This is a genomic window from Ruegeria sp. YTSA072, from assembly GCF_059610285.1.
In genome coordinates, this window is the sequence record NZ_JBXWNI010000010.1 from 111995 (window position 1) to 152373 (window position 40379).

Below are 40379 nucleotides of genomic sequence, written 5' to 3' on the forward strand. Positions count from 1 at the left end.
TGTCCTTTCTCTTCGACGCTGGCACCTTTGGTCAGAATGCCGCCAGCATCCACGTCCATGTCTTCTGGCATGCGCGCTGCCAACTCAGAGTTTGTAGCGATTTTCAGCGTAGGCGCCGGTTTGGACCCAAAGGCAGAACCGCGCCCCGTGGTGAAGCACACTAGGTTGCAGCCGGCCGCGATCTGCCCGGTCACCGAGGCCGGGTCATAACCGGGGCTATCCATGAAAGTGAAGCCTTTGGCGGTGATGGGTTCGGCGTATTTGAATACACCGGTCAAAGGCGTGGTTCCGCCCTTCGCCGCTGCCCCCAGCGATTTCTCAAGGATGGTCGTCAGCCCCCCGTGCTTGTTGCCGGGGCTTGGGTTGTTGTCCATCGAGCCGTGATTGCGAGCGGTATAGTCCTGCCACCAATCGATCAGTCCGATAAGTTTTTGCCCAGTTACGCGACCAAGGGCGCGGCGCGTCAAAAGATGTTCGGCTCCGTAGATTTCGGGCGTTTCCGCAAGGACACCGGTGCCGCCTTGGGCAACCAACAGGTCGCAGGCGTGTCCGAGCGCAGGGTTTGCGGTCACGCCTGACCAAGCGTCCGATCCACCGCATTGCAGCGCAACTATCAATTCAGACGCCGGGGCTTCGCTGCGCCTCACCTCATTCGCAATGGGCAGCATCTTGTTAATCTTGCCGATGCCCGCTTCCACGGTTCGGCGCAATCCGGCGACGTTCTGGATGTTCATCGTCTGGAAGGTGGGACTTTGCTTCAGACCATATGCGTCCAGCAGCCAGTCGATCTGGTTCATCTCGCAGCCCAGACCGACCATTAGAACGGCAGCGTGGTTGGGATGTTTCGCAAACCCCCACATGACCCGTTGAAGTGCTTCGAAACCGTCGCCGGAATCGGCCATTCCGCAGCCCGTTCCGTGGACAAAGGCCACCACGCCGTCGACGTTCGGAAACTCGGCCAACTTGTCCGGCGTGAAGTGGTTGGCGATCATACGGGCCGCAGTCGCCGAACAATTAACTGTGGTCAGAACCGCGATGTAATTGCGCGTGCCGACCCGACCACTGTCCCGGTGGTAGCCCATGAACGTATCGACCGAGGTGGCGGGTTTCATGGGCCTGTGATCCGTCGCAAACTCGTAGTCCACACTAGTGTTGCGGAACTCGATATTGTGGGTGTGCACATGGTCGCCAGGTTCGATCGGTTGGGTGGCGTAACCGATAATCTGGGCGTATTTTCTGACAGGATCTCCGGGTGCAAGATTCCGCGTGGCGACCTTGTGTCCCGAGGGGATGCGCGTATTGGTCATGACATCCTCCACCATACTGCCGGCCTCCAGGGACCGAGTTGCAACAACCACGCTATCCGTTCGATCTAAACGTACAAAAGTCATAATCAGCTTTCCTGGCGGCAGCAGCTAGGCGCAGAACGGTGAGTCCGATGTCCATCGGTGAATATCTATGTGCGGTTGTCCGGACAGCCTTGCTCGCGCCGCTTCCCAATTGGAATTGCAGACACGCCAATCTCGCAGTTCGGTTTCGGGGTGCGATCTGGACCTCGCGATGAAGCTGGGGAAATGGTCTCGACCGGTGGGCTGGCCTGCCGCACTGAAGCGAATGTCGAACGACCAGCGGAACCGGTCCGTTTCATTGACCAGCGAAGCATGTGGCGTCAGAGGGTGAAACAGGATGATCCCGCCCGCCTTGACAGGAAGGGGCACAGCCCGGCCTTCGTCAATGAATCCGTCGGCAATACCAGTCTGCGTCCGCGCGCAATGCGGTAGGATGGATTGGTCCTGTGCCTTTGGCAGCACTTGCAGGCAGCCGTTTTCGAGCGTTGCATCGTTGACGGCAATCCACACCGTGACCATGTCGGTCTGATCCGCATCCTCCAACGCAACCGCCCGGTCCTGATGCCAGTCCGTCGCTGTGATGTGCGCGCGCACCTCATCCTTGGACAGCTTGAGAGCGGGGGGCTTCAGCCGAACGTGCTGGATTGGATTGCTCACCAACTCTGGCCCGATCAACTGCTCGACAATGTCAAGCATGGGCCGGGCCGTTAGCAAGTCGAACACTGCAGGCCCGATATGGAACGGTGTGTCCGCCATGATCCGATCGCCGGGCAACGAGATGTCCAGCGGCTGGAAATAGTCGCAACCGGCCTGATAAGCGGACAGAAGTTTGTCCCAGAAGGTCATTCCAGACGGTTCGTCCTTGACCAGCCCTTTTTCGTACCAACCGTCATAGAGCCGGCTCAGGACATCCGAGTATTCGGTCTGTACCCGATCAAGGACATCGGCAGGGATAACATCCTCGACCACGAGGTATCCGTCCGTCTGGAACTTGCCAATCTGATCTTGTGTCAGCATGGGTGCGACCTCACAACAGCAGCGCGATTATGCCCGGCCAAATCAGAAGAACGGAAAGCGCCAGCAACTGGATCCCGATGAATGGCAGGAAGCCGCGGAAGATATCCGTCAGACTGATATGTGGCGGGGCCACCGACTTCAGGTAGAACGCGGCCGGGCCAAATGGGGGCGAGAGGAAGCTGACCTGCATGTTCATACAGAACACGACGCCGAACCAGATGGCGACATGACTCGGCTCCAACTGGCCAAAGACTCCGATTTCTTCGATAGGAAGGCGCAGGACGATCGGCAGAAAGACCGGAATAATCAACAGCACGATGCCGACCCAATCCATGAATGCGCCCATGAACAGCAAGATCAGCATCATCACCAGAATGACCAGCATGGTTGGCAGCTCCTGGCCGACGATTAGGTCAGCCACGTATTGGGGCCCGCCAGCAATGGTGTAGGCACCCGCCAGCGCGGCGGCCCCGATCGTAACCCAGATGATGGTGCCTGTGGATTTTAGGGTTCGCATCAAGCTGTCCCAAACCAGCTCGAACGATCCTTCGCCCCGCAGGATGGCGATAATCAGAACGGCGAAGGCGCCCATGCCCGCAGCCTCGGTGATGCCTGTGATCCCGCCATAGATCGAGCCGAGCACGACGCCGATGACGACCAGCGGAGCGACGAGGCCTTTGCCCATTTCCCACCCGATTTTAGCGCGCTCTCTGCCAAAGACGAAGAAGATCAGCAGAAGGGCAACGATCGTGATGCCGGCAAACCAGGGCATGTAGTCAGCCGTTCCCAGCCTCGCGGGCTCGCCCTGGCTGGCAGCGTTCGAGCCTGAGAGCTCGAAAAACGCGGCCCGGATAAACAGAACGGTGGAAAATCCGGCGACGACGATGCTCATGAAAGCCCCAAACAGTTTGCGTTTTTCAGCCGGTTCGGGGTCGTTCGGGTCCGGCTCTGGCAGCGGGGCGTGATGAGGATTCAACTGCGTGCGGATGATGATGTACAAGATGATCATCGAGGCCAACATGAAGCCGGGAATGAAAGACGCGGTGAACAGCGACTTGATCGAGGTTTCGGTGATCAGCCCATAGATGATCAGAACGATCGAGGGAGGGATCATAGTGCCCAGCGACCCCGAGGCGCAGATGACGCCGATGGCGAGATTCTGATCGTAGCCGAGGCGCAGCATCTGGGGCAGGGCGATAAGGCCCAGCAGGACAACCTCACCGCCGATGATGCCGGACATTGCCGCCATGATCACCGCCATGATCGAGGTCACGATTGCGATGCCGCCGCGTGTTCTGGACAGCCAGACATTCAACGACGAATACATGTCTCGCGCGATCCCGGACCGCTCTAGCAGCGACGCCATGAAGATAAACAATGGAACTGATATGAGCACGTAGTCCGTTAAAAGCCCGTATATCTTCTGCGCCAGGATATAGAGCGGCCCAGTGCCTGGCCGGCCGGTGAGAACCCCGTCGCCGAATGAAAACGGGTTCAAAAGCAGTGCCGGTTCAAACTTCAGGACAAGAACCAGAACAGCAAGGGAAGCTGAGGCCAGACCCAAGGGCATTCCGATCGCCAGAAGCACGATCAGGGCGACCATCAGGATGAGTGAGATTGTTCCAATATCCATCAGTCTTGTCCCACCGCTCGTTTGATCATTTCAATTTCGTCTTCGTCCGGTTCATCTGTGTGGATTTCCGGTTCTTTGTTCCAATCCGCGATCAAGTTCAAAATTGCTTGCATTGCGACGAGCGTAATCACGATCAGCACCATCGGCTGCAATGTCGCCGGGATCGGAGGATTGAAGGCGGAGCCATAAAGCTCCCATTTATAGAGCTTGTTGACGAACACCTGTTTGTAGCTGCCGTAGACCAGAAAGAAGGCAAACAGTACGATCAGGATTGTCGAAACCGTATCAAAAACATGCTGAAGCCAACGTGGAACTGCGTCGTACAGCAGGAATATTCGAATGTGACTGCGTTGTTGCATGGCGTAGTAGCCAGACATCAAAAACACAAAGCTGGCGAACCAGAGTGTCATTTCGTTGGCCCACTCGGTCGGCTTTTCCACGATATAGCGCATGAAGACTTCGTAGAGCATGACGATAGTCATGATTGCGATCATCATCATGGTAACTCGGCCTATGAACAGGGCGAAACGATCCATAATCGTCGAGCCTTGGAACTCCATCGTCGCTGGGCGCACGGTCTTGGTGCCAATCACTGCAAGAAACGGTAGAAGGACGAGCGCGGCCACGTCGATGATGTCGACATACCCCCCGAACACGCCAGGCAATTCGGGCGTGACGTCGCTGCGCAGATATATTTCCGTTACCTGGCTTTTGAGGGATTCAGAGGTGTAAGGCAGCCAATCCAATAGGAATGCCGGGAGATGCCAAACAAGCCAACTGGCAGTCGCGACGAAGGCCAACGGTATGAGCCATTCAATTGGTCCGCCTGAATTCTTGTGCATCGCGTAACCCTCGTCCCTATCCTTCGATCCTGTAGTGATCGATAAAGTCTCGATCCGGCTCGACCCCCAGTCCGGGGCCAGTCGGGATCATAACACGGCCGTTGTTGGCCTTGACCTGATTTTGAATTTCCAGCGGTACGGTCAGCAGATCGTCCCGAAATTTGTTGTCCGTAGTGTCGAATTCCAGCATCGGCTCCCATGGATGCAAGCCGCCTGGAATTGGGGGCATGGCCGCCAGTAAATGCAGATTAGTTGCGACAGCGATGGCGCTACCCCAGACGTGATTTACGACCGGAGTGAAATGTGCGTGGCATAGGGCCAGTACCCTGAGATACTCTGAAACACCGCCCAAAGCGCATACTTCTGGCTGCGCTATATCAATGCCGCGATTTTCAAGAAGATTGCGCCAAGCCCAGCGATTGAAAACTGCCTCCCCGCCCGAGATGTTGACTTTCAGCGAAGTGCGCAATTCGCGGTACCCGTCAATGTCTTCTGGCGCGACAGGTTCTTCGAACCAATATGCGTCCAGTTCTTCCAGCGACCGACCGACGTAGAATGCGTCCGAAGTCGTATAGGCATGGTTTGCATCGACCATAAAGGGAAAGTCGTCACCAACCCCGCGTCGAACGGCTTCGCACAGCTTCACATCAGGCTTCGGGCCAAAGCCCGTTTTCATTTTGGTGGCGGTGAATCCCATCTCCTTGATCTTTGAGGCTTCATCCTCAAAACGGCTGGCCAGATTGGAAATCGGTTCATCCCTGAGCATCATGCCGTAGCCGTAGCAAGGAACGCTTGCGCGATGTGCGCCGCCGACAAGCTTATGGAGGGGGAGGCCAGAGATTTTGCCGGTGATGTCCCAAAGTGCGATGTCCACACCGGACAAAGCCTGTATTGGCATTCCGCTTTGGCCATGGTCTCGCAAAAGGTTGTACACCTTGTGCCAGATCACGTCTTTGTCCAAAGGGTCCATGCCAAGAACCATTGGTTGGATGACCTTTTCCACGATGGATTTGTTGGCAATGGCTACGTTTCCGGGACCAAAGCACTCCCCCCAACCAGTTACCCGTTCATCTGTCTGAACCTCGACCAGATGAGTTGTACGCTTGTCATAATACTGTTGCGAGTAGCCCAGAACTTCCGGCATGTCGTACTGCAGTACGTGACTTATTATTCTGGTGATTTTCATGAAGCTCTGGATCCCGGCGCCGAACCGGAGAGGCCGCTAGTGCGGCCTTTCCGTGTGTCGTAAGTCGGTCGCAGCCTGACTACTGCATCGCGCCCAGGTCACGCAGGAAGTTGATATGGCTTTCCAGCAGCGCCTGTGCTTCAGGGGTCGTTGCGAACTCAGTCCACCCGACTTGAACGGCCGCGCGATAGGCTGCCAGATCTTCAGGCGACCATTCGTACAACTGAACGCCTTTTGCTTTCAGGTCTTTTGCAGTTTGAGCGTTCTGCACTTCGTTGATGGTCGCATTGTGCAATGCCAGGCTATCCATTGCGACTTCCATAATCTTCTTATGGTGCGCGGGCATTGCTTCCCAAACGTCTTTGCGACAGGCAAGGTGGTCCGCGGGCATCGAGTGGAAACCGGGATAGTTTGTGTGACCTGCGATCTCGTACAGGCCCAGGCCCACATTGTTCGTCAGGTTCGCAGCATCCGCACCATCAATGATGCCGGTTTCCAAAGCTGTGAAGATTTCGTTGAAGTCCATAACGATCGGAGAAGCACCAAGTTCCGCGAACACTTTGGTCGCAAGGCCTGGAGGGGAGCGGAATTTCCAATCTTTGAAGTCGTCCACTTTTGCAATCGGCTTGGTCGAAGAAAGCGACTCCGGCCCGGGAATCCACCATCCGATGAATTCCATGTCGTAGCCGTTGTATAAATCATTTACAGCTTCTCTTCCGCCGCCATGAAGAAGCCAAGCCATTTGCTGATATGGGTTCTGATATCCGCCGAGCAGGTCGCCCGCAAACTGGAAGGCCGGGTTTTTACCGGTCTGATAGCCGCCGCCCGTCATGTCGCAATCCAGAATTCCGGTAGCTGCGGCATCGAAGGTTTCAACTGATTTGACCACCGAAGAGGAATAGAACATTTCAACTTCGATTTCGCCGTTCGACATTTCCTGAATGTCTTCAACGAATTTTGCAGCCATCTGGCCTGACAGAGTTTCGGGCGAAAAATGGGTTTGAATTCTAAGCTTCGTTGTTTCAGCCATCGCGAAACCGGCTGCCATTGTCGTGGCTACGGCCGCCAGGGCCGCTGTCTTGACTATTTTCATATTGTCCTCCCAGACGTTGAGCGTGCGCGGTGTGGAAGATCTTGCCGCCTCCTTTGCTGTCGCGCAGGTAAACGTTAAGCCGACGAATCGAATGCAACAAGAAAAAATTGAAATTTTTAAAAAATTCGAGATTCTTGCGATAATTCGAAAATAAGGTTAGGACGCTACTTGGACAAACTTGAAGGTGCATACTAGAATGAACGACGAAATAGATATTTATCAAGATCTTAAGATGCGCCTGATCTCTAATGGATTCGAGCATGGAGCCAAGGTGCGGGCTGAAGAACTTCGTAAAGTGTATGGCTGTTCTGCGAGCGCCGTTCGTGAAGTCCTTTTTCGTTTGGCCGCTGTTGGTTTGGTGGACTTTCAGGAACAAAAAGGTTTCCGCGTGCCAATGCGTTCGCCGCAGAAGCTTATCGAATTGACGCACGTGCGTGTTCTGTTGGAGGCCGAAGGCACCGCAATGTCGATCCGTAATGGCGGGGTGGATTGGGAAGCAAGATTGACGGCCGCACATCACAAACTTAGCCATATCGAAAAACGCATTCACGCCACAGACGACCCGAGCGACCTTATCGAGATATGGTTTTCCTCGGAAAAGGAATTTCACGAAACACTTATTTCTGCCTGTGGCTCGGAAACTTTAAAACAAATGCATAGCCGAGTTTACGCGCAATTCAGACAGCAGTTGATGGTGGCAGACCGGAACTTTGAATTCATTTCTCAGAACATAAGACACCATGCCGATATACTTGAAGCAGCATTGTCAGGGGATGAGCAGTTAACACGAGAGAAAATTCACGACCATCTGGAACGCCATCTAACTGGAAAGACGATGGGCGACTAAAGCCGAAAATCGTCTTCCAAATACACGCGAATGATTTCGTCGAAGCTTGATTCCGCCTTGAACCCCAACTCCAGAGCGCGATCTGTTTGAAAGTCTCGCGGCCAATTCTTGACTATTTGTTCGATTGTCTCGTCGGGTTCTTGCCTGATTAGGCCAACCGCTTCTTGGCCGGCCACTTTGCGCAGAGCTTCGATTTGTTCGGCGACGGTGCAACTTACGCCAGGCATGTTCAATGCGCGTCTGTCATTCAAAAGCTGCGTGTCCATTGTTGCTGCGTGGGTCAAAAAAGTCGCAGCGGCGCGGGGGCTGGCGTGCCAGTGGCGAACGGTTTCGGCAACTGGCAAGACAGCCTCATCCCCATTCAATGGCTCTCGGATTATACCTGAAAAGAAGGACGAAGCGGCAGCGTTGGCTTTGCCCGGGCGCACACACAAAGTGGGCAAGCGCAAGGAAATACCGTCGATATATCCTTTCCTGCTGAAATCCGTGATCATCAATTCAGCCGCCGCTTTCTGCGCTCCGTAACTTGTCAAAGGTGCCGAGAGGAATTCATCGCTTATCTTTTCGGGGAATGGTGACCCGAAAACTGCTATGGACGAGGCAAAAACCAGGCGAGGTGTGTACTCGCTTTCTGAAGCTTCGTGTTCATCCTTAAGTGCGTTCAGCAGTGCCCACGTTGCCATAAGGTTTACATCCCAACCCAACGCAAAGTCTGTTTCAGCTTGGCCTGAAACGATAGCTGCAAGATGAAAAATGACGTCTGGCCGCTGCGTAGCAAAAGACTTAGCTATGCCTGTCGCAGTCAAGTTCCCCACAATTTGATTACCTGCCGCACTGTCGGGCGGGAACGAGAGATCGAACAGTGAGACTTGGGCATCGGCTCCAAAGGTTTCTTGGATCGACACGCGATGGGCCAGTTTCTGGCCCAGCATTCCTCCGCCGCCTATAATCAGGATCCGCGTCACAGCATTCCGTTCCGTTTTTTGAGTTCTAGATACAAAGCCGAATGATCCAGTTCGGCCCCATCCATTTCGTCTATCAGATATTCGAAACGGTCGCGCACAGATCGGGTGCTAGGTAGCTCAACGCCAAGGCTTCCCGCTTCCTCTAGCGTATTGTCCAAATCCTTTAGTTGAAACTTAGACAAACCCCCGGGTGTAAAATTTCCATCAGACATGCGTTCGCCATGTTGTTGCAAGATAATACTATCCGCAAAGCCCCCCTTTAGTGCGGCCCTCAACGCGGTGGGGTCCGCACCGCCTTGCTGAGCCAGTAGAGTCGCCTCGGCGACTGCCGATATTGTTACAGCGACAATTGTTTGATTGGCCAATTTGCACAATTGACCAGAACCACTTGGGCCAACATGCACAGGCCGGCCCATTGCTGTCAGAACCGGTCGCACGCGCTCCATAACGTCCTGACCGCCACCGACCATGATCGCAAGGGTGCCAGCTTCGGCACCTTTGGTGCCACCGGATACCGGGGCGTCCAGATGCAGCACCCCCATCGAGGAAAGCTGCGCGGATTGCTCTCTTGCGTGTTCGGGTTTGGCGCTCGACATATCAATCCAGATCATCCCCGGTTTGAGTTGCTCGCGGAAAGCCTCGTCAGCAAGTAGCGCGCCGGTCGCGTATCCATCCGAGAGCATGGTTATTATTACGTCTGCACCCGAAACCGCCAGCGGGGCAGTTTCCACCAATGTCGCGCCTTCTGCTGCCAACGGGTTTGCCTTTTTCAAGCTGCGGTTCCATACAGTGAGCGGAAACTCGGCGCGCAAAATATTCCGCGCCATAGGAGCTCCCATCAGGCCGGTTCCCAACAGAGCCACTTTGAACTGCTTGCTCATCATCTACTGTCCTTCCGAAGGTGCGCCACGCATGGTTATGGCCAAACCAAAATCTCTGTCATACGCTAACGGCTCTGTGCCCACATGCCAGAAGTCGTTGCAAATCCGCCAAGGTTTCTTTGCTTCTCGGTTGATCTGTGGGACGACGTAACACTTGTCCAGTCGCCACTTTTGAGGTCGGAATATTTATATGTCAGAAAGACTTAAGGGAAAAAGCGTCCTGGTCACAGCCGCCGCACAGGGGATCGGACTTGCAAGCGCAATTGCAATGGCAAGAGAGGGTGCAAAAGTCTATGCGACGGATATTAGCCCCAAAAAACTAAATTTGATTCGCGGTCAGAATCTCGAAAATCTCGAAATTTTCGAGATGGATGTGACGAATAATGACAGCATTCATCATGGGGTCGCGCGAGCGAAGCCGGACGTTTTGTTCAACTGCGCAGGGTTCGTGCATCACGGAACTATTCTGGATGCAACCGATGAAGAGTGGGATTTCGCCATGGACCTTAATGTGCGCTCAATGGTGCGCACGACAAAGGCTGTATTGCCGGGAATGCTAGAGCGCGGAGGAGGCTCGATAATCAATATGTCTTCCGCACTGGGTTCCATAATCGGTGCGCCAAATCGTTTTGTATATGGAACGACAAAAGCCGCTGTTGTTGGGCTGACGAAATCGGTAGCCGTGGACTTCATAACAAAAGGAATCCGGTGCAATTGCATTTGTCCGGGAACAGTCGACAGTCCCAGTTGGCGTGACCGCGTAGATGCGTTGGGCGAGCAACTGGGCAGCAGAGAAGAGGCCCTTGCACAATTTGTGGCGCGACAGCCTATGGGGCGTGTAGCGAAAGCAGAAGAGATTGCTGCATTGGTCGTCTATCTGGCGAGCGATGAAAGTGCATTCACCACTGGACACACGCACATAATTGACGGGGGTTGGTCAGGCCAATGACAAAAGTATCAAAAAAAGATTTGCGATCTCGCAAGTGGTTCATGAATTCTGAGAACCTTGAGATGACGGCATTGTATCTGGAAAGATACCTGAATTACGGATTGACCCGTGAGGAACTGCAATCAGGCAAACCGATCATTGGCATTGCTCAGACCGGCAGTGATTTGAGCCCCTGTAATCGGCATCATATCGAATTGTCAAAACGTGTTCGCGATGGAATCATCGCCGCCGGGGGAACGTGCATCGAAATACCGGTCCACCCGATACAAGAGACAGGTAAACGGCCAACGGCGTCACTCGACCGCAACCTGGCTTATCTGTCCTTGGTTGAGAGTCTATTCGGGTATCCGATTGATGGCGTTGTTCTGAACATTGGTTGCGACAAGACCACGCCCGCGCTTCTTATGGCCGCTGCGACCGTCAACATCTCGGCGATTGCCCTGTCGGTCGGTCCCATGCTCAACGGCTGGTGGAAAGGTGAGCGCGCCGGATCGGGAACGGTTATTTGGAAAGCGCGCGAAGACCTTGCGGCTGACGAAATAGACACCGATGAGTTCATGGAGATCGCAGCCGCCGCAGCACCTTCGGTGGGTTATTGCAATACGATGGGAACAGCAACGACCATGAATTCGCTTGCTGAGGCCTTGGGTATGCAATTGCCCGGATCAGCAGCCATTCCAGCCCCGTATAGAGAGCGCGGTCAAATCAGTTATGAAACGGGTAAACGCATTGTGGACATGGTCTGGGAGGATCTACGCCCGAGCGATGTGATGACACGTCAGGCTTTTGAGAATGCGATTGTTATCAACTCTGCGATTGGCGGATCGACGAACGCGCCGATCCACCTGAATGCAATCGCCCGGCATCTTGGTGTTCCGTTGACCAACGATGACTGGCAGAAACTTGGCCACGACGTTCCACTGTTGGTTAACATGCAGCCTGCGGGTGAGTATCTGGGCGAAGATTACCAACAGGCCGGAGGTGTACCCGCCGTTGTCGGAGAGCTTCTTGACGCTGGATTGCTGCCGCATCCCGATGCGATAACGGTGAACGGCAAGACGATGGGCAATAATTGCTCGGCGCGCCGGTCTCAGAATAGCAAAGTAATCAAGACTGTTGATAGCCCGGTTAAGCAACAGGCGGGGTTCATCAATCTCTCGGGTAACCTGTTCGAGAGTGCGATTATGAAGACATCTGTGATCTCACAGTCATTTCGACAGACCTACCTGTCGAACCCGGATGATCCTAATGCATTTGAGGGCAGGGCGGTTGTGTTTGATGGGCCTGAGGATTTTCACCATCGGATCGATGATCCCGAAGAATACATCGACGCAAACTGTATTCTGATTATGCGCGGAGCAGGACCAAAAGGTTACCCAGGTGCCGCAGAGGTCGTGAACATGCGTCCGCCCGCATATTTGTTGAAACAAGGCATCGAAGCCCTTCCTTGCATCGGTGATGGACGGCAATCCGGAACATCAGGAAGCCCGTCTATCCTGAATGCTTCACCCGAAGCTGCAGAGGGTGGTGGGTTGGCCTTAGTGCGAAATGGTGACCGCCTGCGCATCGATCTTGGCAAAGGCACAGCAGATATGCTGGTTTCGCTCGAAGAACTGCATGAACGCGCCCGCGATCTGGAGGCAAAGGGTGGGTATTCAATGCCGCCCAACCAATCCCCGTGGCAGGAAATTTTCCGCGAAAAAGTAGATCGGTTGGATCGCGGTATGACGCTCAAGGGGGCAGAAAACTACCACGATATCGCGCGAGGATTCATGCCACGCGACAATCACTAAAAGGAACAGAAATGAAACTTGTTCGTTACGGAGTAGAGGGCTCGGAAAAGCCTGCGTTGGTCGACGCTGAGGGCCAATTGCGGGATCTGTCCGCTCATATCATTGATATTACGGGTGATATGTTGGATGACGGAACGCTTGATAACCTGCGCTCATTGGATCCGAACAACCTGCCAATTGTAGAGGGTGACCCTCGTATCGCACCGTGTGTCGGTGACATCGGTAAATTTCTTTGCATCGGTTTGAACTACTCGGACCATGCAGCAGAAACCGGCGCAGATATTCCCGAGCATCCGATACTTTTTTTCAAGGCTAACTCAGCGGTCATTGGGGCATATGACGAAGTTGTCATGCCGCGGGGATCTACACACACCGACTGGGAATGCGAACTGGGCGTCGTCATAGGCAAAACAGTCAAATACGTTTCCAAGGCCGACGCGCTCGAATACGTTGCCGGCTATTGCATCGTAAACGACGTGTCGGAAAGGCATTTTCAAACTCAACTGACCGGTCAATGGACCAAAGGCAAGTCTTGCGACACATTTGGCCCTACTGGCCCTTGGCTAGTGACCCGGGATGAGGTGCCGGATCCTCAAAGTCTTGGTATGTCACTGGATGTAAACGGTCAGCGCATGCAAACCGGGAATACTGCTACGATGATCTTTTCCGTTGCCGAGATCATTGAACATCTAAGCCAACTTTTCACACTGCATCCCGGCGACGTCATTTCAACTGGAACACCGCCCGGTGTTGGAATGGGGATCAAACCGGACCCAGTTTACCTGAAAAAAGGCGACGTCATGGAGCTTCGTATCGATGGGCTTGGCGTTCAGCGGCAAGAGGTCGGCCAAGATGACTGACTTATTGCAAATCGGAGGGATCACTGAACGGATGCGAGAACGCCTGGCCACAGTGTTCAATATTCATCAATTGGACGATTTCAGCGCGGATAGTATAACACATATCGTTACAAATGGGCATGATGGCGTTCCGCATGACCTGATGACATCACTCAGCAGTTTGAAGATGATCAGCGTCTATGGAGTCGGTTACGACGCCGTCGACGCAAATGCCGCGGCAGAGCGCGGGATTGTCGTGACGCACACACCGAGTGTTTTGAACAAAGAAGTCGCAACCACCGCCGTTTTGCTGTTGCTGTCATGTTATCGAGAGCTCGTACGTGACGACGATTACGTTCGGTCCGGACGGTGGGAAGTTGAAGGTAATGCCCCTTTGACACGATCAGCGGACAATCAAAGAATAGGCATTCTTGGTCTTGGTCGCATTGGTCAGGCGATCGTTGATAAGTTGGAGCCGTGGGCCCCCGAAATCTCTTATAATACCCGCAATCAAAAGGATGTCCCGTACCGATATTTCGACAGTTTGGTTGAAATGGCAGAACATGTGGATGTCCTCATATGCATCACGCCCGGCGGCCCGTCGACCAATAGGCTGGTCAACGCTGAGGTGTTGCGCGCGTTGGGGGCAGGGGGCACTCTTATAAACGTTAGTCGAGGTTCGGTTGTCGACGAAACTGCCCTAATCAATGCATTGCAAAACGGTGAGCTCGGGTGGGCAGGGCTTGATGTTTTTGAAGACGAACCGCGCGTTCCAAAAGCATTGCGCGAGTTGTCCAATGTCGTTCTTCTCCCTCACGCTGGTAGCGCGACTATTGAGACACGTGCAGCTATGGGTGACCTAACTGTCGACAATCTCCTGCAACACCTTAAGGACGGATCGGTGATCACAGCTGTGCCGGAATGCAGAGATCTGTAGAAGGCCAATCTGAATAGTGTTTGAGTTTGCCGTTGCGGTTTTCTTTCTGCTGATTACGCCTGGCCCAGGTGTTTTGACAACTGCGGGTATTGGATCAGCATTTGGTTTTCGAGCTGGGCTCGCTTTTGTGGCCGGTTTGATGCTGGGCGGGTTCATCAACATGATGTTTGTTGTCTCTGGAGTCGCTGCAGTAGCTTTGGCTATACCGGTACTTAGAACTTTGCTGCTATTTGCCTCTGTTGGGTATTTGGGATTTCTTGCCTGGCGTATTGCAAGAGCTGGCTCAAAGGTCGGGTTTTCCCCCGCGGTCTCGCCACTTGGTTTTGCGAACGGGCTGACACTTCAGTTCATTAATCCCAAGGCTTACGTGGTTGGCACTGCATTGTTTTCAGGGTTTGCCTTTTTGCCCGATGCGCCCGTTTGGGAGGTCGTCATAAAAATCGTAATATTCAATATGGTTTGGGTGCCAGTGCACATGATCTGGCTGGGTGCTGGCGCAAAGCTAGGCAGCCTTGATTTAAGTGAGAGATCACATCAAAGGATCAACTTTGCGATGGCGGCTTCATTGATGGTTGTTGTGGTGACTGCTTTGGCGTCGGCGCTTTAAACAAAGCCTGCGTCAGTCGTACCTAGCAGACGGTTGAAAGACACAAATCAAAGTGACGCCGTTATTCCGCCATCAACGTAGAGAGTATGTCCATTGACGAAACTGGATGCAGGGGAGGCAAGGAATATGGCGGCGCCGACAAGTTCTTCCACATTGCCCCAGCGACCGGCCGGGGTGCGTTTCTCGAGCCATGCACTAAACTCAGGGTCAGCAACCAATGCGGCGTTCAAAGGTGTATCGAAATATCCAGGCGCAATGGCATTGCAGTTTAGGCCATACTTAGCCCAATCAGTCGCCATTCCCTTTGTAAGGTTGGTCACGGCACCTTTTGTCGCCGTGTAAGGCGCAATACCCGGTCTTGCCAATGCGGATTGAACCGACGCAATGTTAATGATCTTGCCTGACTTTCTTTCAATCATGTGCCGTGCCACAGCCTGACCGACATGAAAGACGGACGCTACATTTGTCTGTAGTAGGTGCTCGAAGGCATCAGCGGGGAAATCCTGTAGCTCCGTCCTGTATTGCATTCCGGCGTTGTTTATCAGGATGTCTATGGGGCCGACATTGTCTTCAAAGTTGTCCACGGCAGATCGGACACCTTCATGATCGGTTGCATCGAACGAAAGTTCACGTACCGAGGCGCCTGTTTCGCTCAACTCGGATGCCGCTGCCGCTAGTTTCGCGGTGTCGCGCCCGTTCAAAACGACTTGCGAACCGGCGGCAGCCAAGCCACGGGCCAACGCAAATCCAATGCCTTGGCTAGAGCCTGTTACTAGTGCGCGTTTTCCCTCTAGGTTGAACATTTCAAGCATCATGCAAAAACCCCTTGGTTGTCAGCACCGACTATCCGTATCTTTTGGCAATATGTATAGGGAGTCTGTGCAATGTCTTCGGCCAATGTTGCTGTTGTTATCCATGCCGCAAAAGATCTGAGGTTGGAAAACCGGGACGTACACGACGTGGGGCCAGACGAAGTCTTGATTGCCATGCGCGCGGGTGGGATTTGCGGCTCTGACCTGCATTATTATAACCACGGTGGTTTCGGTGCGATCAAGTTGCGTCAGCCGATGGTGCTAGGACATGAAGTCGCCGGAGAAATCGTGAAAGTCGGGTCAAGTGTGCAGGGGCTGCACTTAGGCCAACTGGTTGCAGTTTCTCCATCCCGCCCTTGCCAAGCCTGCATTTATTGTCTGAACGGGCAGCAAAACCACTGTCTTGATATGAAGTTCTATGGCAGCGCGATGCCGTTCCCGCATATCCAAGGCGCTTTTCAAAGCAAACTCGTGGCGAAAGCCAGTCAATGTGTTCCGGCAGATGGGTTGAGCCCTGCGCAGGCCGCTATGGCCGAACCTCTGGCTGTCTGTTTGCACGCGATTAAACAAGCCGGAAACCTCTTAGGCAAAACGGTACTTTTAACGGGATGCGGCCCGATTGGCTGCCTCACGATCTTGGCGGTACGCCGTTCTGGAGCGGCCAGAATAGTGGCGACGGATATCTCGGACCAGACCCTCGCTCTGGCGCGTGAATGCGGGGCAGACGATGTCATCAACACCTACGCCGATCCGCAAAAACTGGAGCAGTTTGAAAACGACAAGGGCCAGGTTGATGTCCAACTGGAGTGTTCTGGGGCTCAATCGGCTCTGGCTTCTGGCGTCGCATGCTTGCGACCGGGTGGAACATTGGTTCAGCTTGGTCTGGGTGGAGATATGACTGTGCCAATGCAGGCGTTGACTGCAAAAGAGATAGTCCTTCGCGGGTCTTTCCGTTTCCATTCCGAGTTCTCAGTCGCGGTCGAGATGATGCGAAGCGGACTAATAAACGTCGACCAGTTGGTGACGCATTCCTTCGAAGTTGGCGAGGCTGTTACTGCCTTTGAGGTCGCGTCTGATCGAAGCCAATCAATGAAAGTGCAGTTAACGTTTCCGGAAAGTGACGATGGATAGGCGAATGCGTGATATTGCAAAGACTTATGAAAGAGACGGTTTCGTAGCTCCGCTGGATATCCTGACAGCTTCCGAGGTCCAAACGCTGCGCGATGATTTTGAGAAAGCAGAGCTCATTCTCAGAGACGACCCAGAGAAACTCAAGCTTCTATATTCTTATCCAGACAGGCTGATACCATCATTCGATGCACTTCTTCGCCATCCGAAGCTGATTGAGGCTGCTTCAACAGTGTTGGGGCCGGACCTCATGGTTTGGAGCGGTGCACTTTTCGTAAAAGAAGCGCGATCATCGAAGATAGTCTCGTGGCACCAAGACTTGACCTATTGGGGTTTGGATGATGCTGAAGAGGTAACCTGTTGGGTTGCGATTTCAGAAGCGTCTGAGCAAAGCGGGTGTATGAGGTTTGTTCCTGGCAGCCATAAAAGCCGGATCGTGCCTCACGTGGACACCTTCAGCGAAAACAATCTTTTGTCACGTGGGCAGGAAATCGCAGTCGATGTGAACGAAAAAGATGCAGTTGCTGCCGAATTGCGTGCAGGGCAGGCATCCATGCATCACGGGCATCTCTTTCACGCATCAGGGCCCAATAACACGGACGATAGACGCATTGGTGTGGCGTTGCGTTTCATAAAGCCCTCAATGAAACAGCAAAACGGAGTGAAAACTTTGGTTGCGCTAGTCGCAGGGCGAGATGATTTTGGGCATTTTTTAGTTGCGTCCTCTCCTCAGGGCTTTTTGCATGAGAACGATTTCGTTTTGTGTCAAAGGGATGCAGATCGCAAGAAACAAATACTCTTCGCCGGAGTGTAATGACTCCCTTCTCGACCTCAGACCCATTGCTATATCGACCGGGAAACCGCCCTGAATCGCGAAAACTAGTAGACAATTAAAAGTTAACATAGTCGCTAAGCTTTTCTTCCACTGGGCGAAAAGTTGCAGAGGAAGTCTACGGCAGGTTCGAAATCAAAATAGTCATTACAAACTCAAAAAATATTCTGTTTAATTTTTAATTTGCGATCGTTGCGCTTAGCGCCTCTTCCTTTGTTTTGACCTTTTCGGGGTCTTGTCAGATTAACTTTGCTTGAGCGGGGCAGGGCGGGTGCATAGCTTTTAGGAATGACCAAACCTGCCACCTTCAAGTACTTCAAAACCAGTCCTGAGATCATCCGCCTGGCGGTGATGCTGTATATTCGGTTTCCACTCTCGCTTCGGAATGTCGAAGATCTGCTGCATGAGCGAGGCATCGACGTGAGTCACGAAACTGTCCGATATTGGTGGAACAGGTTTGGCCCAATGTTTGCTGCCGAGATCAGACGAAAGCGTGTTCAGCAACTCCGAGCCTTTTCAAAGTGGAAGTGGCACGTTGACGAGGTTTTCGTGAAGGTAAATGGCAAACGCCATTATCTCTGGCGGGCTGTTGATCACGAAGGCGAGGTGCTGGAAGCCGTTGTCACGAAGCGCCGAAACAAAGCTGCAGCACTGAAATTCCTCAAAAAATTGATGAAGCGGCACGGCAAAGCTGAAGAAGTAGTCACAGATCGCTTTGCATCCTACAAGGCGGCGCTCAGAGACTTGGGTGCGCTGGAAAAGCAAATGACGGGCAGATGGCTCAACAACCGTGTTGAGAATTCGCACCTGCCGTTCCGACGAAGAGAACGCGCCATGCAACGGTTCAGGCGTATGCGAAGTTTGCAGAAATTCGCTTCCGTCCACTCCTCCGTCTACAACCATTTCAATCAGGAAAGATCGCTAGCCAGCAGAGACATCTTCAAGCTGACACGCAACGCCGCTCTTACCGAATGGCGCGAACTTGGTGCGGGATAAAGGACAGCGTCACTGGCCCAACAGAGACGAGTTCGAATTCGTTTGACAGCACCAACGGGCAGCTTCGTGGCGGGGTATCTGTTGGTTTGGCTGGTATTCTCGCTGGCGGCGACGGTATTGAATTGGTGGCTGCACACGGGTGGCGCGCTTTCATCCATGATGGGGAGGATTGCGCCGACTGTGGGCGGCGTGATGTTGATACTTGCCGGGTTGTTTCAATGGACGCCACTCAAGAACGCTTGCCTAGAGCATTGCCGCTCGCCCATGAGTTTTCTGACGGCTCATTGGCACGAGGGAACCCTGGGTGCCGCGAAGATGGGGCTTCACCACGGGGCCTACTGTCTTGGCTGCTGCTGGATGCTGATGGTGCTGTTGTTTGTGTTGGGCGTCATGAACCTGCCGTGGGTTGCCGTACTTACAATCGTAGTGTTGGCGGAAAAGACGTTGCCATTCGGGCGGTTTCTGAGCCGAGGATTGGGCTTGGTTTTGATTGCCTGGGGCGGGTGGCTGATCACGATTGCCTGAGGAAACATTGGTGTATTCACAGGCTGGATAAAGGCCACCGCAGAGCGTTCGTCAACACGTCACCGGACAAGCAATTTCTGCGGGAGTTTAAGTCCCGCTCCGAATCCTTTGCGGTCATTCGGCTTGACCTGACGCAAGCATTCAAGACAAGCGGCAAAGCAAGGGCCGATCACAGGAAAAATCAGGCGGGGATACCTGCCTTTGCAAGCCCTGCAAGGTAAAGTTCCATTTGATCGTCCCGCTTCAGATAGAACAGCTTATTTTTTGCGAATGACCGCGAGAATTTCGGCTCTTCCACCATTAGGTTATGCGCCATCTTGGCCAGATCTTTGTCCCGCCCGAGATTGGCAAGCGCCACGACTGCATGCGCTGTGGCCCAGTATTGGCAATTTGGCACATCGCGAGCCCGCTCTGCCCAGTCCAGAGCTTTCTCGAACTGGTGATCGAAAAGCAGAGTCAGCGCGCCATAGCTCAGAAAGGCCCAAAGCTGTGGATGGTTAGGGCTCATCTCCACGGCTTTCTCGAAATTGGCAATCGCCTCTTCGTATCGTCCCTCATAGGAAAGTGAGTCTCCCAATCCGCAATATGCTGGAGCCAGCGTCGGGTTCAATTTGATTGCAGTTTCATTCTCAGCCAGCGCGCTGCGGTATTCCCGGCGGGCCAGTTGGACTCTGCCCATCAGCATGTAGAGCAGCGCATTCTGGTTATCCATTGAAACGGCGGTGCGTGCGGCAGCCAGCGCTTCGTCCATAAGGGCAGAATCCGGTTCCGTGTCCCAATACACCATCCCGAGAATCGTGGCATAGGCCCACCAGGCATGTGCCTCGGGAAAACTGGGGTCCAGTTCGCGGCTTTGGAGAAACAACCTCTGAGCTTCACGGTTGCTTACGGCAGTAAACTTGTAAAAGTGCGCAAGCCCATGATGATAGCAGTCCCAGGCATGGGGGTTTCGGCGCGGCGAATCTTCTAACTTGCGCCGGATCGCATTTCCGACCTCGGGCTCCAGTCTGCCAACAATTGTTTCCGTGATCTCGTCCTGAACATCGAAGATGTCTTCCAACTGACGGTCATATTTTTCCGCCCACACGTGGTTGCCAGTCGATGCGTCAATCAGCTGAACCGTGACTCGAATACGCGCACCCGCTTTCCTGACCGAGCCTTCGACAACGTAGTCGGCGTCCAAGTCATCGGCGAGCTGCCGAACATTCGGGGATTTTCCCTTGTAGGCAAAGGTCGTGTTGCGCGCGACGACCTCGAGCCAGTGGTGTTTCGACAGAGCAGTAATTATGTCTTCGGACAACCCGTCCGAAAAATATTCCTGTTCGGGGTCGCCTGAAATGTTGTCAAATGGCAATACGGCGATTGCAGTTCCGTCAGGGGACCCAGGCGGTTCAAAATCATCAAGCGGATCTACAGACTCGGCGTTCCCCCACCACCAGACTGGCACCGGTCGATCAATGTTCTTAAGCTCACGGTTTTCTCCGCCTTGGAACGCGCAAGCCGTTTTGCTGTCCAGGCATTCATAGGCGGAGCCGGAGATAAGAACCTGCCCGGCTTCAGCAAGCGCTTCCAAACGAGCGGCGACGTTAACGCCGTTACCAAAGACATCATCCTCCTCGAAAACGACTTCACCTGTGTGTATCCCAATTCTCAACTTCAGCGTATTCTCGCTGGCCAAAGAGTTCTGAATGGCGACAGCACAGGTCACAGCGTCAGAGACTGATGGAAACTCGACTATCCAACCATCCCCCATGCATTTCACTAAATTGCCGCGATGCGCGACTACAGAAGGGTCAAAAAGCCCAGATCGAAGCTCTCGCAACGCGCTGAGCGTTCCGCTTTGATCCGAGTTCATAAGGCGGGAATACCCAACCAGATCGGCTGCTAGTATGGCGGTCAGCCTGCGTTTCAGAGGTCATCCTCCTCCGAGCAAAGTGCAATTATCAAAGATTATCATGCGCAGGCTTGGAAAGAAACCGAAGGGCGACTTCGTCCGCAAGACGGCCGCCGGATGAGTAAAGTTGCAGCGAAGGCATGAGCAAGGCCATTGGATGTCACAGTCGTGCCGAAGCGCATTAGCAGCGCAACAGCAGCGCTACTGGCCCACGCGTAACAAGCTGAATTGGAAGGACTGAGAGCTTCCCCAAGGAGTATGGTGTGTGTGCTTCCGATGCGTAACCAGGGAAATACGATCGCCTAATACCTCACGTAGCCCCTCTGGATCATAGCGAACGATTGGCAAACCGCTGCACTTCTTCGGACCGTCGAGCGCAAACGTTGCGATAATCGCATGGCTACCTGGGAGAAGGCAGCGGTACAACTGGTCCCGGTAGGCGGAACGGTCGTCCGCATCGACAAGGAAATGAAATACGGCGCGATCGTGCCATAGATCATAGCTTCTCTCCGGGCTCCAGGTTGTGACATCGGCTGCGATCCATTCAATCTGCTCGCCTACGGCGCCAAGTTGTCCACGAGATCGATCAAGCGCAGCTTTGGATACATCGAGCACAGAAACGTCGCTCAGTCCTCTTTCGATCAGGCGTTCTGCGAAGTGTGAAGTGCCTCCGCCTATGTCTATCACAGAGGAGGCATTATCGACGCCGACCACGTCGCAGAGCTCCAACGAGATCGAGGGATCATCCTGATGCCAACTCAGCTGGGTATCGTCTTTCTCGCGGTAGACCTCCTCCCAGTGGCTCACTCTCTCGTCTGCCATGGTGTCTCCACTTGATCCCGTCAGGTGGTGATCATGTAACTTTAGGTCAATGACTGCAATGTCCGCAACTCTGCCGTTCAGCAGATTTCAGCGAACGTCCGCTGCCGTTCAATGCAGACCTCCAGGCGAATTTTCTCGGAATGACCACCAACAATGACCGCTGTCCGTTCCTAAGCCGTCATCTGACAAAAAGACTCAGATGACTGCCTTGAGCCCTAAGCGGACGTTCGCATGAACGCATTAGCCTACTGTTGCTGCGACAGGAACTGCCGGGCTTTTACCGCAACGACGTCGGATTAGGTATTTTTCAGTTCTCGGGCGTATACCAAATTGGCGAAGTGTACGCGCGTTCCTGCGTTGACGTGGGAACCTCCGCGGGAAGTTCGTCTCCGAACCGAACAGCATCGTAAATTGTCCACCTCGGAGTGGGAATTTCCAAGACTCGGGCATAGAAGAAAGCCCGCACTGAAGGATCGAACTCAGGGTCTGTCCAAACAGTGATCAGCTCTGGAGACCCTATGGAATTGGTAAACGTGCCCGTTGCAACATCCACGGTGTTCCCCACCGCTGGCAGGTTGCCGTCCGCATCGGGTTCTCGGTCTCCCGACCAAGCCACGTCATAGACCCGCTCTTCAGTTTCGCCGCTGGAATTTAGCCAACCTTTCACAATCTGAACACGGTCGAGATTGCCGGAGAACGGATCTTTCAGCGCAGCAACCAAGAAGGTTGGGGCGTCCGCGCCTTCTGTCGCGTCTGCGAGGTCCCCACCCATCGGAACGCCTTTTTCATATCCTATTTCTGCGGGCAAACGAGACCTTGCATCAGCTTCCGTAAAGTCCCAACCACCAAAGAAACGAACCGCGATGCGACTACCGGTTGTCCCGTAAACTTCTTTCCGTTCCATGGCGTCGAATATGGCTTCGCGTGTGTTGTCTTCAGCCCAAACTGCTGCATAGCCAGAGGCTGCCATTTCCCACCCGAGAATCCTCAAGGCATCGAATTCGCCAACGACATGCTGCCAACGGCCAGGTTCCGGCTCGACACCAGAGTGTTTGCCAAAGAAATTGTCTTCTTCCGCCGTGGCCAAAGCCGTATGGCTGTCGGTCGAGCCCACTACTCCGAACTTGTATGGATTGGTGCCGAGCTGAGCCTCTAGCTTGAGACCGTTCTTCAAGGCCTCGCGCGCGTATTCGTACTGAAGCATCCAGTCTTCTTTGGGTGTCGGGCCCAGATTGGATTTATCCCAGGTTTCATAGTCTGCGAACTCATCGTTCGGGCTGAGAAACGGGTGAGTTTCTCCGTCACCTTTGATCTGGGTAATCTCATACATCGGCTCCCACTTAGCACGCCGCTCTGCGTAGTCTTCTGTCAAAGGCTCACCCGTTTCAGGGTTTGTCTCGACCGGAAACATCAGGCCGTTGGAGACGTTGCCGTTGTGGGCAAGGGCCAGTACACGACCGCCAGTCTCTATTTCATAAGTTTCCATCCAGTCCCATAGCCGTTCCGGATTAAAAGTTTCTGCGGTTGTGAAGGGCAGCATTTGCCGAGCGCGAATGGCATCATCCCGGTAGATCACATTGCGGTGGAGGTTGTTGCCAGCTTCGGTGGACGTCCACTCGTATCCGATGAACGCAGTGAACGTGCCGGGGTCGTTGTGATGATCCGCAGTTTGTGTGAACTCGTCCCATACGGATTGTACAAACCTTCGATCTGCAACAGCCTCGGGAAGTGCCTCGCCGGTGATGCCAGCAAAAGTTTCAATGACTTCCATAGTCGCTCCAAGTGCAACGTCTCCGCCCGCATTAAGCCGTTCGCTCCAGTCTCTGAGCGTTGCATCGCGCATCAGCGTGGAGTTTCCCGCGATGATTTCATTCATTGCACCCATGGCATCAGAATGATCGGATACAACAAGCCAGTCGAGCGGACGCGATAACTTCACACGGAGGCCATGCGAGGTGGTGACTTCCTCACCACGTGCAAACCTATAGGCATCGTCGGGGCTCAGAATGACGCCAAATCCGCGCGCATCGAGCGAATTTGACGTGTGCAGGTGAGTGTCACCCCACAGAGGTCGTGTAGGAAAGTCTCGACCTGCAAAAGGTGAGAAATCAGCAGGCGCGGGCTCGCGCATATCATCAACCGATATGGTCATCTCTCCGACTTGCCCCCCTTGTGCGGCCTCTTGAGCATTTGAAGAACTTGATATGAATGCTGCAGAAACTATTGCTGTCGATGTCGTCAGAAAAAACTTCATTTGAACCTCCCAGCCGCGCTGAATGCCAGCCTATGCCAACATCTGATCTGACTGTTCGTCAAGGAAAACAACGGTTTTTCTTAGATGAGCTCAGAAGATCTCAGGAGAGGCTCGACTAGCCCGGGGCCGCAGCTTCACCCTTACCTCTGGCGCTCAGCCACGGTGAAAAAGCACCGCAATGAGACGACGTTATTGACGACTGGTGACTTGGTTCGTCAGTCTTGAGCTCGTGATCTTGATTGGAGGCGATATCATGAAGTGGTTATTGCGAACATTCCTACTGTCCTTATCTCTTCTATTTTCCTCAGCTGCTTCAGCACAGGACAAACCCAACATCGTATTCATATTTCTTGATAATTTTGGCTGGGGTGAACCCGGATTCAACGGTGGGGGCATTATCCGCGGTACAGCGACTCCCGAGATGGACGCCCTGGCAGCGGAAGGATTACGACTCACGAACTTCAACGTGGAAAGCCAGTGCACGCCGTCCCGTGCAGCGACTATGACAGGACGGTACGGCGTTCGGAGTGGCAACCATACAGTCCCTCTTGGAGGTGGCGTCTACGGTCTGACTCAGTGGGAAATCACGATGGCCGAGATGCTGAAGGAGGTAGGATACAACACGACCATGTACGGCAAGTGGCATCTTGGATGGACCGAAGGGCGCTATCCAACGAATCAAGGATTCGACGAGTTTTACGGCGTTGAGACCACTGACGTTACAGTCTGGCGCACGCTTCCGGGTTTTGCCGATGCCAACATGGAAGAGCCTGTAGTGATGCAGGGTGTTGCAGGCGAGCCAGCAACCATCGCTCAAGACTACGATCTGGACTATCGCGGCGAAATAGATGGCGACCTGACGAAAAAGGCCATCGAGTTTATCGAAGCGAAGAGTGCCGAAGACGCGCCGTTTTTCATCTATCTTGCTTATACTCAGACCCACTATCCAAACATCGCGTCCGAGGAGTTCGAAGGCGCCACTGGAAACGGCGTCTGGGCCGACATTCTGCTTCAAACAGATAGCTATATCGGACGTATTGTTGATGCGATTGAGGCGGCAGGCGTTTCCGACGACACCGTGGTGATATTTACTGCTGACAACGGCCCCGAAGCTCTTCCGGTTGGGAACGCCAACGTCTCGCCAGTTCCTGCGGTACATGGTACGGCCGGGCCTTGGCGCGGTACTCTGTTCACCAGCCTCGAAGGAAGCATGCGTGTACCCTTTGCAATCAAGTGGCCGGGGAAGATCCCTGCCGGTTCTGAAAGCAACGATGTTGTCCACTCAATGGATCTCTATCCGACACTTGCGGCTTTCGCAGGAGGCAAGGTGCCTGATGACAGGGCTTTTGATGGTGTCGACCAGTCAAAGTTCTTTCTTGGTGACCAACCAAACTCAAACCGAGAAGGCGTGATCGTCTACATGGGTGAGCAGATATTCGGCGTAAAATGGAAGGATTGGAAAGTTCTTTTCAAAGAGAATACGACGGCTTTTGGTGCAACGGAGTCTTACGACACACCAAGGATCTACAACCTTTTGAATGACCCACACGAGCGTGAAAGCGTACTCTTCCCGCACACATGGGCGGCCGAAAAGGCGCTGCCGCAGTTGCAGGAGCACATTGCAACCTTCGAGGAATACCCGCCAATCCCACCAGGAACGCCTGATCCGTACGAACCACCTAAAAACTGAACGGTGGCTTTGTCCGTAAATTCGTCGTTCGTTCAAACGAAACGTGCCGCGCAGCAGCGAACGGCGGCTTAGCCCGCAACTCGGACGTTGGCTGCAACTTGCTGAAACGTCTACGTTGCGGACGAAGTGTGGATTCGCGGTACTTGCACCAATTGCAGTTTGATGTGCTTTGCTGACGTCAGAATGAGCGTGAAACGGATGTACAACATCACCGCAAGGCGGATGATTTCGAGACTGGTTTTAAAGTACTTGAAAGAGGCAGGTCTGCTAATGGGCAAAAGATACGCAACCGCCCTGTAGCGCTCTACCCAAGTTCTTCTGACAAGACCCCATAGAGATCTCGCATCGCTAGCTTTGGATCACCGAATTACGTGAACCGAACACTTGGCATGATGCACGACTCTGTTCGCAGTGGAACCTAGAAATATGTCCTCGAATCCGGGCTTATGCGAAGCTAAGACGATGCAATCGGCGTCGCTCTGGTTTGCGAAGTCGACAATTGCCCTACCCGCATGCCCGGAGATGAGCTGTACCTTCGCCTCTGAAATTTCAGAGGCAGTCTTTTGTAGGTTCTCCAATATCTCATGCCGCGTATGTGCAAGCACTTCACTTGGAATCTGAGAACCCACATATGCCGGAATAGGTTCTTGGACGTGCACAACGGTGAAAACAGCGTCGGCATCAGCCAATTGGCGCGCAGCCTTAAACGACGCTTGAGTGTCATGTTCTTTGTCCAGAGCAACCGGGATCAGGATATTCTTGTACATTTGACCTCCTATCTATTGCGCAGATGATTTCAGTTTGGTATTTCGGCAGCAGGAAACCTACACAGGCTCAGACTTTGAAGATTTCCCTGCGCTCTTTGTAGCGGCTGCAACATCACCAACTGTTTTCTCAACAGCTTCAGCTTCTGTTTCTGCGACATAAGATGCACAACGGGACACAGTTTCGAACCATTCCTGCGCGTCAGCAACCAACCGCTCAGCTGAATGGCGCTGCCATTCCGCCACGCTCTGAAAGGCTTTCGATGGATCGGACGGGTTCGCGGACGACACATTGCGTGCAGCTTGTAGAGCCGTCCGGACCGCCTCATGACGCCGTTCGAACCAATGCTGTGCAAAGGCCTCCGTTTCTTCGAGAAATTTTTCCTGCGCGTCCCAAAATTGTTCGATCTGGGCTCCGAAGGCCGGATTGCCAGACATGGGTGGCTGCATTTGCTTAAAAACATCCAACAGTGAGGTCGGGCTGTTTGTGCTAGTTTTCTTTCTCGACATCGAAAGTTCCTCCTCATTTCCTGTATGAGTTACTGTGCCACCTGCGGCGCGCTTTCGCCTTAATACAGATCAATATCCCATATTTTGCGGATTTTCGGCCTAAGCTGCGACGGGACACTCGCATTCTCTCCGACAACGGTTCCTAGGTGGCAGGATTGGAATTAGAGTAGTTTAGACAAGAACCTAACGCTTGGATTTTTATGCACATTGCCGGCTTTCTCATTAGCCTTGGTGTCCTCTTCCTTGCCGGATTGGCAGCCGATCAATTAGGCCGGGCCACGCATCTTCCTCGTGTTACTACCTTACTTTTCCTCGGTCTGATCGCCGGGAACGCCGGAATGGGGTTGATCCCACTCGACGTCGCAACGTGGTTCGACGAGATATCCATTGTGGCCTTGACGATGGTCGCTTTCCTTCTTGGAGGATCTTTGACCCGCGAGAACCTGGTTCGGCATGGCCGAGCCATTCTGACTATTTCGATTGCAATCGTGGTTGCAACCCTTGTTATCGTGTCTGCTGGATTGACCGCAGTCGGCGTACCCTTCGGGTTGGCATTGGCGCTGGCGGCAATTGCTACGGCTACAGTTCCGGCCGCCATGACAGACGTTATCAAGCAATCTGGAGTGTCCAACAGCTTCACCGAGACATTAAAGGGCGTCGTCGTAATTGATGACGCTTGGGGTCTGATCGTATTCAGTATCGCCCTGGTTCTGGCCGGTCATTCGGATGGTTGGGCAAGCGTCACGACCACAGCGATGTGGGATTTCGGAGGGGCGATACTGTTGGGTACCGCCCTAGGTGTGCCATCCGCTTACCTGACCGGCCGCTTGAAACCGGGAGAGCCAATGCAGGCAGAAGCAGTGGGCATAGTTTTTCTTACAGCGGGCCTTGCGCTTTGGCTGGAGGTTTCATTCTTGGTAGCAGGCATGGTTGCGGGCGCAATGATCGGGAATCTTGCCCGCCATCACGAGCGTGCTTTTCAGGAGATCGAGCACATTCAGTGGCCGTTCATGATTTTGTTCTTCCTGCTGGCTGGCGCCACGTTGGATATTGAAGCCTTCGGCTTGATGGGCTGGGCTGGTGCTCTTTTCCTATTCTTGCGCGCCGTTGCCCGCCTTGTCGGGGGTTATTGCGGAGCGAGACTGGGCGGCCTGCCTCGCCGTCAGACCCACTGGTACGGTCCCGCTTTGTTGCCACAAGCTGGTGTCGCGGTAGGAATGGCACTCGTTGCCGGAGAGCAATTTCCGAATTGGGCCGCGTCCATCATGGCCTTTACTCTAGCCAGCACTGTGGCCTTCGAAGTGTTGGGGCCGCCGTTGACTCTCATGTCAATCAGACGTGCGGCTGATACGGATTAGTAAATCAGCCAGTGACTAGTCCGTCTGGATCGATTCCAAAAAGGCGAGCAAATTCGCCAACGGCAAACCTACCATTATTCGTTGCCCATTGGGCAAAGCCACCGCGATTTGTTGGTCTGTCTCAAACACTGCGCCAAAGATTGGCATTTCGCCACCATGGGCGAGCAATTGTGAACGACCATCAATCTGTTCAGCTATGCGATCTATTGGATACACACCGTCGTTTTGGCCCACCAACTTGGTGAGGTTGGGCGTTCGAATAGCCAGCATTTCCGCCATTGGCCCGTCTCCGGTCGCTTCGAAACCGTGACATTGCCAGCAATACGTCCGGTACAAATCACGCCCCTCATCGACGCTGACGTCCTGCGCCAGAACGGGTCCCGTGACGAACAGTGCCAGTAAAATTCCGCGAACAATCTGCATATGCTCCTCCAATTTACTGCCCCGGATGCAGATCTATTTAAACCGCATCCTTAAGAAACTTCTTTGACCTCGCTCATGTTGAACGCTTCAGCACGAAGATTGGTTTTTCGGTCGAATGGCGCTTGAGCACGCGCCAAGTCCAATCCAGGCGGCCTCCAACTACGCCACTTCGTCATTGACCTCACTCCCCCTTGCGCCCTGGCGGCACTCCTTCCAAAGCGTTCAAATGCCAACGAATTCGCCAGAGGTGATGCGACACGCGATGCAACCAGTCGAGCCCAAGGTTGGTAACAGGTTCCAGAGCATCAAGAATAGCTTTCTACCCTAAATCTCAAACCGCCTCACATGTTTGCTTTGCCTTTGAGTCCGAAGGCAAACGACAGTTGGTTGGGATTCAGCCTCGCAGACCGCCGACCGCGAGTTGATTGACATAGATCAAAGCACCAACAAGAATCACATAGTGAAATACGAATGTTTTAGCGTGTTCTACGTTCACCGGTCTGTCCCCAAGCAAACACAAAGGTGAACGGAATTCTTAAGGAGTGGAAGTTCCACCCAAGGGGGCTCGGCAGGAGTGGTGGCGAGCCCCCGTGTTACTTGATTGGCGCCCAATGCGCCCAGGCGTTGAGACACAAGGCATTTGATGCAGCTTTGACCATCGGATTAAGCCGCTGCGCCAATCGCGGACAAAAACGAGACGGACGCCTCTGACGACGTTCTGAATGGGCAGTTTGTGGAAATCGCTTATGAACTCTGTTGATCCAAACGAACAGAAACTCAGACGGGCCCTTACGACCCCGTTGCTCACGCTTTATGGCCTTGGAGTAACGGTCGGAGCGGGCATTTACGTTTTAGTCGGCGCAACAGCAGACATTGCCGGACCGTTTGCGGCGTTGTCGTTCGTTGTAGCCGCGCTCGTCGTATCACTCACCGCGCTTTCGTATGCAGAACTCACAACTCGATTTCCTGTCAGCGCAGGTGAAGCAGCCTATGTTGAGGCGGGATTTCGGAAAAACTGGATGGCGATTTTCGTTGGGCTTGCGGTGGCAGCCTCGGGCGTTATCTCCGCTTCTGCCGTTGCAATTGGCGCAGCATCATACCTTCACGCTTTGACCAGTTTTGCGATCCCTATTTTGACTATCAGTGTTGTTTTGATCATGGGTCTAATCGCGCTTTGGGGGATCACTGAGTCTGTCTTTATTGCGGCTGTCATCACGATCATTGAGATCGCAGGTCTTCTCTTTGTGATTGGCTGGGGCATGTCGATCCAGGATCCGCAGGGATACGGGATCAGTTCGATGCTTCCGCCGCTGGAACTCGACGCGTGGAGAGGCATTTTCGCAGCATCACTTCTCGCTTTCTTTGCATTTGTTGGCTTCGAGGACATGGCTAATGTCGCGGAAGAGGTTAAAGACCCCGTGCGCACCATCCCAAAAGCGATTTTGCTAACGCTCGTTCTGGCGACCGTGTTGTATCTAGGAACCTCAATGACGGTTCTACTTGTTGTGCCGATCGATGTTCTTTCGACGTCCGCAGCACCCCTCGCGCTCGTGTTTTCAAACGCGCCCGAGGTCATCAAACAGGGCTTTTCCGCAGTCGCGATTGTGGCGACAGTCAATGGAGTACTGATTCAGATGATTATGGCCTCGCGGGTGATCTACGGACTAGCTGACCGTGACCATTTGCCGAAGGTTCTGGCGATAGTCCCTAAATCAACGCAGACACCAGTAGTTGCTACTTTGCTGGTCGTCGCAATCATCGTTCTGCTGACCCAAACTATACCGATTGGTACCCTGGCAGAGCGCACGTCTCAGATCGTTCTGGGCGTCTTTGTGCTCGTCAACATTTCGCTGATCCAGCTGAAGATGCAGCCGGACGAGGCCGCCAAGCATTTCCGAGTTCCTATTGTGGTACCGATCCTTGGGGTGATCACCAGTGCATTGCTTTTCGGATCTGGATTTCTCTAACTAGACAAAACGACCCAAAGGCCTCAACGAACTGCCACGGCATATGACGACTGACCAAACTTCCATAGGATCAAAACTTTCAGCCTGGTGGCATAGAACGTTTGTGGATCTGGTTCAGCAGCTGCAATGGTCCTATCTGCCGCCATTGATGGTCTATTTTGCGGCCGGCGTGTCCGGCCTGACCTCGGTCGTCGGTGCTTTTTTCCTAAAAGACTACCTCGATTTATCCGCCTCTTTCGTTGCAGGGCTAGCATTTTGGGCTGGTATCCCGTGGATACTCAAAATGCCGCTTGGTCATGTCGTGGACCTGTTTTGGCGCTGGAAGTCCCTGCTGATCTTGTTCGGCGCGTCCTTGATCACGTTGTCTTTGCTCGCCATGTACGGGCTCGTGACCGCACCTGCGCTGATGTCCAGTTTCATGCCGCTGGAAGACTGGTATGTTGTTGCCTTGCTCTTGGCGCCTTCGGGCTATGCAGTTCAGGACGTTGTTGCCGACGCCATGACGGTTGAGGCGGTGCCAAAGGTTGACCAGAGCGGCGCACCATTTTTGCCGGAAGAAACTCGTGCACAGCACACAACGATGCAGACCTTGGGCAGAGTTTCGATCATTTCCGGGTTTGCGGCGGTTGCGGCTGTAAACATCTGGATATTCTCTGGAACCGAAGAACTGCAAGAATCCGAACGCCTTGCGCTTTATGGCCAGGTATATCTGATAGCTCTGACCATCCCGGTGTTGTCCGTTAGTGGAGTCGTTCTTCACAGCTTTATCCAGCGTCAGCTTATTAAGTGCGGCCACCCGCCACATACGCCGGATGAAGCCACCGAAGTCAAATGGTCCATATTGCTCGGCGGCCTTGCATTCGTTGTGCTCAGCATCGTGCTGGGAACCGCAGATTTCGAATTCGCGCAAGAGACCGTTTTTGCGGTTTCCCTGACGGTGATCCTTTACCTCATGTCGCGTCTGCTGAAGGAGTTGGAACCAGCCCAAGCCAAAGCCTTGATCGGGACAGCGACAGTCATTTTTGTATTTCGTGCCGTTCCTCTGCCGGGACCAGGCCTGACTTGGTTTGAAATCGATGAACTGGGGTTCGATGAGCAATTCCTGGCAATTCTGGCTTTGTTAACTTCGATGCTGGCCCTGCTCGGGTTAATCGTCCTTCGACCATTTATGGCCACCCGCTCGATTGCGAATGTGGTGGTGTTGCTAACGATTGCGGCGGGCGTTCTCGCCCTGCCTAACCTTGCCCTCTACTACGGTGTGCACGAATGGACGGCGGCGCATACCGGCGGAGTTGTCGACGCAAGGTTCATTGCCATTCTTGATACAGCTGTTGAGTCGCCGCTTGGACAGATCGCCATGGTCCCGATGTTGGCTTGGATCGCACGCAATGCCCCTGTTCAGTTGAAAGCGACCTTCTTCGCGGTGATGGCATCGTTCACAAACATGGCTTTGTCGGCCAGCAGCCTTAGCACCAAATACCTCAACCAAACATACGTCGTCACTCGCGCCGTCACAAATCCAGAGACCGGTGAAGTCACGTCTACCGCAGACTACAGCCAACTTGGGTACTTGCTGATCTCCGTGGCCGTGATCTCGATGATTGTTCCACTGGCCACAGTGATCTTTGTTCAAAACTCGCGCTTCCGAACGAGCGAATGATCACTGGCTTTTGACCTCTCCTAGCAGAGCTCTGAGATGTGAGACCGGGACGCCGATGTTTGAACCGCCAAACTCGGGCAGGATCGCAGCATTTACGGCAACGACCTCGCCTCGCCGATTCAATGCTGGCCCTCCACTCCCACCGGTCGTGGTCTCGGCGTCATAAACTATAGCGCTCCCGCTTGTCCGCGCAACTATCCCCCGGCTTGCTAGCGGGTGTATCTTGCTTTGTGCTGAAAGTCGGGACGCTATCGACCAAAAATTCAACGTCCCTTCTGCTTCCAGTTCCTCTAAAAAGCCCGGACCAGCCTGCGCGATCAATGCTTTCAAACCCGTTGGATACCCCAACAGATAAAGCTCTTCACCTACGCGCGACGTGGCATCCGCCAACGGAATGCCGAGGTCGTGAACGCGGCTAGGCTCTACTGCCAAAATCGCCAAGTCTGCCGCTTCGCTGAACCGGACCAAACGCGCCTCTATTGGTTCCGCCTGATCAGGCAAATAGGCCAGCAGCCTCAACATTTCAGGCTTGAGACCAGCGTCGTTCAGCGCTTTTTCTCGTTTCCCCGAGGTCCAGGGCAAAGCGACATGGCGGTTGGTGGCCATCAACGGTGCCCCAGCAATCAAAAACCCGGTTCCGGTGAACTGAAATTCTGCGGGTTCGCCGGTCCCGTCCGGTTCGATCCAAGGCTGGCCAAACGGGGATTTCAGGTTTTCTCCGTTCGGTCCCAAAACGTGCCGCAAAATCTTCCCGCTTTCTACGTGGCGCAGCCCGTAAGCCCCCTGAAGGAAAGCGACAGATCGAGTGGAGGCAGCTATCACCCGCGTGGGTGCCCCCGCCCGTTGTTCCAAAGTTCCAAGACGTTGTTCGGTCGACAAGACCTGGTTCTCAAAGGCGTCACGCAGCGAAACCAAGTCATCAGGCGTAAGTGCATCTTCTCGCGTTTGAGCGAGCATAACCGCAACCGCTTCGATCTTGCGGGACTCCTGTTCGATACTATCCGCCAAGCGCCGGTCGTTTTGGTAAAGTAGGTAACCAAACCCCGCGATCACAAGAAGCGTTGCAAGTACAGTGATCCTGAAAAGTATCGTGGTCTGAGACGCAAGCCGCCGCCCACTATCGCGCAAGGCACCGGACATCTTTTTGGCGAAAGGTCGACGGCTCGTTCGGGTGTAAGCATATGCGTCACTGAGAATATCTTCGACTGTGTGGTGTGCGGGAAATGAGTGATCGCACAACCTGTATCGAGACATAGGGCCCTTTTCGCCGAACTCGATCATGTCGCCGTGCCTCAAAGACACTGATGAAGCATTTTGCCCGTTTACCCATACATTGAGCCCTGCTGACGCGGTTACCGTGTAACCTTCGTCAGCCCATTGTAGGGTGGCAATATCGTTATCATGGGGAGGCAGGTCATCCCTAGGACGAAGGCTTAGCACCCTTTCATCGTCAACTGAAACAGTTAGGGTTTTATCGACAAGCCAGTTCACGTTTCCGCGCGATGGACCTGTCAGGCTCTCCAGAAATGCCCGCACCTCACCTTCACCACCATTCCCGGAGGATGTAATGCTACTCGCTTCTGGATTTCGCATTATGACCCCCTTTCAAAACGCGTGAGGGCATTCTACCACGCTGCAACACCAAACCCATGGCTTGGTGCGAATGTACATAAAACGCATTTATACAAACACTTGCGATGTCCGCCCGGATTCAATCAAAAAACATCTATCAGGCCGCAGCTCAAAGAAGGCCGATCCATGATCGGCCCTCTGCTTTGGCATTTTCAAGCCCCGTATCGAGCCAACAGACCGTCTATTTCGACGATACCTTGATCTTACGGCTTGGATCCTGAGGCTCAGTCTTCGGCATTTCGATATGTAGAACGCCTTTGTCGAATGTTGCGGAAATCTTGTCGATTTCCACAGTGTCTGGCAGCGACATGGCTCTGGAAAAACTGCCATAGCTTCTTTCGCTGACACGCAGATCGCCCGTTTCATCATGCGCAATCTTCTTCTGACCGCGCAGGATTAGCCTGCGATCCTTGATTTCAATTTCCACATCATCCTCTTCGAGCCCTGGCAATTCAGCCGTCAAGGCAATCGCAGAATCCGTTTCTTGGACATCGATTGCCGGTGAAATCGCACCTGTCATGTCAAGAGACGGAAAACCCGTGCGTTGCGCAGCCGTTTCCATTGGTAGGAAAGGTGGTCCTCCCCCGAAAAAACGCGACATCAGAGTTTCCATTTCACGCCGAAAGTTGTCGGAGAGCGGATGCGTTCCAGTGAAAAGTTGCGGGGACTTTTTGTCTTCTAGCATTTTTGAGCCTCCTCCTTTGGTCTGATTTCACGCGCGCAACATTATGACAGGAAAAGCGGTCAAGGACCTTGATCTTGCTCAAGCATGCAACCTCAGCATCAGCCAGACCGAACGCAGCGGCTGAACGAACAGAAACGGGAACCGTTGTCCAACAAACTTGCCACGTCGTGCTGGAGTTACCAACCTTAGTAGTCTTGATCGGAACCCCAGGTCAGCTTAGCGTTTATTCTAAATGAGCCCGAATTGCCCACCTTTAACACAGCGGAGCAAAACCGTATGAAATGGCCTTATCTGGCGTTGATTTACGTTTTGCTGATCTTGGCTCCCTTAGGTTTTTCTTGGTCTTTGGGATGGCCACCGCGATCATTTCATCAAGAGCTCGCGTCTGGGCTTGGGATGCTTGCGTTTTCAATAATCTTAGTCGAGTTCCTGCTGTCCGGGCGGTTCAGGTTCATCTCTTCCGGCTTAGGTATGGATGTGACCATGCGGGTGCATCAGTTGATGGCGCGTACAGCACTGGGCTTAACGCTGATACACCCGCTTCTGTATCAGGGTACGCCTTCTGGCGGAAGCCGCCCGTGGGATAAAACAAACCAACTTACGATTTCAACTGACATTTCTGCGCTGTTATCGGGTATCGGCGCATATTTTTTACTGTTCATTCTGGTCGTCTCGGCAATTGCCCGCAAATCCCTTGATTACAAATACGAAACATGGCGCCTCTTACACGGGCTGGGAGCCTTGGTGATCGCATGCCTGCTTTTGCATCACACGGTCTATGCTGGGCGCTACGGTGGGCATCCGCTACTAACCTATCTCTGGCTTGCCCTAACCAGTATTGCAGTTGGAACTTTGCTGTATGTCTATCTCGTTCGCCCTTTACGTCAGAGGAAAAGACCGTGGCGCGTCACGTCTGTGTCTCGACTAACACCGAAGCAATGGGAGTTGCGCGTCGTGCCAGATGGTCACAACGGACTAAACTTCGAAGCAGGGCAATTTGCTTGGCTAAACGTCGGCAACAGTGTTTTTTCGCTGCATGAGAACCCATTCTCGATTAGTTCGGCACCAGCCGAAGGCCCCGAAGTTTCATTCGTGATAAAGGAACTTGGGGATTTCACATGCGGCCTCGGACAGATCGCTCCGCAAACCACGGCCTATCTGGATGCCCCGCACGGAAATCTGTCGATCAGCCACCGAACTGAGAAAGGCATTGTTCTGATCGCAGGTGGTGTCGGGATCGCGCCCATGTTGAGCATTGTGCGTCAGGTACGGTTGAGTGGAACACAGTACGATCTCAAGCTTATCTATGGCAACCGGGTGGAGGAGCAGATTGCTTTTCGCCAGGAGTTGTCCAAAGAAGAAACAGTATTTGTTCTATCCGAGCCGCCAGAGGATTGGTCCGGAGAGACAGGCTTGATCGACGGTCATCTGTTGGACCGCAATTTGTCTTCTGATCAATTTGAAAGCTGGCTTTTTGTTCTCTGCGGCCCCCCTGCCATGATGGACACCGTCGAAGATCATCTGATTGAGCGGGGCACCGCGTCACACCGGATTTTGTCTGAAAGGTTTGACTATGATTAGACTGCTCAGAAACCTGCCCGCACGCCAACAAGTGAAACTCGCAGTGTGGTTGATCAGTATTTCAATCTTCGTCGCTGTCTTGGCCTTTTGCTTAAGGTAGAAAGCTAGACCGCCAAGGGTTGGCTAGCTTCAAGGCTGCCGGCCGAAAAGGCAGGTTTTCTTGGAGATGGATGCCGTCACGAACTTCCTTAAAAACATGCTCCGCGTGGACAGCAAGAGCATACCGCAACGATCCAGATATGCCCCTATGAAACGCCTTTGATAGAGATCAAGGGCAACGCACGTCACTTATTCATAATAAGCAATCTATTCAGACAGATTTTTGGGAGGATCGGAATGACCTTACTCATCGGCTTCACCACGGTCGAAGGCCAAACAGCAAAGATTGCGCGCTTCATCACCGATCTCGCGAAGAATGCCGGTTTCGACGCAAAGCTGATCAATACCGATGAAATGCACAGCCACGTTTCACTTGACGATGTGGTCAAGGTTATTCTCCTGGCCCCTGTCCACGAGCGTAAGCACCCCAAGTCATTCGAAGCATTTGTCGCTTCAAATAGAGATGCCTTAATGAAGCGAAAGTCCCTCGTGCTTTCCGTCGGTCTAAAAGCTGCTTTCGCGTCAGGTCGAGAAGAAGCACGCGACTATCTTGACGAAATGCTTCTTCGAACAGGTTTTGAACCAAATGCGACGGCTTTGATCGCAGGCGCAGTGAGGCCCGAAAACTACGGGTATTTTGAGAGGGAGATTCTTCAGCACGTCGTCTTGCTCGGTCGAAAAATCGATCCACGAGAAGGGGCAAGGGAGTTTACTGACTGGGATGAACTCACGTTAATTGTGATAGAGTTCCTTGGCGAAAACGGGCAGGCAAACACGCTTCAACCTCAAGCAAACTCTTAAAAAAGTCTCTCAATTATTTACCGATGAACTTTGATTGCTATGACTCCCAGAAAGTCACAGTTATCGGCTCACTTCATCAGTGTCCGAATAGCACTGGTAAACTTGTCTGCTCCAACATTGCTTGCGTCGTGCCCCCAAAAACTGACTCCCGCAAATGGGAATGCCCATAAGCGCCCATAACAATGAGATCGGCCCCCGCTTCTCTTGCTCGTTCTTGAATGCAATGTGCAACTGAATTTCCCCCGCACTGGAGCTGCGACACGGTCACGTTGCAACCGTGATGGCCGAGCCATTCAGCTAGGTCAGTTCCATGCACACTACCTTCTACGTCCTCAGGCGACGGCAAATCAAAACATCCAATTACAACTTCCTTGGCCGCCAGAAAAATGGGTAAAGCTAAATGCGTCGCCCTGGACGCAGGCAAGCTGTCATTCCATGCCAAAAAAACGCTGTCGCGTTGGGCAAACGGATCTCCATTTATCATCAGAGCAACCGGCGAATGAAACAATACTCCGCACGTGATCTTGTGAAATAAATCGGGGTCTTTTCGCAAATCAGCGTCTAGAAAAGCAATATCAGAGCATTTGGCTTGTTCTGCTACAAGTTTCTGTATCTCTGCTCCAAGTCCCATGAAGCCAGTTACATTTGCAGATACGCCCTGCCCAGCAAGAAGCGTTTCAACTTCAATGGCGCGAGACTTCAGGGCGGCATTTTTCACGTGAAGAACGTCCAACCAGTTTGAGGGCAGACCCGCCTCAACGAACCTGTTTGATCCATACTTCAGGTAAGGCAGGTTAGGTAAGGCCGCGATCAATACGCAATTCAAGTGGTCGTTCTGGATATGGGCAGTTTCAGCGCATTCCAAAATCGACGCGTCGTCAGCATCAACTCCTACATAATATGCCACTGTTCTGTGTTGCATTCCCGACCTCCGCCCGGAATTTCACTTCGCCCGAAAGCCGTGCGCATTGATTGAACCAGCAAATAGCCGATGTTGTTATTCGCTCTTCTTACTTCGGCAGCATGAAAAACTCTTCCAGCACAATCTTGCCTTCCGCCACCGAATACACCGCGATCTCGCGCAGGGTCATACGCTCACCCGTGGCCTTCTGAACGACTTCGGCTCTGAAGCGGACTCCAAAGCGGTTGGGTGGGTGGACGTAGGGGCCATCCACTTCTAGTTCTTGGATTTCATGCGATGCCAACCAATCCTCTCTTTTTCCCTTGATGGCTTCTCGCCCCTTTGAAACGCGGAATTGTCGAACCGGAGGCACGACTGCCTCTATCGACTGTGCGTTTTCGGCATACATTTCATCAACACTTGCAAGGCCCCTGCGCTCACGCATGGCCTGGACGAATGATCTTCCGATTTCAATCAACTCTTCCATGAGCCCCCCCTGAATTACCATTGACAGTACCACTTCTTGCCCGCGCCAATCTTGACAAGGATCAATAAGCATATCGATGGATACTGGGAGGCCGGTTCGAACAAGTCTCAGCTAGGCCAACAGAGATGTCGCTTGTAACGCGCCAAGTTCGCGCCACTCGGCAAGAGCGGCGGTGCCGTGACAACTTGAAGGTGTCTCGGCTGGGAAGGGATCGCCCCTGGTTGAAGTGATTGGAGACGGAGGAGGGTCTTGTCAGAAGAACTTTGATTGAGCGGGGTAGGGCGGTCGCGTAGCTTTTGACGATGACCAGACCTGCCTCTTTCAAGTATTTCAAAACTAGCCCCGAGATCATTCGCCTTGCAGTGATGCTGTATATCCGTTTCTCGCTCTCGCTTCGGAATGTCGAAGACTTGTTGCACGAGCGAGGCATCGACGTGAGCCACGAAACTGTCCGATATTGGTGGAACAGGTTTGGCCCTATGTTTGCTGCTGAGATCAGACGGAAGCGTATTCAGCAGCTGCGCATTCTCTAAATGGAAGTGGCATGTGGACGAGGTTTTCGTGAAGGTGAATGGCAAGAGACACTACCTCTGGCGGGCCGTCGATCATGAGGGCGAAGTGCTGGAAGCAATCGTTACCAAACGTCGAAACAAGCAAGCGGCATTGAAATTCCTCAGGAAATTGATGAAGCGACACGGCAAAGCGGAAACCATCGTCACGGATCGCTTTGCCTCATACAGAGCCGCGCTCAGAGAACTGGGCGCGCTTGAAAAACAACAGACGGGCGGGTGGCTCAACAACCGCGTCGAGAACTCGCACCTGCCGTTTCGACGACGCGAACGCGCGATGCAGCGTTTCAGGCGCATGCGAAGTTTGCAGAAGTTCGCCGCCGTCCACTCCTCTGTCTACAACCACTTCAACCTGGAAAGATCGCTAGCAAGCCGAGACACCTTCAAGCTGACCCGCGCCGCCGCTCTCGCCGAGTGGCGCCAACTTTGTTCCGGATAGGTTCGCGGTTTCCGCGGCAAACTGAGACTGGTTAGAATTCGTCTGACAGCACCCCCGTCAACGTGGTCACGAGCAAACTGGACCGCTTCATCCCACGGACCGACTGGATTAAATCTGGCAAGTTAGTCATCCCTACGGACAAGCCCTGGTTTGATGAGTTCCGTAGGGAACTGCTGGGGTTTCCGGATGCACTTAAAGATGATCAGGTGGATGCGCTGACCCAGTTCGCCGAATACATGCGTCGTAGCCAAGGGACATATCTCGATACAGATCCTTACACCGGCCGGCGCCAAGGCAACTATCGACCCGAACGACCAAGAAGGGAAGATCGCATGCGGTTCTGACACCACGCGAGGGCGCTTTCCAGCGACCTGGGGTTGAATATCAAATCTTCGACCTCGAACGTCTGCGATGAAGCGCGAAGCTGCCGTTAGGGCTAACTGCAGCGAATGTCTGCGCTGAGCCCAAATTGACCGATGCTGCACGATGCCCCAACGACAGGAATGCGCAGAAAGCGGAATTTGAAAAGTTTTACGAACGATCATTGCGAGTCTTTGCCGAGACCTTTTGGAGCAACCGCTATTGGGAACTAGCTGGATATGCTTTTGATCT

35 protein-coding genes and 2 pseudogenes (1 of these 37 cut by a window edge) are annotated in these 40379 nt (G+C 53.4%); 17 read left to right on the top strand and 20 right to left on the bottom strand.

The window, feature by feature from the left end; all coding sequences use genetic code 11:
- The 6 genes from AC2FIB_RS16590 to AC2FIB_RS16615 all read right to left on the bottom strand — a co-directional run.
- Nucleotides 1-1391 carry the 5' portion of a UxaA family hydrolase gene (locus tag AC2FIB_RS16590; RefSeq protein WP_496736501.1) on the bottom strand. Its footprint begins 112 nt before the window's first position, so 1391 of the gene's 1503 nt are visible here — the first part of the coding sequence; its start codon is at nt 1389-1391; its stop codon lies off the left edge, out of view.
- A 24-nt stretch (nt 1392-1415) separates the two neighbouring features.
- Entirely contained in the window at nt 1416-2366 is a 951-nt protein-coding gene (locus AC2FIB_RS16595; RefSeq protein ID WP_058277417.1) for a phytanoyl-CoA dioxygenase family protein, read from the bottom strand.
- 10 nt (nt 2367-2376) lie between these two features.
- A complete protein-coding gene (locus AC2FIB_RS16600) occupies nt 2377-3999 on the bottom strand; it encodes a TRAP transporter large permease (RefSeq protein WP_058277418.1) in 1623 nt (540 codons plus the stop codon).
- Entirely contained in the window at nt 3999-4841 is an 843-nt protein-coding gene (locus AC2FIB_RS16605; RefSeq protein ID WP_058277419.1) for a TRAP transporter small permease subunit, read from the bottom strand. Before AC2FIB_RS16605 ends, AC2FIB_RS16600 begins: the two co-directional genes overlap by 1 nt.
- A gap of 16 nt (nt 4842-4857) precedes the next feature.
- Nucleotides 4858-6027 (bottom strand): mandelate racemase/muconate lactonizing enzyme family protein, encoded by a 1170-nt coding sequence (locus AC2FIB_RS16610; RefSeq protein ID WP_058277420.1) that lies wholly within the window; start codon nt 6025-6027, stop codon nt 4858-4860.
- A 79-nt stretch (nt 6028-6106) separates the two neighbouring features.
- Entirely contained in the window at nt 6107-7120 is a 1014-nt protein-coding gene (locus AC2FIB_RS16615; protein ID WP_170558353.1) for a TRAP transporter substrate-binding protein, read from the bottom strand.
- A gap of 196 nt (nt 7121-7316) precedes the next feature.
- Here AC2FIB_RS16615 and AC2FIB_RS16620 point away from each other — a divergent pair, with 196 nt between their 5' ends.
- Nucleotides 7317-7967 carry a GntR family transcriptional regulator gene (locus AC2FIB_RS16620; RefSeq protein WP_496736504.1) on the top strand — a complete coding sequence of 217 codons (651 nt, stop codon included), beginning with the start codon at nt 7317-7319 and terminating at the stop codon, nt 7965-7967.
- Here AC2FIB_RS16620 and denD read toward each other — a convergent pair.
- Nucleotides 7964-8932, bottom strand: coding sequence for a D-erythronate dehydrogenase (gene denD / locus AC2FIB_RS16625; RefSeq protein ID WP_496736506.1), 969 nt, complete (start codon nt 8930-8932; stop codon nt 7964-7966). The genes AC2FIB_RS16620 and denD overlap by 4 nt on opposite strands.
- Nucleotides 8929-9813 (bottom strand): NAD(P)-dependent oxidoreductase, encoded by an 885-nt coding sequence (locus AC2FIB_RS16630; protein WP_058277441.1) that lies wholly within the window; start codon nt 9811-9813, stop codon nt 8929-8931. The genes denD and AC2FIB_RS16630 overlap by 4 nt, the downstream gene beginning before the upstream one ends.
- 190 nt (nt 9814-10003) lie before the next feature.
- On the opposite strand from AC2FIB_RS16630, the gene AC2FIB_RS16635 reads away from it, so the two are divergent.
- Genes AC2FIB_RS16635 through AC2FIB_RS16655 form a run of 5 tightly spaced genes read left to right on the top strand, consistent with a single transcriptional unit; the run spans nt 10004 to nt 14938 of the window.
- Nucleotides 10004-10762 (top strand): SDR family oxidoreductase, encoded by a 759-nt coding sequence (locus AC2FIB_RS16635; RefSeq protein WP_170396183.1) that lies wholly within the window; start codon nt 10004-10006, stop codon nt 10760-10762.
- On the top strand, nt 10759-12555 hold the full coding sequence (locus AC2FIB_RS16640; RefSeq protein ID WP_058277424.1) for an IlvD/Edd family dehydratase: 1797 nt from the start codon (nt 10759-10761) through the stop codon (nt 12553-12555). The genes AC2FIB_RS16635 and AC2FIB_RS16640 overlap by 4 nt, the downstream gene beginning before the upstream one ends.
- An 11-nt stretch (nt 12556-12566) precedes the next feature.
- Nucleotides 12567-13415, top strand: coding sequence for a fumarylacetoacetate hydrolase family protein (locus tag AC2FIB_RS16645; RefSeq protein WP_058277425.1), 849 nt, complete (start codon nt 12567-12569; stop codon nt 13413-13415).
- Nucleotides 13408-14331 carry a 2-hydroxyacid dehydrogenase gene (locus tag AC2FIB_RS16650; protein WP_496736509.1) on the top strand — a complete coding sequence of 308 codons (924 nt, stop codon included), beginning with the start codon at nt 13408-13410 and terminating at the stop codon, nt 14329-14331. Before AC2FIB_RS16645 ends, AC2FIB_RS16650 begins: the two co-directional genes overlap by 8 nt.
- 16 nt (nt 14332-14347) lie before the next feature.
- Complete coding sequence (locus AC2FIB_RS16655) at nt 14348-14938, top strand: LysE family translocator (protein WP_170558336.1); 591 nt, start codon at nt 14348-14350, stop codon at nt 14936-14938.
- Between the two features lie 47 nt (nt 14939-14985).
- On the opposite strand, the gene AC2FIB_RS16660 is transcribed toward AC2FIB_RS16655, so the two are convergent.
- Complete coding sequence (locus tag AC2FIB_RS16660) at nt 14986-15753, bottom strand: SDR family oxidoreductase (RefSeq protein WP_058277428.1); 768 nt, start codon at nt 15751-15753, stop codon at nt 14986-14988.
- A 69-nt stretch (nt 15754-15822) separates the two neighbouring features.
- On the opposite strand from AC2FIB_RS16660, the gene AC2FIB_RS16665 reads away from it, so the two are divergent.
- The 4 genes from AC2FIB_RS16665 to AC2FIB_RS16680 all read left to right on the top strand — a co-directional run bounded on the left by AC2FIB_RS16665 (nt 15823) and on the right by AC2FIB_RS16680 (nt 19231).
- Nucleotides 15823-16881, top strand: a complete 1059-nt coding sequence (locus AC2FIB_RS16665) for an L-idonate 5-dehydrogenase (RefSeq protein WP_496842417.1) — start codon at nt 15823-15825, stop codon at nt 16879-16881.
- Between the two features lie 4 nt (nt 16882-16885).
- Nucleotides 16886-17692 carry a phytanoyl-CoA dioxygenase family protein gene (locus AC2FIB_RS16670; protein ID WP_234899401.1) on the top strand — a complete coding sequence of 269 codons (807 nt, stop codon included), beginning with the start codon at nt 16886-16888 and terminating at the stop codon, nt 17690-17692.
- Nucleotides 17693-17998: 306 nt separating this feature from the next.
- The gene (locus AC2FIB_RS16675; protein ID WP_170713689.1) at nt 17999-18706 is read left to right on the top strand and encodes an IS6 family transposase; all 708 of its coding nucleotides are present in this window, start codon (nt 17999-18001) and stop codon (nt 18704-18706) included.
- 42 nt (nt 18707-18748) lie between these two features.
- A complete protein-coding gene (locus AC2FIB_RS16680; protein WP_496842419.1) occupies nt 18749-19231 on the top strand; it encodes a DUF2182 domain-containing protein in 483 nt (160 codons plus the stop codon).
- 181 nt (nt 19232-19412) lie between these two features.
- Here the strand turns inward: AC2FIB_RS16680 and AC2FIB_RS16685 are convergent, their stop codons facing one another.
- From AC2FIB_RS16685 to AC2FIB_RS16695, 3 genes are all read right to left on the bottom strand, one after another.
- Nucleotides 19413-21143 (bottom strand): adenylate/guanylate cyclase domain-containing protein, encoded by a 1731-nt coding sequence (locus tag AC2FIB_RS16685; protein WP_496842431.1) that lies wholly within the window; start codon nt 21141-21143, stop codon nt 19413-19415.
- A 183-nt stretch (nt 21144-21326) separates the two neighbouring features.
- Nucleotides 21327-21947 (bottom strand): class I SAM-dependent methyltransferase, encoded by a 621-nt coding sequence (locus AC2FIB_RS16690; RefSeq protein ID WP_496842420.1) that lies wholly within the window; start codon nt 21945-21947, stop codon nt 21327-21329.
- A gap of 307 nt (nt 21948-22254) precedes the next feature.
- Nucleotides 22255-24099: a DUF3604 domain-containing protein gene (locus AC2FIB_RS16695; protein ID WP_496842422.1), complete on the bottom strand. Its 1845-nt coding sequence runs from the start codon at nt 24097-24099 to the stop codon at nt 22255-22257.
- Between the two features lie 355 nt (nt 24100-24454).
- Here AC2FIB_RS16695 and AC2FIB_RS16700 point away from each other — a divergent pair, with 355 nt between their 5' ends.
- Nucleotides 24455-25891 (top strand): arylsulfatase, encoded by a 1437-nt coding sequence (locus AC2FIB_RS16700; RefSeq protein ID WP_496842424.1) that lies wholly within the window; start codon nt 24455-24457, stop codon nt 25889-25891.
- Between the two features lie 161 nt (nt 25892-26052).
- On the opposite strand, the pseudogene AC2FIB_RS16705 reads toward AC2FIB_RS16700, so the two are convergent.
- The 3 genes and pseudogenes from AC2FIB_RS16705 to AC2FIB_RS16715 all read right to left on the bottom strand — a co-directional run.
- A pseudogene (locus AC2FIB_RS16705) lies at nt 26053-26169 on the bottom strand (IS6 family transposase); the annotation flags it as partial.
- 81 nt (nt 26170-26250) lie between these two features.
- Entirely contained in the window at nt 26251-26658 is a 408-nt protein-coding gene (locus tag AC2FIB_RS16710) for a universal stress protein (protein WP_496737830.1), read from the bottom strand.
- A 57-nt stretch (nt 26659-26715) separates the two neighbouring features.
- Nucleotides 26716-27165, bottom strand: a complete 450-nt coding sequence (locus tag AC2FIB_RS16715; protein ID WP_496737829.1) for a phasin family protein — start codon at nt 27163-27165, stop codon at nt 26716-26718.
- 200 nt (nt 27166-27365) lie between these two features.
- On the opposite strand from AC2FIB_RS16715, the gene AC2FIB_RS16720 reads away from it, so the two are divergent.
- The gene (locus tag AC2FIB_RS16720) at nt 27366-28523 is read left to right on the top strand and encodes a cation:proton antiporter (RefSeq protein WP_496737828.1); all 1158 of its coding nucleotides are present in this window, start codon (nt 27366-27368) and stop codon (nt 28521-28523) included.
- Nucleotides 28524-28538: 15 nt separating this feature from the next.
- Here AC2FIB_RS16720 and AC2FIB_RS16725 read toward each other — a convergent pair whose 3' ends face one another.
- Complete coding sequence (locus tag AC2FIB_RS16725) at nt 28539-28946, bottom strand: c-type cytochrome (RefSeq protein WP_496737827.1); 408 nt, start codon at nt 28944-28946, stop codon at nt 28539-28541.
- 746 nt (nt 28947-29692) lie between these two features.
- Between AC2FIB_RS16725 and AC2FIB_RS16730 the strand changes: the two genes are divergently transcribed.
- Nucleotides 29693-30913, top strand: coding sequence for an APC family permease (locus tag AC2FIB_RS16730; protein WP_496842426.1), 1221 nt, complete (start codon nt 29693-29695; stop codon nt 30911-30913).
- Nucleotides 30914-31016: 103 nt separating this feature from the next.
- The gene (locus tag AC2FIB_RS16735) at nt 31017-32573 is read left to right on the top strand and encodes an MFS transporter (RefSeq protein WP_496737825.1); all 1557 of its coding nucleotides are present in this window, start codon (nt 31017-31019) and stop codon (nt 32571-32573) included.
- Here AC2FIB_RS16735 and AC2FIB_RS16740 read toward each other — a convergent pair whose 3' ends face one another.
- Both AC2FIB_RS16740 and AC2FIB_RS16745 read right to left on the bottom strand, forming a co-directional pair.
- The gene (locus tag AC2FIB_RS16740; RefSeq protein WP_496842427.1) at nt 32574-34166 is read right to left on the bottom strand and encodes a trypsin-like peptidase domain-containing protein; all 1593 of its coding nucleotides are present in this window, start codon (nt 34164-34166) and stop codon (nt 32574-32576) included. It lies immediately after the preceding gene.
- 220 nt (nt 34167-34386) lie between these two features.
- On the bottom strand, nt 34387-34806 hold the full coding sequence (locus AC2FIB_RS16745) for an Hsp20/alpha crystallin family protein (protein ID WP_282121560.1): 420 nt from the start codon (nt 34804-34806) through the stop codon (nt 34387-34389).
- 360 nt (nt 34807-35166) lie between these two features.
- Here AC2FIB_RS16745 and AC2FIB_RS16750 point away from each other — a divergent pair, with 360 nt between their 5' ends.
- Both AC2FIB_RS16750 and AC2FIB_RS16755 read left to right on the top strand, forming a co-directional pair.
- Nucleotides 35167-36471 (top strand): ferredoxin reductase family protein, encoded by a 1305-nt coding sequence (locus AC2FIB_RS16750; protein ID WP_496737823.1) that lies wholly within the window; start codon nt 35167-35169, stop codon nt 36469-36471.
- A gap of 336 nt (nt 36472-36807) precedes the next feature.
- A complete protein-coding gene (locus AC2FIB_RS16755) occupies nt 36808-37371 on the top strand; it encodes a flavodoxin domain-containing protein (protein WP_496737822.1) in 564 nt (187 codons plus the stop codon).
- A gap of 76 nt (nt 37372-37447) precedes the next feature.
- Here AC2FIB_RS16755 and AC2FIB_RS16760 read toward each other — a convergent pair whose 3' ends face one another.
- Both AC2FIB_RS16760 and AC2FIB_RS16765 read right to left on the bottom strand, forming a co-directional pair.
- On the bottom strand, nt 37448-38293 hold the full coding sequence (locus AC2FIB_RS16760) for a universal stress protein (RefSeq protein ID WP_496842428.1): 846 nt from the start codon (nt 38291-38293) through the stop codon (nt 37448-37450).
- An 88-nt stretch (nt 38294-38381) separates the two neighbouring features.
- Nucleotides 38382-38759 (bottom strand): nuclear transport factor 2 family protein, encoded by a 378-nt coding sequence (locus AC2FIB_RS16765; RefSeq protein WP_282121556.1) that lies wholly within the window; start codon nt 38757-38759, stop codon nt 38382-38384.
- A 302-nt stretch (nt 38760-39061) separates the two neighbouring features.
- Here AC2FIB_RS16765 and AC2FIB_RS16770 point away from each other — a divergent pair.
- Nucleotides 39062-39767, top strand: a pseudogene (locus tag AC2FIB_RS16770) (IS6 family transposase).
- Nucleotides 39768-40379: the final 612 nt, after the last annotated feature.

What these genes read in the sequence shown, in the direction of transcription:
- AC2FIB_RS16650 (WP_496736509.1), top strand. Translation starts at nt 13,408, where the DNA reads ATGACTGACTTATTGCAAATCGGAGGGATCACTGAACGGATGCGAGAA.
- AC2FIB_RS16675 (WP_170713689.1), top strand. Translation starts at nt 17,999, where the DNA reads ATGACCAAACCTGCCACCTTCAAGTACTTCAAAACCAGTCCTGAGATC.
- AC2FIB_RS16615 (WP_170558353.1), bottom strand. Translation starts at nt 7,120, where the DNA reads ATGAAAATAGTCAAGACAGCGGCCCTGGCGGCCGTAGCCACGACAATG.
- AC2FIB_RS16600 (WP_058277418.1), bottom strand. Translation starts at nt 3,999, where the DNA reads ATGGATATTGGAACAATCTCACTCATCCTGATGGTCGCCCTGATCGTG.
- AC2FIB_RS16660 (WP_058277428.1), bottom strand. Translation starts at nt 15,753, where the DNA reads ATGATGCTTGAAATGTTCAACCTAGAGGGAAAACGCGCACTAGTAACA.
- AC2FIB_RS16690 (WP_496842420.1), bottom strand. Translation starts at nt 21,947, where the DNA reads ATGGCAGACGAGAGAGTGAGCCACTGGGAGGAGGTCTACCGCGAGAAA.
- AC2FIB_RS16630 (WP_058277441.1), bottom strand. Translation starts at nt 9,813, where the DNA reads ATGAGCAAGCAGTTCAAAGTGGCTCTGTTGGGAACCGGCCTGATGGGA.
- AC2FIB_RS16755 (WP_496737822.1), top strand. Translation starts at nt 36,808, where the DNA reads ATGACCTTACTCATCGGCTTCACCACGGTCGAAGGCCAAACAGCAAAG.
- AC2FIB_RS16645 (WP_058277425.1), top strand. Translation starts at nt 12,567, where the DNA reads ATGAAACTTGTTCGTTACGGAGTAGAGGGCTCGGAAAAGCCTGCGTTG.
- AC2FIB_RS16750 (WP_496737823.1), top strand. Translation starts at nt 35,167, where the DNA reads ATGAAATGGCCTTATCTGGCGTTGATTTACGTTTTGCTGATCTTGGCT.
- AC2FIB_RS16740 (WP_496842427.1), bottom strand. Translation starts at nt 34,166, where the DNA reads ATGCGAAATCCAGAAGCGAGTAGCATTACATCCTCCGGGAATGGTGGT.
- AC2FIB_RS16605 (WP_058277419.1), bottom strand. Translation starts at nt 4,841, where the DNA reads ATGCACAAGAATTCAGGCGGACCAATTGAATGGCTCATACCGTTGGCC.
- AC2FIB_RS16710 (WP_496737830.1), bottom strand. Translation starts at nt 26,658, where the DNA reads ATGTACAAGAATATCCTGATCCCGGTTGCTCTGGACAAAGAACATGAC.
- AC2FIB_RS16670 (WP_234899401.1), top strand. Translation starts at nt 16,886, where the DNA reads ATGCGTGATATTGCAAAGACTTATGAAAGAGACGGTTTCGTAGCTCCG.
- AC2FIB_RS16635 (WP_170396183.1), top strand. Translation starts at nt 10,004, where the DNA reads ATGTCAGAAAGACTTAAGGGAAAAAGCGTCCTGGTCACAGCCGCCGCA.
- AC2FIB_RS16730 (WP_496842426.1), top strand. Translation starts at nt 29,693, where the DNA reads ATGAACTCTGTTGATCCAAACGAACAGAAACTCAGACGGGCCCTTACG.
- AC2FIB_RS16700 (WP_496842424.1), top strand. Translation starts at nt 24,455, where the DNA reads ATGAAGTGGTTATTGCGAACATTCCTACTGTCCTTATCTCTTCTATTT.
- AC2FIB_RS16695 (WP_496842422.1), bottom strand. Translation starts at nt 24,099, where the DNA reads ATGACCATATCGGTTGATGATATGCGCGAGCCCGCGCCTGCTGATTTC.
- AC2FIB_RS16715 (WP_496737829.1), bottom strand. Translation starts at nt 27,165, where the DNA reads ATGTCGAGAAAGAAAACTAGCACAAACAGCCCGACCTCACTGTTGGAT.
- AC2FIB_RS16595 (WP_058277417.1), bottom strand. Translation starts at nt 2,366, where the DNA reads ATGCTGACACAAGATCAGATTGGCAAGTTCCAGACGGACGGATACCTC.
- AC2FIB_RS16765 (WP_282121556.1), bottom strand. Translation starts at nt 38,759, where the DNA reads ATGGAAGAGTTGATTGAAATCGGAAGATCATTCGTCCAGGCCATGCGT.
- AC2FIB_RS16620 (WP_496736504.1), top strand. Translation starts at nt 7,317, where the DNA reads ATGAACGACGAAATAGATATTTATCAAGATCTTAAGATGCGCCTGATC.
- AC2FIB_RS16610 (WP_058277420.1), bottom strand. Translation starts at nt 6,027, where the DNA reads ATGAAAATCACCAGAATAATAAGTCACGTACTGCAGTACGACATGCCG.
- AC2FIB_RS16720 (WP_496737828.1), top strand. Translation starts at nt 27,366, where the DNA reads ATGCACATTGCCGGCTTTCTCATTAGCCTTGGTGTCCTCTTCCTTGCC.
- AC2FIB_RS16725 (WP_496737827.1), bottom strand. Translation starts at nt 28,946, where the DNA reads ATGCAGATTGTTCGCGGAATTTTACTGGCACTGTTCGTCACGGGACCC.
- AC2FIB_RS16640 (WP_058277424.1), top strand. Translation starts at nt 10,759, where the DNA reads ATGACAAAAGTATCAAAAAAAGATTTGCGATCTCGCAAGTGGTTCATG.
- AC2FIB_RS16665 (WP_496842417.1), top strand. Translation starts at nt 15,823, where the DNA reads ATGTCTTCGGCCAATGTTGCTGTTGTTATCCATGCCGCAAAAGATCTG.
- AC2FIB_RS16745 (WP_282121560.1), bottom strand. Translation starts at nt 34,806, where the DNA reads ATGTCGCGTTTTTTCGGGGGAGGACCACCTTTCCTACCAATGGAAACG.
- AC2FIB_RS16760 (WP_496842428.1), bottom strand. Translation starts at nt 38,293, where the DNA reads ATGCAACACAGAACAGTGGCATATTATGTAGGAGTTGATGCTGACGAC.